Origin of the sequence: Flavobacterium sp. Root186 (assembly GCF_001428525.1) — a bacterium.
GTDB lineage: Bacteria > Bacteroidota > Bacteroidia > Flavobacteriales > Flavobacteriaceae > Flavobacterium.
The window spans coordinates 403,700-461,370 of record NZ_LMHW01000013.1 but is presented as its reverse complement, the minus strand read 5'-3'; the positions used below and the strand labels follow the sequence as shown (position 1 = coordinate 461,370).

Annotated in this window: 58 protein-coding genes (2 of these 58 running past the window's edge); 39 read left to right on the top strand and 19 right to left on the bottom strand. The window is 32.9% G+C overall.

What is annotated here, in order from left to right; genetic code table 11:
- From ASD98_RS15315 to ASD98_RS15300, 4 genes are all read left to right on the top strand, one after another.
- Positions 1-443, top strand: partial view of a type IX secretion system membrane protein PorP/SprF gene (locus ASD98_RS15315; protein ID WP_056205951.1) — the 3' portion only. 490 nt of this gene lie to the left of the window's left edge; only the last 443 of its 933 coding nucleotides appear in the window; its start codon lies off the left edge, out of view; its stop codon occupies positions 441-443.
- A gap of 11 nt (positions 444-454) precedes the next feature.
- A complete protein-coding gene (locus tag ASD98_RS15310; RefSeq protein WP_056205950.1) occupies positions 455-2,392 on the top strand; it encodes an OmpA family protein in 1,938 nt (645 codons plus the stop codon).
- Between the two features lie 248 nt (positions 2,393-2,640).
- Entirely contained in the window at positions 2,641-4,644 is a 2,004-nt protein-coding gene (gene ligA / locus ASD98_RS15305) for an NAD-dependent DNA ligase LigA (protein ID WP_056205949.1), read from the top strand.
- On the top strand, positions 4,634-5,329 hold the full coding sequence (locus tag ASD98_RS15300) for a hypothetical protein (protein WP_056205948.1): 696 nt from the start codon (positions 4,634-4,636) through the stop codon (positions 5,327-5,329). The genes ligA and ASD98_RS15300 overlap by 11 nt, the downstream gene beginning before the upstream one ends.
- Here ASD98_RS15300 and ASD98_RS15295 read toward each other — a convergent pair.
- Both ASD98_RS15295 and ASD98_RS15290 read right to left on the bottom strand, forming a co-directional pair.
- Entirely contained in the window at positions 5,315-6,226 is a 912-nt protein-coding gene (locus ASD98_RS15295; RefSeq protein WP_056205947.1) for a bifunctional UDP-sugar hydrolase/5'-nucleotidase, read from the bottom strand. The genes ASD98_RS15300 and ASD98_RS15295 overlap by 15 nt on opposite strands.
- Positions 6,227-6,356: 130 nt before the next feature.
- Complete coding sequence (locus ASD98_RS15290; RefSeq protein ID WP_056205946.1) at positions 6,357-7,136, bottom strand: 5'-nucleotidase C-terminal domain-containing protein; 780 nt, start codon at positions 7,134-7,136, stop codon at positions 6,357-6,359.
- 100 nt (positions 7,137-7,236) lie between these two features.
- Between ASD98_RS15290 and ASD98_RS15285 the strand changes: the two genes are divergently transcribed.
- From ASD98_RS15285 to ASD98_RS15205, 17 genes are all read left to right on the top strand, one after another.
- A complete protein-coding gene (locus tag ASD98_RS15285) occupies positions 7,237-7,695 on the top strand; it encodes a hypothetical protein (RefSeq protein ID WP_242412122.1) in 459 nt (152 codons plus the stop codon).
- Between the two features lie 16 nt (positions 7,696-7,711).
- On the top strand, positions 7,712-8,593 hold the full coding sequence (gene dapA, locus ASD98_RS15280; protein WP_056205944.1) for a 4-hydroxy-tetrahydrodipicolinate synthase: 882 nt from the start codon (positions 7,712-7,714) through the stop codon (positions 8,591-8,593).
- A 139-nt stretch (positions 8,594-8,732) separates the two neighbouring features.
- A complete protein-coding gene (locus tag ASD98_RS15275; RefSeq protein WP_056205943.1) occupies positions 8,733-9,527 on the top strand; it encodes an outer membrane protein assembly factor BamD in 795 nt (264 codons plus the stop codon).
- A 9-nt stretch (positions 9,528-9,536) separates the two neighbouring features.
- Entirely contained in the window at positions 9,537-9,854 is a 318-nt protein-coding gene (locus ASD98_RS15270; RefSeq protein ID WP_007807938.1) for a DNA-directed RNA polymerase subunit omega, read from the top strand.
- A gap of 9 nt (positions 9,855-9,863) precedes the next feature.
- Positions 9,864-11,078 (top strand): bifunctional phosphopantothenoylcysteine decarboxylase/phosphopantothenate--cysteine ligase CoaBC, encoded by a 1,215-nt coding sequence (gene coaBC / locus ASD98_RS15265; RefSeq protein ID WP_056205942.1) that lies wholly within the window; start codon positions 9,864-9,866, stop codon positions 11,076-11,078.
- A gap of 69 nt (positions 11,079-11,147) precedes the next feature.
- On the top strand, positions 11,148-12,038 hold the full coding sequence (locus ASD98_RS15260) for a DUF4835 family protein (RefSeq protein ID WP_056205941.1): 891 nt from the start codon (positions 11,148-11,150) through the stop codon (positions 12,036-12,038).
- Between the two features lie 54 nt (positions 12,039-12,092).
- Positions 12,093-13,745 (top strand): DNA repair protein RecN, encoded by a 1,653-nt coding sequence (gene recN, locus ASD98_RS15255; protein WP_056205940.1) that lies wholly within the window; start codon positions 12,093-12,095, stop codon positions 13,743-13,745.
- A 100-nt stretch (positions 13,746-13,845) separates the two neighbouring features.
- Entirely contained in the window at positions 13,846-15,036 is a 1,191-nt protein-coding gene (gene fabV, locus ASD98_RS15250; protein WP_056205939.1) for an enoyl-ACP reductase FabV, read from the top strand.
- A gap of 119 nt (positions 15,037-15,155) precedes the next feature.
- Positions 15,156-16,154 (top strand): glycosyltransferase family 2 protein, encoded by a 999-nt coding sequence (locus tag ASD98_RS15245; protein ID WP_056205938.1) that lies wholly within the window; start codon positions 15,156-15,158, stop codon positions 16,152-16,154.
- Position 16,155: 1 nt separating this feature from the next.
- A complete protein-coding gene (gene coaE / locus ASD98_RS15240) occupies positions 16,156-16,752 on the top strand; it encodes a dephospho-CoA kinase (protein ID WP_056205937.1) in 597 nt (198 codons plus the stop codon).
- Positions 16,753-16,811: 59 nt separating this feature from the next.
- On the top strand, positions 16,812-18,398 hold the full coding sequence (locus ASD98_RS15235; protein WP_056205936.1) for a sensor histidine kinase KdpD: 1,587 nt from the start codon (positions 16,812-16,814) through the stop codon (positions 18,396-18,398).
- Positions 18,399-18,401: 3 nt separating this feature from the next.
- On the top strand, positions 18,402-19,118 hold the full coding sequence (locus ASD98_RS15230) for a response regulator transcription factor (RefSeq protein WP_056205935.1): 717 nt from the start codon (positions 18,402-18,404) through the stop codon (positions 19,116-19,118).
- Positions 19,119-19,846: 728 nt separating this feature from the next.
- A complete protein-coding gene (locus ASD98_RS15225; protein ID WP_056205934.1) occupies positions 19,847-20,593 on the top strand; it encodes a hypothetical protein in 747 nt (248 codons plus the stop codon).
- Positions 20,594-20,596: 3 nt separating this feature from the next.
- Positions 20,597-21,988 (top strand): RtcB family protein, encoded by a 1,392-nt coding sequence (locus ASD98_RS15220; RefSeq protein ID WP_056205933.1) that lies wholly within the window; start codon positions 20,597-20,599, stop codon positions 21,986-21,988.
- A 12-nt stretch (positions 21,989-22,000) separates the two neighbouring features.
- Positions 22,001-22,606 (top strand): hypothetical protein, encoded by a 606-nt coding sequence (locus tag ASD98_RS15215; protein WP_056205932.1) that lies wholly within the window; start codon positions 22,001-22,003, stop codon positions 22,604-22,606.
- Entirely contained in the window at positions 22,594-23,283 is a 690-nt protein-coding gene (gene prfH, locus ASD98_RS15210; RefSeq protein WP_056205931.1) for a peptide chain release factor H, read from the top strand. Before ASD98_RS15215 ends, prfH begins: the two co-directional genes overlap by 13 nt.
- Positions 23,270-23,797, top strand: a complete 528-nt coding sequence (locus tag ASD98_RS15205) for a hypothetical protein (RefSeq protein WP_056205930.1) — start codon at positions 23,270-23,272, stop codon at positions 23,795-23,797. Before prfH ends, ASD98_RS15205 begins: the two co-directional genes overlap by 14 nt.
- 128 nt (positions 23,798-23,925) lie before the next feature.
- Here ASD98_RS15205 and ASD98_RS15200 read toward each other — a convergent pair whose 3' ends face one another.
- From ASD98_RS15200 to ASD98_RS15165, 8 genes are all read right to left on the bottom strand, one after another.
- Positions 23,926-24,672: an acyl-[acyl-carrier-protein] thioesterase gene (locus ASD98_RS15200; protein ID WP_056205929.1), complete on the bottom strand. Its 747-nt coding sequence runs from the start codon at positions 24,670-24,672 to the stop codon at positions 23,926-23,928.
- A gap of 62 nt (positions 24,673-24,734) precedes the next feature.
- On the bottom strand, positions 24,735-25,655 hold the full coding sequence (gene miaA / locus ASD98_RS15195) for a tRNA (adenosine(37)-N6)-dimethylallyltransferase MiaA (protein WP_056205928.1): 921 nt from the start codon (positions 25,653-25,655) through the stop codon (positions 24,735-24,737).
- Positions 25,656-25,809: 154 nt separating this feature from the next.
- The gene (locus ASD98_RS15190) at positions 25,810-26,649 is read right to left on the bottom strand and encodes an ion transporter (RefSeq protein WP_056205927.1); all 840 of its coding nucleotides are present in this window, start codon (positions 26,647-26,649) and stop codon (positions 25,810-25,812) included.
- Positions 26,650-26,679: 30 nt separating this feature from the next.
- The gene (locus ASD98_RS15185) at positions 26,680-28,041 is read right to left on the bottom strand and encodes an exonuclease domain-containing protein (RefSeq protein WP_056205926.1); all 1,362 of its coding nucleotides are present in this window, start codon (positions 28,039-28,041) and stop codon (positions 26,680-26,682) included.
- Between the two features lie 82 nt (positions 28,042-28,123).
- Entirely contained in the window at positions 28,124-28,798 is a 675-nt protein-coding gene (locus tag ASD98_RS15180) for a YggS family pyridoxal phosphate-dependent enzyme (protein WP_056205925.1), read from the bottom strand.
- Complete coding sequence (locus ASD98_RS15175) at positions 28,795-29,382, bottom strand: hypothetical protein (RefSeq protein WP_056205924.1); 588 nt, start codon at positions 29,380-29,382, stop codon at positions 28,795-28,797. Before ASD98_RS15175 ends, ASD98_RS15180 begins: the two co-directional genes overlap by 4 nt.
- A gap of 21 nt (positions 29,383-29,403) precedes the next feature.
- Positions 29,404-30,291, bottom strand: a complete 888-nt coding sequence (locus ASD98_RS15170) for a 3-hydroxyacyl-CoA dehydrogenase family protein (RefSeq protein ID WP_056205923.1) — start codon at positions 30,289-30,291, stop codon at positions 29,404-29,406.
- A 90-nt stretch (positions 30,292-30,381) separates the two neighbouring features.
- Complete coding sequence (locus ASD98_RS15165; protein WP_056205922.1) at positions 30,382-31,347, bottom strand: Gfo/Idh/MocA family protein; 966 nt, start codon at positions 31,345-31,347, stop codon at positions 30,382-30,384.
- Positions 31,348-31,491: 144 nt separating this feature from the next.
- Here ASD98_RS15165 and ASD98_RS15160 point away from each other — a divergent pair, with 144 nt between their 5' ends.
- Positions 31,492-32,133 (top strand): protein-L-isoaspartate(D-aspartate) O-methyltransferase, encoded by a 642-nt coding sequence (locus ASD98_RS15160; RefSeq protein ID WP_056205921.1) that lies wholly within the window; start codon positions 31,492-31,494, stop codon positions 32,131-32,133.
- Positions 32,134-32,169: 36 nt separating this feature from the next.
- On the opposite strand, the gene ASD98_RS15155 is transcribed toward ASD98_RS15160, so the two are convergent.
- The 3 genes from ASD98_RS15155 to smpB form a co-directional block, all read right to left on the bottom strand.
- On the bottom strand, positions 32,170-33,174 hold the full coding sequence (locus ASD98_RS15155; RefSeq protein WP_056205920.1) for a helix-turn-helix domain-containing protein: 1,005 nt from the start codon (positions 33,172-33,174) through the stop codon (positions 32,170-32,172).
- An 88-nt stretch (positions 33,175-33,262) separates the two neighbouring features.
- On the bottom strand, positions 33,263-33,904 hold the full coding sequence (locus tag ASD98_RS15150; RefSeq protein ID WP_056205919.1) for a hypothetical protein: 642 nt from the start codon (positions 33,902-33,904) through the stop codon (positions 33,263-33,265).
- Between the two features lie 78 nt (positions 33,905-33,982).
- Positions 33,983-34,438 carry an SsrA-binding protein SmpB gene (smpB, locus tag ASD98_RS15145; protein ID WP_056206540.1) on the bottom strand — a complete coding sequence of 152 codons (456 nt, stop codon included), beginning with the start codon at positions 34,436-34,438 and terminating at the stop codon, positions 33,983-33,985.
- A gap of 137 nt (positions 34,439-34,575) precedes the next feature.
- Between smpB and ASD98_RS15140 the strand changes: the two genes are divergently transcribed.
- Together ASD98_RS15140 and ASD98_RS15135 are read left to right on the top strand one after the other, a co-directional pair.
- The gene (locus ASD98_RS15140; RefSeq protein WP_056205918.1) at positions 34,576-35,214 is read left to right on the top strand and encodes an outer membrane beta-barrel protein; all 639 of its coding nucleotides are present in this window, start codon (positions 34,576-34,578) and stop codon (positions 35,212-35,214) included.
- Between the two features lie 94 nt (positions 35,215-35,308).
- Positions 35,309-35,533 carry a VF530 family DNA-binding protein gene (locus ASD98_RS15135; protein ID WP_056205917.1) on the top strand — a complete coding sequence of 75 codons (225 nt, stop codon included), beginning with the start codon at positions 35,309-35,311 and terminating at the stop codon, positions 35,531-35,533.
- 2 nt (positions 35,534-35,535) lie between these two features.
- On the opposite strand, the gene ASD98_RS15130 is transcribed toward ASD98_RS15135, so the two are convergent.
- The 3 genes from ASD98_RS15130 to ASD98_RS15120 all read right to left on the bottom strand — a co-directional run bounded on the left by ASD98_RS15130 (position 35,536) and on the right by ASD98_RS15120 (position 37,627).
- The gene (locus ASD98_RS15130) at positions 35,536-36,093 is read right to left on the bottom strand and encodes a DUF3575 domain-containing protein (RefSeq protein WP_056206538.1); all 558 of its coding nucleotides are present in this window, start codon (positions 36,091-36,093) and stop codon (positions 35,536-35,538) included.
- A gap of 127 nt (positions 36,094-36,220) precedes the next feature.
- Positions 36,221-36,769: a GNAT family N-acetyltransferase gene (locus ASD98_RS15125; RefSeq protein WP_056205916.1), complete on the bottom strand. Its 549-nt coding sequence runs from the start codon at positions 36,767-36,769 to the stop codon at positions 36,221-36,223.
- A 6-nt stretch (positions 36,770-36,775) separates the two neighbouring features.
- Entirely contained in the window at positions 36,776-37,627 is an 852-nt protein-coding gene (locus tag ASD98_RS15120; protein ID WP_056205915.1) for an aldose 1-epimerase family protein, read from the bottom strand.
- A gap of 187 nt (positions 37,628-37,814) precedes the next feature.
- On the opposite strand from ASD98_RS15120, the gene ASD98_RS15115 reads away from it, so the two are divergent.
- Positions 37,815-40,085: a M1 family metallopeptidase gene (locus tag ASD98_RS15115; RefSeq protein ID WP_056205914.1), complete on the top strand. Its 2,271-nt coding sequence runs from the start codon at positions 37,815-37,817 to the stop codon at positions 40,083-40,085.
- Positions 40,086-40,204: 119 nt separating this feature from the next.
- On the opposite strand, the gene ASD98_RS15110 is transcribed toward ASD98_RS15115, so the two are convergent.
- A complete protein-coding gene (locus ASD98_RS15110; protein ID WP_128414848.1) occupies positions 40,205-40,408 on the bottom strand; it encodes a hypothetical protein in 204 nt (67 codons plus the stop codon).
- Positions 40,409-40,609: 201 nt separating this feature from the next.
- On the opposite strand from ASD98_RS15110, the gene ASD98_RS15105 reads away from it, so the two are divergent.
- From ASD98_RS15105 to ASD98_RS15045, 13 genes are all read left to right on the top strand, one after another.
- On the top strand, positions 40,610-41,257 hold the full coding sequence (locus tag ASD98_RS15105) for a GNAT family N-acetyltransferase (RefSeq protein ID WP_056205912.1): 648 nt from the start codon (positions 40,610-40,612) through the stop codon (positions 41,255-41,257).
- Positions 41,258-41,313: 56 nt separating this feature from the next.
- The gene (locus tag ASD98_RS15100; RefSeq protein ID WP_056205911.1) at positions 41,314-42,507 is read left to right on the top strand and encodes an argininosuccinate synthase; all 1,194 of its coding nucleotides are present in this window, start codon (positions 41,314-41,316) and stop codon (positions 42,505-42,507) included.
- Positions 42,500-43,477 carry an N-acetyl-gamma-glutamyl-phosphate reductase gene (argC, locus tag ASD98_RS15095; RefSeq protein ID WP_056205910.1) on the top strand — a complete coding sequence of 326 codons (978 nt, stop codon included), beginning with the start codon at positions 42,500-42,502 and terminating at the stop codon, positions 43,475-43,477. Before ASD98_RS15100 ends, argC begins: the two co-directional genes overlap by 8 nt.
- A gap of 80 nt (positions 43,478-43,557) precedes the next feature.
- Complete coding sequence (locus ASD98_RS15090; protein WP_056205909.1) at positions 43,558-44,691, top strand: aspartate aminotransferase family protein; 1,134 nt, start codon at positions 43,558-43,560, stop codon at positions 44,689-44,691.
- Positions 44,692-44,804: 113 nt separating this feature from the next.
- On the top strand, positions 44,805-45,998 hold the full coding sequence (locus ASD98_RS15085) for a glutamate-5-semialdehyde dehydrogenase (protein WP_056205908.1): 1,194 nt from the start codon (positions 44,805-44,807) through the stop codon (positions 45,996-45,998).
- Positions 45,999-46,167: 169 nt separating this feature from the next.
- Positions 46,168-46,929 (top strand): glutamate 5-kinase, encoded by a 762-nt coding sequence (proB, locus tag ASD98_RS15080; RefSeq protein WP_056205907.1) that lies wholly within the window; start codon positions 46,168-46,170, stop codon positions 46,927-46,929.
- A 70-nt stretch (positions 46,930-46,999) separates the two neighbouring features.
- Entirely contained in the window at positions 47,000-47,401 is a 402-nt protein-coding gene (locus ASD98_RS15075; protein ID WP_056205906.1) for a GxxExxY protein, read from the top strand.
- 84 nt (positions 47,402-47,485) lie between these two features.
- Positions 47,486-48,433: an N-acetylornithine carbamoyltransferase gene (locus ASD98_RS15070; RefSeq protein WP_056205905.1), complete on the top strand. Its 948-nt coding sequence runs from the start codon at positions 47,486-47,488 to the stop codon at positions 48,431-48,433.
- A 94-nt stretch (positions 48,434-48,527) separates the two neighbouring features.
- The gene (gene argB, locus ASD98_RS15065) at positions 48,528-49,304 is read left to right on the top strand and encodes an acetylglutamate kinase (protein ID WP_056205904.1); all 777 of its coding nucleotides are present in this window, start codon (positions 48,528-48,530) and stop codon (positions 49,302-49,304) included.
- A 278-nt stretch (positions 49,305-49,582) separates the two neighbouring features.
- Positions 49,583-50,653, top strand: a complete 1,071-nt coding sequence (locus tag ASD98_RS15060) for a M20 family metallo-hydrolase (RefSeq protein ID WP_056205903.1) — start codon at positions 49,583-49,585, stop codon at positions 50,651-50,653.
- A gap of 189 nt (positions 50,654-50,842) precedes the next feature.
- A complete protein-coding gene (argH, locus tag ASD98_RS15055) occupies positions 50,843-52,123 on the top strand; it encodes an argininosuccinate lyase (protein WP_056205902.1) in 1,281 nt (426 codons plus the stop codon).
- 143 nt (positions 52,124-52,266) lie between these two features.
- A complete protein-coding gene (locus tag ASD98_RS15050; protein ID WP_056205901.1) occupies positions 52,267-53,265 on the top strand; it encodes a DUF2157 domain-containing protein in 999 nt (332 codons plus the stop codon).
- Positions 53,262-54,431 carry a hypothetical protein gene (locus ASD98_RS15045; protein ID WP_056205900.1) on the top strand — a complete coding sequence of 390 codons (1,170 nt, stop codon included), beginning with the start codon at positions 53,262-53,264 and terminating at the stop codon, positions 54,429-54,431. Before ASD98_RS15050 ends, ASD98_RS15045 begins: the two co-directional genes overlap by 4 nt.
- A 116-nt stretch (positions 54,432-54,547) precedes the next feature.
- On the opposite strand, the gene ASD98_RS15040 is transcribed toward ASD98_RS15045, so the two are convergent.
- Together ASD98_RS15040 and ytxJ are read right to left on the bottom strand one after the other, a co-directional pair.
- Positions 54,548-55,090, bottom strand: coding sequence for an HD domain-containing protein (locus tag ASD98_RS15040; protein ID WP_056205899.1), 543 nt, complete (start codon positions 55,088-55,090; stop codon positions 54,548-54,550).
- A gap of 19 nt (positions 55,091-55,109) precedes the next feature.
- On the bottom strand, positions 55,110-55,499 hold the full coding sequence (gene ytxJ, locus ASD98_RS15035; protein ID WP_056205898.1) for a bacillithiol system redox-active protein YtxJ: 390 nt from the start codon (positions 55,497-55,499) through the stop codon (positions 55,110-55,112).
- 205 nt (positions 55,500-55,704) lie between these two features.
- Here ytxJ and clpB point away from each other — a divergent pair, with 205 nt between their 5' ends.
- Positions 55,705-57,671, top strand: partial view of an ATP-dependent chaperone ClpB gene (gene clpB / locus ASD98_RS15030; RefSeq protein ID WP_056205897.1) — the 5' portion only. Its footprint extends 637 nt past the window's final position; only the first 1,967 of its 2,604 coding nucleotides appear in the window; its start codon is at positions 55,705-55,707; its stop codon lies off the right edge, out of view.

The following is a 57,671-nucleotide window of genomic DNA, read 5'->3' as shown; positions in this document are numbered from 1 at the left end:
TTTACTATTACACAGAAAAATGGTATTTAGGATTCTCTATTCCAAGTTTTATTGAAAACAATTATTATGATGATGTACAGGAATCAATAGATTACGATCGTTTGCATTATTATTTAATGGGAGGGTATGTTTTTGATTTGAACCCAAATTTAAAGTTCAAACCAGCATTTTTAGTAAAAGCAGTAAGCGGAGCACCAATTACTGCTGATATATCGGCGAATTTTATGATTGCTGAGAAATTTGTTATTGGAGGATCATATCGAACAGATGATTCTGTAAGTATTCTGGCAGGTTTTCAAATATCTCCTAGTTTTTATCTAGGTTATGCTTTTGATTACACTACAAGTCAATTGAATAAATACAATGATGGAACACATGAATTCATCCTGCGTTATTCATTCAATAAAGGACAAAGCAAAATTAAATCTCCTCGATTCTTCTAAAAACAAAACATATGAAAAAATTATATATCCTAAGTTTAGTCTTGAGCATTACGTTTAGTTTTGCTCAAAAGACTAATTTAAAGAAAGCTGATGCTTTGTTTAAAAATTATTCATATACAGATGCATCAAAGGCTTACGAAGAAATTTTACAGAATATTAAAAGTCCGTCGACACAAACATTAAAAAATGCCGCAGACTCGTATTATTTTATTTCTGATGCACGAAATGCCCTTAAATGGTATAGAAAACTATACGAAGCGCAGGGCAATAACCTAACTGATATTTACTATCTAAGATACATTCAAACCATGAAAGCAGTCATGGATTATGATGAAGCAGATAGAGTAACCAAAGAATATCTGGATAAAAAAGGAGATCAAAAGGAAATAGACCGCTATGTTGCTCAGAAAAAGCAATTGGATAGTCTGGCGAAAGCAAAACCTCTGTATCAAATAAAAAATCTCGATATCAATACCAGTAAATCTGATTTTGGAACCACTTTTTTTCAGGAAAAAATTGTCTTTACTTCGGCAAGAGATACAACCAAGTTTAGCGAAAAACTATACACTTGGAACAATCAGCCATTCCTGAATTTATATGTTTCCGAAAGAAATCCAGCAGATGGAAGCCTTTTCAATGAAAGTTTGTTTATACCAAATGTAATGAGCAAATATCACGAAGCAACAGCCACATTTGATGCAGCAGGAAAAACAATTTATTATACGACTAACATTTTAAAGAAAAACAAATTAGTTGTTGATGGTGATAAAGTCAATAATTTTCAAATTGTTAAAGGTGATGTTGTAGATAATAAATTAGAAAATCCGCAAAACGTATTTTTTAGCAGCGATGATTATTCTGTTGGGCATCCTTCTTTAAGCGATGACGGAAAGTGGCTTTTCTTCGCATCAGATATGCCGGGCGGGTTTGGTGAAACCGATTTGTATGTGGTAAAAATTTCTGATGACGGAACAATGAGTACACCGCTCAATCTTGGTCCAAAAATCAATACAATTGGTAATGACCTTTTTCCTTATTACAGAAACGGTATGCTTTATTTTTCTTCAGATGGACATTATGGTTTAGGAGATTTAGATGTTTACGAAAGCAAATTTTTGTCAGACGGAACTTTTACAACACCCAGAAATCTTGGCGCTCCAATAAACAGTAACAAAGATGATTTTGCTTATATCGTTGATAAATCAGATAATTACGGTTACATTTCATCAAACAGAGCAGGAGGAAAAGGCGACGATGATATTTATTCTTTTGTAAAAGGAAAACCGGTCTGTAACCAAAGCATTTCAGGAATTGCTGTTGACAGAAAATCGAAACTTCCATTATCAGATGTTACCGTTATGGCTTACAATTCTTTTAAAGAAGTTTTAGGCGAAACAAAAACAAACTACGAAGGAAAATACGCCATTGTCGTTCCATGTAATAAAGTGGTTAATATGATTGCTGCCAAACCAAATTACAGCAGCGATGAAAAAACCGTAGAAACAACAAAGGAAAACGAAGCTGAAATTCCAAATATCAATTTTGAACTTAGCAATTATGACGATTTAGTTGTAAAAAAGAAAGGTGTTGAAAAAGTAGATGTTAAACCAATTTATTTTGACTATGACAAATACGACATTACACCTTTGGCAGTTGAAGAATTGACGAAAGTAGTTTTCATCATGCAAAAATTTCCAAACATCAGAATCAAAATTGAATCACATACAGATTCAAGAGGAAAAGATGCTTATAACTTAAAACTTTCAGATAATAGAGCAAAATCAACAAGAGATTATATCATCTCACAGGGAATTGATGCTTCAAGAATCGAAAGTGCCATTGGTTATGGTGAAAGCCGATTAATCAATAAATGCAAAAATGGAGTGAAATGTACTGAAGAAGAACATTTGTTAAACAGACGCTCCGATTTCATCATTATTCAAAAATAGTACTATATTTTAGATCTAATTTATTGATAATTAAATTTTAAAGTATAGACATAGAAACCATTTGGAAGTTGGTTTTTTAAAATTCTTTTTTAAGAATAATGGACAAGGAGAAAATCAGGCCGCAAGTTTTTGCTGCCTGATTTTTGATTTTATAAAACTTTTGTGTTTAATGTTATTTAAACAAAAATAATCCTAATTTTGATATTCATTTTATTTTTAAGTCAAAATCAGCATTATTTTACCAGTTTATGAGTATTCAGGAAACCATTCAAACATTAAGAGACGAACTTAATCAACACAATTACAACTATTATGTGTTGGATAACGCCACAATTTCTGATTACGATTTTGATATTAAACTAAAAGAACTTCAGGATTTAGAAAATAAACATCCTGAGTTTTTTGATGAAGATTCACCAACCCAAAGAGTAGGCGGAGCCGTAACAAAAAACTTCAAAACCATTGCGCACCAATACAGAATGTATTCTCTTGATAATTCGTATTCGAAAGAAGATTTAATTGATTGGGAAAACAGAATTCAGCGCGTTCTGGGAAATGTAAACCTGCAATATACCTGCGAATTAAAATACGACGGGGCTTCAATCAGTATCTCTTATGAAAACGGAAAATTGGTTCAGGCGTTAACGCGCGGTGATGGTTTTCAGGGAGATGAGGTGACCAATAACATTAAAACAATCAAATCAATTCCAATCAAATTAAAAGGAGATTATCCTGAAAAATTTGACATTCGAGGAGAAATTATTCTTCCGCATGCAGGATTCGAAAAAATGAATCAGGAATTGATCGAGATAGGAGAAACTCCTTATTCAAATCCAAGAAACACAGCTTCGGGAAGTTTAAAATTGCAAGACAGCGCAGAAGTTGCAAAACGTCCTCTGGAATGTTTATTGTATTTTGTAACAGGAAACAACCTTCCGTTTAAAACTCAATACGAAGGATTAGAATCGGCCAGAAAATGGGGATTCAAAGTGCCAAACGAAGCCAAGTTAGTCAATAACATGCAGGAAGTTTTTGATTTTATTGACTATTGGGACATACATCGTCATCAATTACCTTATGAAACAGATGGTGTTGTAATCAAAGTAAACAGCATACATTCTCAGGAAGAATTAGGATATACGGCAAAATCACCGCGCTGGGCAATCGCATACAAATTCAAATCAGAGCAGGTTTCAACCAAATTAAAATCAATATCTTATCAGGTTGGGCGAACAGGAGCCATTACTCCGGTAGCTAATCTGGAACCAGTTCAATTGGCAGGGACTATTGTAAAAAGGGCTTCTCTTCATAATGCAGACCAAATTGAAAAACTGGATATTAGAATAAATGATACCGTTTTTGTTGAAAAAGGAGGAGAAATTATCCCTAAAATTATTGCTGTAGATTTAGACAAACGTCCAGAAAATTCAGAAATAACACATTACATAACGCATTGTCCGGAATGTCAGACCGAACTGGTTCGAAATGCCGGAGAAGCAAATCATTACTGTCCGAATTTTTATGGTTGTCCTCCGCAGATAATCGGAAGAGTGCAGCATTACATTTCGAGAAAAGCAATGGATATCGAAGGACTTGGCGGAGAAACAGTGGCGCTGCTTTTTAAAAATAATTTAGTTCACAATTATGCCGATTTATACGAATTAAAAGTTGAAGATATTTTGCATCTGGAAAGAATGGCGCAAAAATCAGCTGAAAATTTGGTAAAAGGAGTAGAGAAATCAAAAGAAATTCCATTTGAAAGTGTTCTGTTTGCACTTGGAATTCGTTTTGTTGGAGAAACCGTAGCCAAAAAACTGGCGAAACATTATAAAAATATTGACGCTTTAAGCCAGGCTTCTTTAATGGATCTAATTCTGGTGGATGAAATCGGAGAAAGAATAGCCAAAAGCGTGATAGAGTTTTTTGAAAACGAAGAAAATAAAATCATAATTGAACGCCTTAAAAGTTATGGAGTTCAATTTGAAACCGTAGAAAGAATAAACCCAAATGCTACCGAGAAATTTATTGGAAAAACTTTTGTTGTTTCAGGAGTTTTCAGCCAATTTTCGAGAGACGATTTAAAAAAGACAATTGAAGATAACGGGGGAAAAGTAGGAAGTTCGATTTCTGCAAAAACCGACTTTGTCGTGGCGGGAGATAACATGGGACCGGCTAAATTAGAAAAAGCAAATAAATTGAATATCCCTATACTATCTGAAGATGATTTTATAACTAAACTAAATGAAGGCTAATAAACCATCGTTAATTTTATTCTTCCTGGCGTTACTGTTTACAATTATTTTTGATTGGACAGAACAAGATTTCCTTGCAATTTATGCTAAGGCAATAGTGCTGCCTGCCATTTTTATTTATTTTTTAATCAGTATTGAGTTCAAAATCAAGAAAACGGAAAGCTTTATTTTTCTATTTTGCTTTATAGGTCAGGTTTTTGACCTTATGGATGTTGAGGTTTCTGAAATTGGTGCCGTAATAAGTTTTCTGGCCGTGTACGCCTTAATCATGAAACTTTTTATAGTAGAACACGAAAAAATTAAACTACAGAAAAAGGATATTTTACCAATATCTCTAGTAATAATTTTTATTGTTTATTTGCTTATTTCAGTACTCAGCATGAAATTTGACAACACTAAAAGCTTTGATTACGTATATATTATCTACGGAATAATTCTCAGTTATATAAGCTATTTCTCTTTTGTAAGTTATATTACAAAAGGCACATTTATAACCCTTTTAATGTCATTAATGGCAGTAAGTTATATATTTTCAGATATATTCTACATCTTCAACGAATACTTTTCGCACTCCGTAGTTTTAGTTCTAATTCGTGATATTACACAAATTTTAGCCTACTACTTTATGGTCGAATATTTTCTCGAAAAAACAAAAATGCATAAAAGAGCCTTATACAATAATTGATCTCGCCTGATTGCTGTGTGCTTTATCTTTATCAAAATAAAAATCGATACGGCCTAAATTGATTCCGTAACAACCAACCTGATTAACCAATACTTCTTTTCCTGCTTTATTTTTTACAATAGTAGGTTTGTCAAGAAAAGTGTGCGTATGTCCGCCAATAATTAAATCGATATCCTGTGTAAGTTCCGCAAATTTTAAATCAGAAATTTTCGAAGGCTCGTCTTTATATTTATATCCAAGATGTGAAAGACAAATTACCAAATCGCATTTTTCTTCCTGTTTCAATAAACGTGTCATATCCTGAGCAATTTCAACCGGATTATTATAAACAGTTTCTTTATATAATTGCTTATCAACTAAACCCTGAAGCTCAATTCCTACACCAAAAACACCAACCTTGATTCCGTTTTTATTGAAGATTTTATAAGGTTTCACCAAACCGTTCATTATGGTATTTTTAAAGTCGTAATTAGAATTTATAAATTCAAAAGTCGCATGAGGCATTTGAGCATATAAACCATCAAGACCGTTGTCGAAATCATGATTACCAATAGTCGATGCATCATATTTCATCATACTCATCAGTTTGAATTCCAATTCACCGCCATAATAATTAAAATATGGAGTTCCCTGAAAAATATCACCCGCATCTAACAAAAGTACATTTGGATTTTCCCTGCGAATCGTTTCGATAAGTGCTGCACGACGAGACACGCCACCTTTATTTGGGTTACGCGGATCATCAGCCGGAAACGGATCTATATGACTGTGAACATCGTTTGTATGCAGAATAGTTAAGTGTTTTATATCGTCATTTCCAAAACTGCTCAAAGACAATCCTAAACTTAATAAGGCAGTGCTTGCAGCTGTTTTTTCGATAAATTCTCTTCTTTTCATTTTGTATATTTTTTGAGGGGAACTTTATATTTTGGTATTTTTTTTGCCACGAATTTCACGAATTTTCACAAATTTAAAATTGTCAAAAAAAATAATTCGTATTAATTTGTGAAATTCGTGGCGTATTTTTTTACTCTTCTGTAATACGAATATCTCTAGGAACCGGAATCGTATCAACTTCTTTAAAATAGTCAATTAAAACATTTCGAAGCTTATAATTCAAATCATATTTCTGAATATTTTTTGCGAAGAAACTCATATTATCACCACCATTTGCCAGATAATCATTTGTAGCAACATAATATGTTTTAGTAACATCTAAAGGTTTTCCCTGAATCATAATGTTTTTAGCGGTATTGTCTTTTGAAATCGTAAAAGTCATACCAGACAAAGGATGCGGTTTTTTCTCTCTTATAATATAAGATGTAATTTCTAAAATTTGTTCCCCTTTTAAAGCCAGAACAACCATATTATTTTCAAAAGGCATAATTTCAAAAGCAGATCTCGTTGTAACATTTCCTTTAGGTAAAATTGCCCTGATACCGCCATGATTTAAAAAGCAGATATCGATACTTTTATTTTCACGCATTTTAAAAACTTTATTACCTCTTTCTAAGCAGACATCGGCCAATAAATTTCCAATAGAAGTCTGCCATTTTCCTGTACTTTTATCTAGAGTTTCGGGACAATACGCCAAAACGCTGTCTAAATCCTTATTAATATGATCGCGATAAGGTTTAATAAAATTCTCAATTTCTGGAGTTTGTGCACTATTTTCTGCAATCGGAATCTGTTTTCCTTCTATCTTCGTTAAATTATAATTCTTAGGACTGCAAGAAAATATTGAAAATAGTGTTAAGAATATAACAAAAAGTTTTAAAAATCGGTTATACTTTTTTAGTTTTACCATTTTAAATGCGGCTTAAATAATTAATTTTGTAATTCGTAAAAGTACTATGTTTTTAGATTATATAAGAGAATTTTTTGTAAAAAAATCATTAAAAAATAACTTGAATACTATCAAAAACGAAGTTTTTACAAGCAATATACAAACCATTGGTTTGCTGGTTGATGAGAGTAAATTTCGCTATTCGAAAGAGTTAATAAAAGAACTTGAATCGAATGGAATTGCTCCCGAAAACATAAAAATTGCAGCGTACAGACATAAGTTCGACAAGAAAAAAGAGTACACAAGGCCTACTTTCGGTAAAAAACATATCGATTGGAGAGGGCAGGTTACAGAGGTTTTTTTAAATGAATTTATAGATACAGAATTTGATCTTTTGATTAGTTATTATGAAGAAGAAATCTCCATTTTAATGATGATCACAAGCAAGTCAAAAGCAAAATTTAAAGTAGGGTTTTCTTCAGTCGATGAAAAATTAAATCGATGGATGATTAACACTACAATGGCAGAGTATAAACTTTTCATTACAGAATTGTTTAAGTATTTAAAAAGTATAAAATAAAATTATAAATCAAAATATGCAATCATTAATAGGAACTGGTGTTGCGCTTGTAACCCCATTTAAAAAAGACTTTTCAGTAGATATCGAAGCGTTGCAGCGTGTCGTTAACTTTTCGATTGATGGAGGAGTTGAATATCTTGTCGTTATGGGAACAACAGCAGAAAATGCTACCTTGACACAAGAAGAGAAAGAGTTAGTTATCAACACCGTAATTGATGTTAATAAAGGAAGACTGCCATTAGTTCTTGGAGTTGGAGGAAATAACACCATGCAGATTGTTGAAGAATTAAAAACAAGAGATTTTTCTGCTTTTGAAGCCATACTTTCAGTTTCACCATATTATAATAAACCTACGCAGGAAGGAATTTACCAGCACTTTAAAGCAATTGCAGAGGCATCTCCAATTCCTGTAATATTATACAACGTTCCGGCAAGAACATCAAGCAATATGCTTCCGGCAACCGTGGTTCGTTTAGCAAATGATTTTAAAAATATCGTAGCTATAAAAGAAGCGGCAGGAGATATGGCTCAGGCATTAAAACTTATAAAAGATACACCAAAAGATTTTCTGGTAATTTCCGGAGATGATATGATTGCTTTACCTATCGTTTTAGCGGGCGGAGCAGGCGTAATTTCAGTAATGGGACAAGGTTTTCCAAAAGAATTTTCAGAAATGATTCGTTTAGGGCTCAATAAAAAAGCCGTTGAAGCGTTTAAAACACAATACTTTTTAGCAGATTGTATTGATATGATTTTCGAACAGGGAAATCCTGCAGGAATAAAACAAGTCTTTCAAGCCCTTGGTATTGCTGAGAATGTGGTGCGTTTACCACTGGTTTCTGTAGATGACGCTTTAGCAGCTAGATTAAATGAGTTTGTAAAAAATAGCATTAAATAATTGTTAAAGTGTTAGTATTATAAGATACTAAAAAATTATTTTGCAGTCGCTAAATTAATGACTAAATTTGCACCCGAAAGCTTCGGTGTGATTTTTACTTTGGCATAATGTCTAAGAAAATCATAATAAAAGTAAATAAATGAAAAAAATAGTATCTCTATTAATTGTTGTAGCCCTTTTTTGTTCTTGTAGTGATTACCAAAAGGCATTAAAAAATGAAGATGTTGCAGCAAAGTTCGAAGTGGCGACAAAAATGTACGAAGCGGGCAAGTATAATAAAGCCATTCGTCTTTTTGAACAATTAGCGCCAACATATAGAGGTAAACCTCAGGCTGAAAAACTTTTTTACATGTTTTCACAGTCTTATTACAAAACAAAACAATATTATCTGGCAGGATATCAGTTTGAAAGTTTTGTTTCTGGATATCCACGAAGTGAAAAAGTACAGGAAGCAGCCTTTTTAGGTGCTTACAGCTATTCAAAATTAGCTCCGGTTTACAGTTTGGACCAGACAGATACAGTAAAAGCCTTAGAAAAATTACAGGCATTTATTGATAACTATCCAAATTCAGAATATATCGCTCAGGCAAATGCAACAGTACAGGTTTTGAACGGGAAATTAGAGAAAAAAGCATACGAAAATGCTAAAGGTTATAATGAAATTTCAGATTACAAATCAGCTTTAGTTGCTTTTGATAATTTTATAGCTGATTTTCCTGGAACCCCTTTTAAAGAAGATGCTTTGTTCTACAAATATGATTCAGCATATAAGTTAGCAATAAACAGTGTTCCAGCAAAAATGGAAGAACGTTTAAATATTGCAAAAACAGCTTACGCAAACTTAATTAAGTTTAAAAGCGATACAAAATATAAAAAAGAGGCAGACGAAATGAATGCCAGAGTTGAAACGGATTTACAAAAATATACTAAATAAAAATAAGTCATGGATTTAAAAAAGACGAATGCTCCTGTTAACACAATAACTTACAATAAAACAGTTATTGAAGAGCCAACAGGAAATGTGTATGAAGCAATTACCATTATGGCTAAAAGAGCAAACCAAATTAATTCTGAAATCAAAAAAGAATTAACTGAGAAATTAGAAGAGTTTGCTACTTACAATGACAGTCTTGAAGAAGTTTTTGAAAATAAAGAACAAATCGAAGTTTCTAAATTTTACGAAAAATTACCAAAACCACACGCTTTAGCTGTTCAGGAATGGTTAGACGGAAAAACTTACCACAGAGGTTCAAACAAATAATATAGTATAATGTCAGTTTTAAACGGAAAAAAAATTTTACTGGGAGTTTCCGGTGGAATTGCAGCGTATAAAACAGCCTCATTAGTACGACTTTTTATAAAAGCAGGTGCACATGTCCAAGTGATAATGACACCTGCTTCTAAGGATTTTGTAACTCCGCTTACATTGTCTACGTTATCAAAAAATCCTGTACATTCCAGTTTCTTTAACGATGACAATGAAGATGCTGTATGGAATAATCACGTTGAATTAGGCCTTTGGGCAGATTTAATGCTGATAGCTCCTGCAACTGCAAATACATTGTCAAAAATGGCAACGGGAAATTGCGATAATCTTTTAATCGCTACATACTTATCGGCTAAATGTCCAGTTTATTTTGCTCCGGCAATGGACTTGGATATGTACAAACATCCCTCTACAATTTCTAGTTTTAATGCCTTAAAGCAATTCGGTAATATAATTATTCCCGCTGAAAAAGGAGAATTAGCAAGTGGTTTATCCGGAGAAGGCCGAATGGCTGAACCGGAAAACATTATTGCTTTCCTTGAAGCAGATTTAGAAAGCAAATTACCCCTTAAAGGAAAAAAAATACTAATAACTGCAGGCCCAACATACGAAGCAATAGATCCTGTACGTTTTATAGGAAATCATTCTTCTGGAAAAATGGGATTTGATATTGCAAATGCAGCCGCAAATCTTGGAGCACAGGTTGTTTTAGTTTCTGGGCCAACACATTATAAAGCTAAAAATCCTTCGATTGAAGTTATAAATATAATGTCGGCGCAGGAAATGTATGATGCCTGTCACAAACATTTTGATGATTCTGATGCAGCAATTGCAGCAGCAGCCGTAGCAGATTACAAACCAAAAGAGGTTGCGTTACAAAAGATTAAGAAAAATGCAAGTGAGTTTTCGATTGAATTAGAGAAAACAAAAGATATCTTATCTTCTTTAGGAGCTATTAAAAAGAATCAGTTTTTAATAGGCTTTGCCCTTGAAACAGAAAATGAAATTGAAAATGCTAAGCTTAAAATCCAGAAAAAAAACTTAGATTTGATAGTTCTAAATTCTTTGCAGGATGAAGGTGCCGGTTTTAAAAAAGAAACCAATAAAGTAACATTTATTGATAAAAACTTTAATATCGAGCCAATGGAATTAAAATCGAAAGAATTTGTAGCAGTCGATATTTTAAACAAAGTGATTTCACATTTTTCAAAATCATAAAGATTTAAAATATTTTATAAAAAGTAAGAATAGTTGTTCTATTTTTGCTGATAATAAAATTTTATTTGTATGAACAAAATAGTTACACTTTTCGTATTTTTTATTTTTGGCTTTACTCAGGCGCAGCAGCTAAATTGTACAGTAACTATCAATACTGAAAGGCTTCCTACGCCAAATCAGCAGGTTTTTAAAACGCTGCAGACTTCTTTATCTGAGTTTGTAAACAAAACAGACTGGACAGGAATTGGATCTGCTTTAAAACAGCATGAAAGAATTAATTGCTCAATGTATATTACATTGTCATCCTATAGTTCTGACCAGTTTACAGGAACTATTCAGGTACAGTCTTCAAGATTAATTTACAATTCGACTTATTCTTCGCCTGTTCTGAATTTTAACGACAAAGACTTTAATTTTAGATATACAGAGTACGAACCATTATTGTTTAATCCAACTGTTTTCGAATCAAATTTAGTATCTGTAGTATCTTTTTACAGTTACATAATTTTGGGTATGGATGCTGATACGTTTCAAAGCGGCGCCGGAAATCAATATTTTGAAACAGCTCAAAACATTGCAAGCGTTGCGCAGCAAGGCGGATTTAGAGGATGGAGCCAGACAGACGGGCTTCAAAACCGCTATTATTTAATAACAGATATGCTTTCTTCAATGTATACTGATTTACGTCAGACAACGTTTTTGTATCATACGGGTTTAGATGCCATGAGCAATGATTTAAAAGCAGCAAAAGAAAAAATAAAATCTTCTTTATTGCTTATAGGAAAAGTAAACTCAGTTAGGCCAAATGCATTTTTGACCCGCGTATTTTTTGATGCAAAATCAGATGAGATAGTTTCTATTTTTTCCGGAGGCCCAAGTATTCCGGTTACAGACTTAACAGATATTTTGAATAGGGTTTCGCCTTTAAATAATTCAAAATGGTCGCAAATTAAGTTTTAAAAACTTAATTTTTTTTCCTTTCTTCGTAGCACTTTATTTTTATAATTCCCCTTTATGATAACTTCACTGTCGATTAAAAATTATGCTCTGATTGAAAAGCTCTCTATTGATTTTTCAAAAGGTTTTTCTATAATTACTGGAGAAACAGGTGCAGGAAAATCGATTATTTTAGGAGCGATTGGACTTGTTTTAGGGAAAAGGGCAGATTTAACTTCATTAAAAAACAAAGAAGAAAAATGTGTTATTGAAGCACATTTTGAAATTTCTAAATACAACTTAAAAGATTTTTTTGCAGAAAATGATCTCGATTATGAAGATGAAACCATAATTAGACGTGAAATTTTACCTTCAGGAAAATCAAGAGCTTTTATAAACGACAGTCCGGTAAATCTTCAGGAATTGCAGGATTTGAGTCTTTTTTTAATAGATATACATTCGCAGCAGCAAACTCAGGAGTTGTCTGATGAAACGGTTCAATTCAAAATAATTGATGCTATTGCAAATAATTTTGATACAATTCTAACGTATCAAAATCTATTAAAAGTTTATAAATCAGAGAAATCAAAATTAAATGCTTTACTGAAAAAACAAAGCGATTCAGGAAAAGAGCAGGAGTACAATACTTTTTTATTGAATGAATTGGTTTCAGCTAAATTAAAATCTGGAGAGCAGGCAGAATTAGAAGCTGATTTTGAAAAACTGAATAACGTTGAAATTATAAAAGAATCAATAGATAAATCGCTTGTAATTGCAAACGAAGAACAATTTGGAGTATTTCATAATCTTAATGAAATTAAAAATGGACTGCAGAAGATCGCACCGTTTTCGACTGAATACCAAAACTTTTTTGAACGAATTACCAGTATTTCTATTGAATTTGATGATGTTTCAAAAGAATTGCAAAATGCTTCTGAAAAATTATTAAACGATCCCGAACAATTAGAATTAGTAAGTCAAAAACTGCAGTTGATTTTTACTCTGCAAAAGAAACACCATGTTAATTCTGTAGATGAATTGCTTCAAATTCAGGCAGATTTAGGGAATACACTTTTGGAATTAGATAATATTGAAGAAGAAATCGAAACTTTATCTAAATCAATAGAACAAAAAGCAAATGAATTAGATGCTTTTGCAGGAACAATTCATCAAAACAGAATAAATGCAATTCCGGTTTTATCAAATCAGTTAATATCGATTTTAGAAACATTAGGGATGCCAAATGTTCGTTTTAACATGGAACTTTTACCATCAGAAACCTATTTTCAGAACGGAAAAGACGAATTACAGTTTTTATTTTCAGCCAATAAAGGAACTGATTTCGGTTTATTGAAAAAAGTAGCTTCAGGTGGTGAAATGTCTAGAATTATGCTGGCTGTTAAAGCAATTTTAGCGCAATATTCAAAATTACCAACCTTAATTTTTGATGAAATAGATACTGGGGTTTCTGGAGAAATAGCCATTAGAATGGGAGAGATTATGAAAGAAATGAGTGCCAAAATGCAGATTTTTGCAATTACACATTTACCGCAGATTGCAGCAAAAGGTGATTCGCATTTCAAAGTTTCTAAAGCTACGGTAGGCGATCATACACAGTCAGAATTAAAGTTACTGTCTCAGGACGAAAGAGTTATAGAAATTGCTCAAATGTTATCAGGAGCAGTCGTTTCAGATTCGGCTTTAAATCACGCTAAAGCCTTGTTGAACTAAAGAAATACTTTATATTTGTCATCGAAAAATAATTAAACAAAACAGGCATAAGTTGTCATTTATCTTGATAATGATTAATTTATGAGTAAATAAAAAGAGTATGATTATAGAACCTAGAATGAGAGGATTTATTTGTTTGACTGCCCACCCAAAGGGAGCTGAGCAAAATGTTAAAAATCAAATTGAATATATCAAATCAAAAGGTGCAATTGCCGGAGCAAAAAAAGTATTAGTTATTGGTGCTTCAACAGGTTTCGGATTAGCTTCAAGAATCACAAGTGCTTTCGGATCTGATGCTGCTACAATTGGAGTATTTTTCGAAAAACCGCCAGTTGAAGGAAAAACAGCTTCGCCAGGGTGGTACAATTCTGCAGCTTTTGAATCAGAAGCTCATAAAGCAGGTTTATATGCAAAAAGTATCAACGGAGATGCTTTTTCAAATGAAATAAAAAGAGAAACTTTAGATTTAATAAAAGCTGATTTAGGACAAGTAGATCTTGTAATTTACAGTTTAGCTTCTCCAGTGCGTACAAACCCTAATACAGGAGTTTTGCACCGTTCAGTTTTAAAACCAATTGGGCAAACGTTTACAAATAAAACAGTTGATTTTCATACAGGAAATGTAACGGAGGTTTCAATCGCTCCGGCAAATGAGGAAGATATTGAAAACACAGTGGCCGTAATGGGAGGTGAAGACTGGGCAATGTGGATCGATGCTTTAAAAAATGAAAATTTATTGGCAGAAGGTGCTGCAACAGTAGCTTATTCTTATATTGGGCCTGCATTAACAGAAGCAGTTTACCGCAAAGGAACAATTGGTCGTGCAAAGGATCATTTAGAGGCTACTGCATTTACTATCACAGACAATTTAAAATCTATTGGAGGGAAAGCTTATGTTTCTGTAAATAAAGCATTAGTTACACAAGCAAGTTCTGCAATTCCGGTTATTCCGTTATATATTTCTCTTTTATATAAAATCATGAAAGAAGAAGGTATTCACGAAGGATGTATCGAGCAGATTCAGCGTTTATTCCAGGATAGATTATACAACGGTTCTGAAGTTCCTGTTGATGAAAAAGGAAGAATTAGAATTGATGACTGGGAAATGCGTGACGATGTTCAGGCAAAAGTGGCTGAACTTTGGAAAGAAGCTACAACTGAAACATTACCGGCTATTGGAGACTTAGCAGGTTACAGAAATGACTTCTTAAACTTATTTGGATTTGAATTTGCCGGAGTAGACTACAAAGCAGAAGCTAATGAAGTAGTTAATATTGACAGTATCAAATAAAAACATAAATCTTACAATAAAACCATCAACCAAAAGTTGGTGGTTTTTTTATGAATATAACCTATCTTTGCTCAAATTTTCAAAGTTTAAAATATTCCACTTAAAACCGCATTCCCGCTATGATTTTTTCTTTAATTATACCCGTGTATAATCGTCCAGATGAAGTTGATGAACTTTTAGAAAGTCTTACAAAATCTGATTACAATGAACCTTTTGAAATTGTTCTGGTTGAAGACGGATCATCGATTCCTTGTAAAGATGTTGTGATGAACTATCAGGGGAAATTGAATATCTCATATTATTTTAAACCAAATTCTGGTCCCGGCGATTCCAGAAATTTTGGAATGCAGAAGGCGAGAGGTGATTATTTTATCATTTTTGATTCAGATTGTATTATCCCTTCAAATTATTTAACTGAAGTTAGTAAGGCTTTAAATGAAAAATATGTCGATTGTTTTGGAGGTCCTGATAAAGCATTAAAAAGCTTTTCGAGCATTCAAAAAGCAATCAATTTTGCTATGACATCTTTCCTTACAACTGGTGGAATTCGTGGTGGTTCAGAAAAAATTAATAAATTCCAGCCAAGAAGTTTTAATATGGGAATTTCAAAGAAAGCATTTGAAGCTTCAAAAGGTTTTGGTAACATTCATCCTGGTGAAGATCCTGACTTATCCATCCGTTTATGGAACTTAGGATTTGAAACCAGATTGTTTTCTGAGGCTTTTGTGTATCACAAACGTAGAATCGACTGGGAAAAATTCTCTATTCAGGTAAAAAAATTCGGTATAGCAAGACCAATATTAAACAGTTGGTACCCAGAACATAATAAGCTTACTTTTTTCTTTCCAACCGCATTTATCATAGGTTTATTGATAGCTTTTTTACTATTAATTTTTAATATTGATATTTTATTACAATTATATTTTGTATATTTCGTTATTATTTTTCTTACAGCAAGTATCCAAAATAAAAGTATCAAAATTGGGTATTTATCGGTTATTGCTGTTTGGAAACAATTTTATGGTTATGGAACGGGATTTTTGGAATCTTTTGTAAAAGTTATTTTATTAAAGAAGAAACCGCAAGAAGCTTTTCCTCGTATGTTTTTTAAGATATAATATGACAAAAATTATCGGCTTGACCGGCGGAATAGGAAGCGGTAAAACAACAATTACTGCTTTTTTTAAGGAAATGGGAATTCCTGTTTACATCGCTGATGATGAAGCTAAAAAGATAATGCAGTCAGCAGAAATCATTGCTGAGATAAAAAATGCTTTTGGAGAATCGCTCTTTGAAAATAATGTTTTAAACCGGGCAAAATTAGCTGATATTGTTTTTAATGATGCGGATAAATTAGCAGTTTTAAATTCGATTGTACATCCTGCAGTAAAAAATGATTTTCAATCCTGGCTGTCGCAAAATAAAAATGAAGCATTTGTAGTTTACGAGGCTGCTATTTTATTTGAAAGCGGAAAGTATAAAGAATTGGATTATATAGTTACGGTTACTGCTCCTGAAGAACTAAGAATTGAAAGAGTGATGAAACGTGATAATACAACGCGCGAACATGTTCTAAGCAGAATGAAAATGCAGTGGGATGATAAAAAACGATTTTCTTTGAGCAATTTTGTTATTAATAACAGTAATCTTAAAATTGCTAAAGAAGAAGTAGTTGAAATTCTTAAAATTTTGAAAATAAAACAAAAACAGTCTTAAATGTTAATATTTGGTTAATGTATTATTTAGTATATTGTTAAAATATTAATTTTGTTTCGATGAATAAATTATTTTTTAGAATACTTGTTTTACTGATGAGTTTGTCCTTAATAGGGATAATTCTAGTGCAGGTATTTTGGTTTAACTCTTCATTTAAGAATAACGAAGAGCAGTTTAAATACCACGTTACCCAAGTTATCGGAAATGTTGCAGACAAGCTTGAACAGCAAGAAGAATACAGTTTTTACGATAAATACAACCGCATAAAAGACAGTACCGGTAAAATTCCTAAAAAAGAGGATTTACTACAAGTATTTTATGTGCAGAGAAATGCAAAAACAAATAAAACAATTGTTTATTCTAATACACTGACTTCTGAAGATTACGATATAAACGGATCATTTTTTAATAAAAAATTCAGCAGTGAGAGATTTAAGAATTTCAGCTCTAAAAGAGTAACCGAAGTTTATAATAACAATAACGGAATTGATAATAATAATTTAGGGCAAAGTATAATACCGGACCTTACAATTGAAAAATCAGGAAGTTTAGATATTTTAAATAAAGTTCAGCAGCAAATTCAGTATAAAGATATTGCGTCCTTAACTCCAATTGAAGGAAGAATTACTAAAGATAAACTTTCTAAGCTTTTAAAGAAAGAATTACAAGAGTACGGAGTTAAAACCAAATTTGAATTTGGAATTTATAGCAGCGGTGTTCCAACCAAAATTAAATCGGATGGATTTCACTACGATAAAGAAGCAACTTATAATATTCCTATATATACTGATAACGAAGGAAATAGTAGATATGAATTGTCCGTTACATTTCCTCATAAAAAGAAATTTTTATTATCAGAATTATTAAGTATTACTATTTTATCAATAGTTTTTACGCTAATTATAATAGTGGCATATACAAGTGCTTTAAATCAATTATTGCGTCAGAAACATATTTCTGAAATCAAAACAGATTTTATAAATAATATGACGCATGAGTTTAAAACTCCAATTGCAACAATAAATTTAGCACTTGATGCGATTAGAAACCCTAAAATTATTGAAGATAAAGACAAAGTTTTTAGGTATCTTCAAATGATAAGGGATGAAAATAAAAGAATGCATGCGCAGGTTGAGAATGTATTACGAATTTCAAAACTGGAAAAAAGGGAACTCGATATTACAAAAGAACCTACTGTTATACATGATATTATCGATGATGCAATTGAGCATGTTAATCTGATTTTAGAAGACAGAAAAGGAACAGTTGTAAAACATTATAATGCAGCCAGAACAACAAGTTTAATCAATGAAGTGCATTTTACAAATGTTCTTGTAAATATTTTAGAGAATGCTATAAAATATTCACCTGATGTACCTGAAATTGAAATTTTTACAGAGAATGTAAAAGACATGATTTTAATAAAAGTAAGAGATCATGGATTGGGAATGAGTAAGATAGCTCAAAAAAGGGTGTTCGAAAAGTTTTATAGAGAACACACGGGAGACCTTCATAATGTAAAAGGGCACGGTTTAGGTCTGGCGTACGTAAAAAGAATAGTAGAGGACCACAATGGTCAAGTATATGTTGAAAGCGAAAAAGGAAAAGGTAGCACCTTTATAATAAAAATACCATTAATAAATTAAAATATGGAAAATAATAACAAAAGAATACTTTTAGTAGAAGATGACCTAAATTTTGGGGCGGTTCTTAAAGATTATCTAATGTTAAATGACTTTGAAGTTACTTTAGCTAAAAACGGTATGGAAGGTTTCGAAAAATTCAAGAAAGATGTTTACGATTTATGTATTCTTGATGTAATGATGCCTTATAAAGATGGGTATACTTTAGCCAAAGAAATTAGAGAAAAGAACAGCGAAGTGCCAATTATTTTTTTAACAGCAAAATCTATGAAAGAGGATGTGTTAAAAGGATATAAAGCTGGTGCTGACGATTATTTAAATAAGCCTTTTGATTCAGAAGTATTATTGATGAAAATCAAAGCGATTATTCAAAGAAAATCAGCTGATACAAAAGCTGAGCAAGTACAATTTGAATTTAATATTGGTAAATTCCACTTAAACTCAAAACTTAGATTCTTGACTTTCCAGGATGAAGAGCCAATTAAATTATCTCCAAAAGAAAATGAATTGCTTAAAATGTTAATTCTTCATGAAAATGACTTAATGCCAAGAGAATTAGCTTTGACTAAAATCTGGAGAGATGATAACTACTTTACTTCAAGAAGTATGGACGTTTACATCGCTAAACTTAGAAAATACCTAAAATCTGATGAAGATGTTGAGATTCTTAACATTCACGGAGAAGGCTTCAGATTAGTTGTAAAAAGCAAAGTTTCTGAATAATGAATTCACCTAAAAACAATATAAAAGCCCTGAGAAATCAGGGCTTTTTTTTATGTTTAAAAAGAAATTTAGCACCTAATGTCTCCAATCTTTGGTTAGATGCACTGAAGTACATCTCTACATTAAAATTGTGATTGATTTATAGATAACGTAAATCGCAGAGACGCACTGCAGTGCGTCTAGGCAAAGAGAATCACCAATCTTTTTCGAATTACTATTGTGTGATTTCTTTCGTCTGTTTGCTATCGCTCTCCTTCGTCTAAATAATAAATATTACATAAAATATTAGAATTTTTAATTTCATTTCTATTGAGTCTATTGTTCTCATTTTTAAAACGATAACTTCTTATTTGTTGAAAAATTTTAAGTGAAAAATATTTTCACATGACTTTTCTGAAAAATAAATTTGGAAAATCAAAAAACAATTCTGAATATTTGCAGACGAAAAAAATAATAACCCTTTAAAAACGAAGAAAAATGTTTGTACTTACATTGACATCACAAAGCTTCACACCAAACGGATTTGGTGCAGCACTTCTTCGTGGCTTATTTCAATCTTAGAAATACATTTTTAGATATATAAAAAAGCCCGAAGACATTTAGTTTCGGGCTTTTTTTATTCTAGACACTTCAAAATTTTCCCGAAAAACCGATTTTATTTATTTGTCCGTCAAGGATAAAATGTTTAAGCCTATTAGGCTGTTAATTTAATACACTATAATTTTTTAATGGAAAATTATACGGTAGATGAGTATGCTTTGTGTACTCGTTTTAAAAGTAAAAGAAGGAAAAAAAGATTAGCAAAAGAAGATTTTGAAAAACATTTAATTCAGTTAAGAAAGCAACAAAAGGAGCTTTGGAAAAAACAAAATAATTTACCATTGGTTCCGCTTGAAAATCCTTATCAAAAGGGATGGCAGCGCAGTTTTGTACTGAGAGAAGATGTTGCAAGATCAAATGAATCTTCATTTTACAGATCACTATTGGAAAAAATAAATACATGGCAGTTTTCCTCTGAAAAATCTTTTAAAAGAAAGAAAAAGAGAAAAAGGAGAAATGTTTATCTTGAAAAGATCCAGACGGTAAAGGAATTTTCAGAATGGGAGTGGAGGAGCTCAAAATTAGAATTGACAGAAAAAGAAAAAGTACATTTTTATAAGCGAGAACGCTGGTGCAGCAATTTCAAGCGGCATAGAATTCATTATATGTTTAATGAGTCTTGGAGATATGTACTTCGTGTTAGCCCTTATATGATAACGCATACTATAATGGTCGATTCAGATTTAGAAAGTGAAATCCAGCTTCTTGATAATTATATTGTTAATCTTAATTTAAGAAATAAAATAAACAAGTTAGTAGATGGTTTTTCTCATCGTTGGAGTTATTATGAAACTGAAAACCCAAGAGAGTTAAACCCAATTAAAAATAAAAGTCGGCATTTATTGTATCAACAATATGTAGACGAAATGATATAAATCATGGGAAATAAATTAACTGGAAAAGACCTGATTAAATTGGGATTTCCAAAGAACAATTCAATAAATATTGCTTTAGGGCAAATAAACAGATATAGAAAAAGAGAAAAAAAGGAATCTATTCTAACAGAGGCAAAAGACGTTCTGCTGAATCCTGAAAAATTTGAAGGCCACGGAACCTGGGGAAAAGTTGCTGAAGGTTTGATTAAACCGGTTCAGGTAAGAATGCATCAGCTTAAAGCAACAAGAGCTCCTTTTACCATTTTTGGTGAAAATGAAATTGACCAACAGGCAAAATTTCAATTGTATGATTCGTTGAAACTGCCAATTTCAGTAGCCGGAGCTTTAATGCCGGATGCACATTCGGGATATGGATTGCCAATTGGAGGAGTTTTAGCAACAGATAATGCTGTGATTCCATACGGAGTTGGAGTTGACATTGGATGCCGAATGAGCCTTTCAATTTTTGATTTGCCAGCGTCGCATTTCAAGGGAAAAGAACATCAGTTAGAAGCAATTTTAAAAGACCATACAAAATTCGGAATGAATGAAACACACGCTTCAAGAGTAGATCATGAAGTTTTTCACAAAAGTGAATTTCAGGATATTCCGTTGTTAAAGAATCTTTTGCCAAAGGCCTATAAACAATTAGGAAGTTCAGGCGGAGGAAACCATTTTGTAGAATTTGGAATTGCTAAAATTGATAATCCGGAGAATGAATGGAAGCTTGAAAAAGGCGAATATTTCGCAGTTCTTTCACATAGTGGTTCACGTGGTTTAGGTGCAAATATTGCGAAGCATTATACCTACTTGGCAACAAAACAATGTCCGTTACCAAAAAATGTACAGCATTTAGCCTGGCTGGATTTGAATACACATGATGGTCAGGAATATTGGTTGGCAATGAATTTAGCCGGCGAATATGCAAAAGCCTGTCACGATGATATTCATAGACGAATTGCTAAAGCAATTGGAAAAAGAGTAATGGTTACAATTGAAAACCATCACAATTTTGCATGGAAAGAAATGGTAAATGGTCAGGAATGTATTGTGCACAGAAAAGGAGCAACTCCTGCTGGAGAAGGTCAATTGGGAATTATTCCCGGTTCAATGACTGCTCCAGGTTACATTGTGAAAGGGAAAGGAAATGCAGAGAGTTTAAATTCTGCTTCGCATGGCGCCGGACGTTTATTTTCGAGAGCAAAATGCAAAAGCACTTTTACGCAAAGTGAAATCAAAAAGGTATTGAAAGTCAATGATGTAACCTTGATTGGAGGAAATATTGATGAAGCACCAATGGCCTACAAAGACATTACGAAAGTGATGGCAAACCAAACCGATCTAGTCGAAGTTTTAGGAACTTTTACACCGAAGATTGTTAGAATGGATCGCTAAAAAAGTGAAATTATGGAAAGATTTCAAGATGAAAATAAATGGTTAGGTAGTTTTTATAACGAGATTATAGTTAAATGTCCAAAATGCGAATCTAAAGCTGCCTTGAAAGAAGTGGCTAGAGATTGTAAATGTGGAAATTGTACCACAATGACTTTTGAATGTAAAGTTTGTTTTTATAAGATTGATGAACCTGTTTATCAGTTCAGAGCATTTGGGAAACACTATTGTGGTTATTGTTTTGAAAAATTTGAATATGAATCTCAGATTTTTAAAGAAAGACCAGAAACGCATCAGGTTAAATGCCCGCATTGCAGTTTTCATGAAGAAATAAAGCCGACCGTTTATGAAGTTAGAGATGAACCTAAAAGTGATGGTTTAATTAGAGAGTGCTGGCATCATTTACCTCTTTGGTTTCAAAAGGAAATCAAAGGAAAGGTTTTTTGGGCTTATAATCAGGAACATATAGTGTATTTAGAAAGATACATTAAAGCTGGTTTAAGAGAAAGAAATAATAATGGAAGTGGTAATGGAACGATGATTTCAAGACTTCCAAAGTTTATAAAAGAGGCGAAAAATAGGGCAAAGCTTCTTAAAATATTAGAAAAATGGAAAGAATAATTCAAATAACAGCGGGGCGCGGACCTGCAGAATGCACTTGGGTTGTCGCCCAAGTGCTTAAAAAAGTTTTGGAAGAGGCTCAAGATCAAAATTTAGATGCTGTTTTACTGCAAAGAGAAGCGGGTCAGGAAAATGGAACGGTTGAAACAGCATCCATTTCTGTAAAAGGAAAAAATGCTGACCAATTTGTAAAATCCTGGATTGGAACTATTCAATGGATTGGTCAGAGTCAGTTTAGGAAAATGCACAAACGCAAAAATTGGTTTATTGGAATTTTTGAAATTGAACAGCAGAAAGATTCGTTAGTTTTAGAAAATGATATTCAATATCAGGCTATGAGAAGTTCTGGAGCGGGAGGTCAGCATGTAAACAAAGTGAGTTCTGCAATTCGGGCAACACATCTTCCAACAGGAATTGCAGTTGTTTCTATGGACAGCCGTTCGCAGCACCAAAACAAAAAACTGGCAACAGAGAGATTATTAAAAAAACTAGAAGACGAGAAACTGGTTCAGCTTAAAAATCATGTAGGCAAACAATGGGAAAATCAGCTCAATATTGAGCGTGGAAATCCTGTGAGGGTTTTTACCGGAAGTGATTTTAAAAAGAACAAAGTTGAGAAAAGCTATAAAGGAACTCGTCAAAAATTAAAAAACGATTTACGAAATGAAAACAATTGATAAATACCTTTTTCAGGCTTTGGATAACTATCCGTATTCGCTTGAAGAAACGATTGAATCTTTGGATTATGCGTTTTCTTATGACGCAAAAAATACAATGGTTTTGTGTTTATACGGAAGAATTCAGGCTGAACAATTAATGAATTATGAAGAGGCAAAACCCTATTTTCAGGAAGCTTTAGCGATTAATATTCATGCACTTGAAGTCTATCCGTATTATTTGCAGACTTTAATTTTAAATGAGGATTTTGAGGAAGCACAAAAATTAATTGATTTTGCTTTAACGATAAAAGGAATTAATAAATCTGATATTTACGTTAAAAAAGCGATTCTTTTTGAAGCACAGCATGAGTTTAAGAAAGCTTTAAAAGAGATTAAAAATGCAAAGCTTTATTCTTTACAATTCGCATACGAATGCAATATTAGCGATGTAGAGAAAAGAATTGAAGGTAAAATTGATTTGCTAAAGAAGAAAAAGAAATCTAAAAAAGATTCTAAAAAGAAATCAAAGTGATTTTGAGTGAAAGAAAAAACGATGCAATATTGCATCGTTTTTTTGTTTGTCCGAATTTCACGAATTTCCACAAATTTTATTTTATAATCTGTGACAATCAGTTTAATCTGTTAAATCTGTGGGCAATTTTATTTCCAATGCAGCTCCAATGCAAAGCAAGTTTTTTCTCCTTTTGTAATGCTAAATGTTGCTGTTGTATGATCATTATCTTCGCTTTCGTGAATTATAACATTATCTTTTAATGAAAGCTCTTTCATGAAATTCATTTCGAAGCTTTTCACTTCTTGTTTCAGGATTCTTTTTGCGTCAACGTGATCAAGGCACCATTCCAGATATTTTACATTATTTACGTGATTTACAATGTCTAAATCTGATAAATAAACTGTTTTTTCAAAAACTGCTTCTTTTTCGTGATTGATATTTATTTTAGAAAAGCCTTCTTCTGTTGCTCTTTTTTCAGGGAATAATTCAAAATGTTCGTATGGAAGTGCTAAAGCTTCGGGACGACGTGCTTGTGTATTGAAAACTGCCCAATACGTTTCACAGCCTACGATTTTTTTTCCGTTTACATACATTTCCAACGCACGAACTGAACGTGAATTCTCTAAACTGTTAATCCATGTTTTTACCGTAACAACATCTTGCCATTTTGGTAAGGCATGAACTTCAACGCGCATTCGGCTTAAAACCCAGGCTTGGTGAAATTCCTGCATATCATAAAAACTAATTCCTCCAATTTCTGAATGTGCAGCTGCGGTTAATTGTAAAATATTACACAAATCAGTATATTTTAAGAAACCTGCTGGCGTACATTGTGTGAAATTGATTTCCCAGTCTTTACTTAAAACTGATGTGAAATTTGGAGATATTGGCATTTTGTAATTTTAGATTTATTTTAGAAAATAGAATAAAGAGTAAAGAAAAATGACTTTTGATTTTACTTTATAAGATTTTCTATATAATTGATTATATTTTTTCTATCTGTCGCATAATCAAACCATTTTGTGTTTTCATTTCGTTTGAACCACGTTAATTGCCTTTTGGAGAATCTTCGGGTATTTTTCTTGATTTCTTCAATGGCAAATGACAAAGTGAATTCTTCATCAAAATAACTAAATAATTCTCTATAACCCACGGTTTGAAGTGCATTTAACGCTTTATTAGGATACAATGTTTTGGCTTCTTCCAGTAAACCTTCGTTCATCATAATGTCAACTCGCTGGTTGATTCGGCTGTAAATGATTTCTCTGTCAGCATCTAAACCTATTAAAATAGGAGTGAAGTGTCTGTTGTTTTTCTTTTGATTTAAAAAGGAAGAATAGGGTTTTTGAGAACCAATACAAACTTCTACAAAACGCATCATTCGTTGTGGATTTTGCAGTGTTTGTGGGTTTTCTAAAGTTATTTTTTGATAATATTCTGGATCTAATTTTTTTAATTGTTCCTGAAGATATTCTATTCCGAGTTTTTCATAATTTAAGTTTACTTGAGAACGGATTTCGGAATCAATTTCTGGAAATTCGTCGAAACCTTTTAAAATTGCATCAACATATAGACCAGATCCGCCAATAAGAATTACAAAATTATTAGTTTGAAATAGTTCTTCAATTTTGGCTAGAGCTTCTTTTTCGTAATCACCAACGGTGTAATTTTCGAAGATGGATTTATTTTGAATGAAATTGTGTTTGGCTGAATTTAGTTCGTCTTGATTCGGAACTGCGGTTCCAATGGTCATTTCTTTAAAAAACTGACGGCTGTCGCAAGAAACGATTTCGCATTTAAACTGTTGTGCCAAAGCGATACTCAAGGCTGTTTTGCCTATAGCTGTTGGTCCGACAATGGTGATTAGGTATTTCATATTTTTTAGCCCAGATGGAAATGGAAACCCCGGACTTATATTTGTTCGTTTTTTTTGGTGTAAAAGAGCGACCAGCGGAAGCTCCTTTTATGCCTTAAAAAAACAACAAAGATAAGGAGGAGTTGCAATGTACAGCTGGATTAGCTCCATAAAATTAATTAATTGGCAATTGGGTTCCGCATTCGTAGCAGTATTTGGCGTTGTCAAAATGTACTTGTGATTGACATTTTCTGCATGTTTTTTTACTATTTACGGTATTATTTCTTAAACTGCTTTTTGCAAATTCTGCCGTTACGATTCCGGTAGGAACGGCAATGATTCCGTAACCTAAAATCATTACTAATGCTGCGATAAACTGTCCTAAAGGTGATTGAGGTGAAATGTCACCGTAACCCACTGTTGTTAAGGTAACTATCGTCCAGTAAATTCCCATTGGAATACTGGTAAATCCTGATTCTTTCCCCTCAACTAAGTACATAATTGTACCAATGATTACGGTACTGATGAGTACAAAATAAATGAAAACCAGAATTTTCTCTTTACTGGCTTCAATTGCATCCCGAAGCTGTGCCGATTGATGAGAAATTTGCGGAATATGTAATATCTTGAATAATCTGAAAAAACGTAACGCTCTTACAACTGACAATACACTTGCACCTGGAAAGAATATTGATAAATACATGGGCAGTACTGCCAGTAAATCAATTATTCCATAAAAGCTGAAAATGTATTTAATTGGTTTTTGGATGGAAATGATTCTTAAGGCATATTCAATTGTGAAAAAGATAGTTATGATCCACTCACAAATAATAAGCTGCTGATGGTATTTTTGACTGATTCCTTCAACTGTATCCAGCATAATCAGAAGAACACTTAATAAAATCAAACCTAAAAGAACCAAATCAAACATTCGTCCTAAAATGGTGTTGGTACCATAAAGGATTATTTTAATCTTTTCTCGAAAGATTTCGTATTTTGATTTTTGTTTTTTCATATCTACGAAGATAATGAAAGTTTTGTTTTGTTAAAAATTAAGAATCTTAAGAGACTTGCTTTTACGGATATAGTTTTGAATAATGTTTTTTACATCGCGATTGTGCTGCATGGGAATCAGTATATTTTTTAGGATATCAATATTGTTAATCTGATAATTAAGATCATAATAAGCATACCCTTTATAAGTTCCGTTTTCGATTAAAACAGCGCTTCGTTCGTTTACATTTCGACCTCTGTCTATCAAAATCATACTTTTGTTTTCGAAGCTGTTTTCAGAAATGAACTGCTGAACTCTCAAATTATAAATTTCAGGAGTTATTTCGCCAATACAGGCACCGTCGCATTCTTTTATTTTATATTGAAAACACTCTTTTTTGGTTTGGTATAATCCGGTTAACTTTTGACACAAATGATATTTTGCAGCAAATTTAAAAAGTGCATTTTTACCTTCCTGTAAAGAAGCATAAGATGTAATTTCTTTTTTGCGCCCGTCAGCTTTTTCAAGTTTTAGATTCAAATAACCGTTAGCATCTTTTTCTGAATAAAGTGCAAACGGAAAAAAAGATTTTTTCTGGGAGCGGTTATATCTCGGACGGTTTATTTTTACTTCCTGGCTTTCTTTTAAAAGTGCAATTAATTCGCTTCCGGTTTCGTCGTATGTTATGGTAAAAACTTCAGTTTGAATTTTTTTACTTTTTGTTGTGATTCCGGTAAAATGCTGATTAATTCTTTTTTTGATATTTTGGCTTTTGCCAATATAAATTAAAGTACCACTTTCGTTATAAATATAATAAACGCCGGTTTTAGTTGGCATTTGACTTAAAAGGTCAAGGAATTTTGGTGCAATTCCTTTTTCGATTTCAAGTTTAATAAAATCTTTTACGATAGTTTTTTCAACGTCTTTTTCAAGAAGCATTTTGAAAAGCTTTGTGGTTGCCATGGCGTCTCCGCTGGCACGATGCCTGTCGGCCATTGGAATTCCGAGGGCACGCACTAATTTTCCTAAACTGTACGATGGTTGTTCTGGAATTAGTTTTTTTGCTAATTCTACTGTACAAAGTGTTCTGGCTTCAAAATCGTAGCCTAAACGTCTGAACTCAGTTCGTAAAATTCGATAATCAAAAGATGCATTGTGAGCAACAATAACGCAATCGGTAGTCATTTCAATAATGCGTTTGGCAACTTCATAAAACTTTGGAGCAGAGCGCAGCATAGCATTGTTTATTCCTGTCAGCTTTACAACGAAAGGCTGAATTGGAATTTCGGGATTAACAAGGCTTATGAACTGGTCAATTACTTCATGTCCATCAAATTTATAGATAGCAATTTCAGTAATCCCTTCTTCATTAAACTGTCCTCCAGTGGTTTCTATGTCAAGTATTGCGTACAAATTAAGTGTTCAGTCTCAGTTTTTAGTATTCAGTTTTCTGTAGAGGTGCCGCAGCACGTCTTATGATATGTGTTTTTGAAAATTAACGGCCTCCAAAAATGCTGCTCCCAATGCGAACCATTGTGCTGCCGCATTCTATTGCGAGTTGATAATCTCCGGACATTCCCATTGAAATTGTAGAGACAGACTGCAGTGCGTCTTTACCATATCCGTCAATATTTTTTAATGAATCAAAAATCGATTTTAAATGGGTAAATTCTTTTTTTATTTGATTTTGATCTTCTGTAAAGGTTGCCATTCCCATTAAACCTAAGATACGAATATTTTTTAACTCTTTAAACTCCACAGAAGTTAAAAGTTCATTTAGTTCGTTTTCGTCTAAACCAAATTTAGATTCTTCTTCGGCAATATAAATTTGAAGAAGACAATCTATTTTTCTGTTATTTTTTAAAGCTTGTTTATTGATTTCCTGCAATAATTTTAAGCTGTCAACACCGTGAATTAAGCTCACAAATGGTGCCATAAATTTAACTTTATTAGACTGAACATGACCAATCATATGCCATTGAATGTCTTTTGGCATTTGCTCCCATTTCTCAGTCATTTCCTGAATTTTGTTTTCTCCAAAAATACGCTGGCCGGCTTCGTAAGCCTGTTCTAAATCAGACACAGGTTTTGTCTTAGAAACGGCAACGAGAATTACATTTTCAGGTAAATTATCTTTAATTTGAAGCAGGTTTTGCTTTATTACATTCATTTTGGATTATAATACTTAATTATTTGCTCATTTTTTTTATTCACCCAACTTTTAAGTTCAAATGAAATAGTTTGTATTTCTTTGGAATTGTTTAATTCAGAAATACTATAGCTGTATGTTTCTAAAATATCTTTTTTATTATCTTCAGTTCGGATAATTTTAATTTTTACATAGAAAAGGGTTGTTTCAAAATAGTAAAATTCTCCTGTAACAACTTCTGAATAAGAATTTAGATAATGAATACTTTCACGATATTCCCCTTTTATTAAATTGGTGTATATATCAAAATCATATTTTCGTTTTTCAATATTTGAAAGTAAATTATAATTCTCTTCATTAAAATGGTTTAGATAAAAACTATATGAATATCCGCCGCTTCCGCTGAGAAATTTTGTTTTAATTTTATCGACTTCAGTTTCAGTTTCAAGTTTTATTACTCCATCTGAAATGAACCCATGCCCATTTTTTGCACAAATGCTGTCAATTTCATTAATGGTAAATTGTTTATTAGAATCTATTTTTATGTTTTGACAAATACAAATTGTTGTTACAAAATGGGCAAAAATTAGAAATAGATTTTTCATAGTTTACGGTATAATTATTTTCTAAATAAACTGTTTAGAAATTTTCTCCGCTTTTTTGCTTTCGCTGTAATCGTAAAAACCTTCACCGGATTTAACACCAAGTTTTCCGGCTCTTACCATATTTACTAATAATGGGCAAGGAGCGTATTTTGGATTTTTAAAGCCTTCATACATTACATTCAAAATAGCAAGACAAACATCAAGGCCAATAAAATCAGCCAATTGAAGCGGCCCCATTGGGTGTCCCATTCCTAATTTCATTACAGTATCAATTTCATAAACGCCGGCAACTTTATTGTATAACGTTTCGATTGCTTCGTTTAGCATTGGCATCAAGATTCTGTTGGCAACAAATCCCGGATAATCGTTTACTTCAACAGGAACTTTACCTAATTTCTCAGATAAATCCATGATAATTTTTGTGACTTCATCGCTGGTATTGTAACCACGAATGATTTCAACCAATTTCATAATTGGAACCGGATTCATAAAATGCATTCCGATAACACGCTCAGGATGTGCAACTACAGAACCAATTTGTGTGATTGAAATAGAAGATGTATTAGTTGCTAAAATTGTATTATGAGAGCAAGCTTCGTTTAACTGTTTGAAAATATTCAGTTTTAATTCTACATTTTCTGTTGCAGCTTCTACAACTAAATCAGCACCAACAACTCCATCTTTAATATCAGTATAGGTAATAATATTGGTGATTGTTTTAGCAACATCTTCTTGTGTAATTGTTCCTTTTGCAAGCATACGGTCTAAATTGGCCGCGATAGTTGCCATTCCTTTATCTAATGATTTTTCAGAGACATCGATTAGTTTTACAGTAAATCCGCTTTGTGCAAATGTATGGGCAATTCCGTTACCCATTGTTCCTGCACCAATTACAGCTATAGTTTTCATTTGAATTTGGTATTTAAATTTTAAAAGTTAAGGTTTAAAGCGACTTTTCTGCCAGCTTTAAACCTTAAAAATAATGAGTTATATTTTTTATTATTTATTGAAACAATCAATAATTTGATAAGCTACACGCAATGCATCAGTTGCCTGCTCAAGAGTTACTACCGGAGTTGTATCTGTATTGATTGCATTTGCAAAAGATTCTAATTCGTCCAGAATTGCGTTGTTTTGCTCAACATCTGGATTTGTAAAATAGATTTGTTTTTTTACACCTTCTGCATTTTGCAGGATCATATCAAAATCTCCCGGAACTTCCGGTGCATCTTTCATACGAACTACTTCGCATTTTTTCTCTAAAAAGTCAACTGAAATGTAAGCGTCTTTTTGAAAGAAACGTGATTTACGCATGTTTTTCAACGAAATTCTACTGGCAGTTAAATTAGCAACACAGCCATTTTCGAATTCGATTCGGGCATTGGCAATATCAGGAGTGTCGCTGATAACCGAAACGCCGCTTGCATTAATATTTTTTACTTTTGATTTTACAACACTTAAAATAGCATCAATGTCATGAATCATTAAATCCAGAACTACAGGAACGTCTGTACCACGCGGATTAAATTCGGCCAAACGATGCGTTTCTATAAACATCGGATTTTCGATCATGTTTTTTGTAGCGATAAAAGCGGGATTAAAACGCTCAACATGACCAACTTGCCCTTTTACATTGTGTTCTTTTGCTAAAGCGATAATTTCTTCAGCTTCTTCAACGGTATTGGAAATTGGTTTTTCAATAAAGATGTGTTTTCCTGATTTAATTGCCACTTTTGCACATTTATAGTGAGAAAGTGTTGGAGTTACAATGTCGATTACATCGACAGCGTGAATAAGTTTTGCAATTGTGCTGAAATTTTTATAGCCAAATTCTTTTGAGATTCTTTCGGCATTTTCTTGATTTTCGTCGTAAAATCCAACTAATTCGTATTTGTCAGATTGTTGTAATAAACGTAAATGTATTTTACCAAGATGACCAGCACCTAAAACTCCTACTTTTAACATGAGAATGTATTTTAAACAAAAATATAATTTATTTGTTGAATGTAAAAATGAATGCAATAAAGATTTAGCGATTTAATAATTAAAAATCAATATTTGATTTCCTTTTTAGATTCTTTACTTTTGCGAAAATAAAACCTACCAATTTTGAAAGACACTGCCAAACATCAAGGACTTCGTAATCAATTAGTAAGCGCTTTAGAACAAAAAGGGATTACTGACAGAGCAGTTCTGGATGCGATAAAAAAAATCCCAAGACATCTTTTTTTGAATTCAAGTTTTGAGGATTTCGCCTATCAGGACAAAGCATTTCCTATTGGTGCAGGGCAGACTATTTCGCAGCCATACACTGTGGCGTTTCAATCGCAGTTGTTAGAAGTAAAAAGAGATCACAAAATTTTGGAAATTGGAACCGGTTCAGGTTACCAAACAGCAGTTTTATTTGCTTTGGGCGCAAAAGTGTATACTATTGAAAGACAAAACGAGTTGTTTAAACAGACTTCAATTTTATTTCCCAAGCTAAACATTCGCCCTAAGCATGTTTCTTTTGGTGATGGTTATAAAGGGTTACCGCATTATGCTCCGTTTGACAGTATTATAGTCACGGCTGGTGCGCCATTTATTCCGCAGCCATTAATGGCACAATTAAAAATAGGAGGAAGGCTGGTTATTCCGCTTGGAGAAGACGTTCAGATTATGACCTTATTAATCAGAAAGAATGAAACTCAATTTGAAAAACACGAATTTGGAGAATTTAGATTTGTTCCTTTGTTAGAAGATAAAAATTAATAAAAAATAAAGCCCAGTTTTAGCTGGGCTTTATTATTAAGTAATTAATTGAATAGCTCGATTTAAATTTTTCTTTTCAATCTTCAAAATATAATTGATAAAAATCGATTTGTCATTTTTGATTTGGCTTTCTTCCAAAATAGATGAATATTCATTTTGATTATTTTCATTTTCTTCAATCGCAGCATACACGTAATTATGCTGAAGTAAAATCCAATTTAATAGCAAATTTGCCATTTGAAGATTTCCACTTGCAAAAGGATTGATTTCAAGTATTTTTAGATGAGCTTCAGATGCAAGAATTATGGGATGAAGATTGTTTTTTTGTGATTCATACCAATTAAAAAATAAATTCATTTCACGTAAAATCAAAGAATTATTTTTATACTTTCCTAAATTTTCAGATTCAATTCCTCTAAAGATTAAATTATGAATAGACAGAAAATCTTTTTCATTTAAAAATGTTTTCTTTTGACATAAATCTTTAATATATAATGCTGCTTCCTGAAAATTAATAGCTTCGAGATGATTTTGCACGCTTTTGTCTTGAATGGTCAACCCATCATTTATAATCGATTTAGTTTCTTCTAATGTTAAAAAATTTCCGTTTAAACGAATGCTTTTAAAGATAAATTCTAATTCTAAAGTTTTTGAAATTTGACGTAATTCAAAATGATTAAAGGATTGTATTTTGTTTTTTAATATTTCAATTTCATCTAAAATAGATTGAACAGATGATATTATTATGGAATTGATTTCTTTTTTATTGTTTTGAATTTCTTGTTCAGCCAAAAGAAGTGCTTTCAAAGCAAATTCTTCATCACCAATTTCATAAAGAATTTTTTCTTTAAGCCAGGCAATCATTAAAGTTTCATAATCAATTTCTAAAAGCTGCGCCAATTTTGAAATCTGATCTTTGGTTGGTTTTCTTGTTCCAGATTCGAATTTACTTATTAATGCCTGATCGATTCCTGAAAGTTGTGCGACTTCACGGGTTTTTAATCCCTTTTGTTCTCTGGCATTTTTTAAAAGTGATTTCATTATTGATGAAAATTAAAGTCTTGACAAATTTAGTCATTTTTTTAATTGTAAAAAAAGCAACATTTTAGGTATTGCTTTTTTTTTGAGTTTATTTTGGAGGTAAAGAACCGTCTTTTCTCATTTCTTTAACCACAGCCTGCATAATAGCATCTACAGTTTGGCCTAAGTCTGTAACATAATCTGATTTTGTTGTTCCGGTCCAGATTAATTTATTTTCTTTTAATGAAAAAATATTAGTCTCGACCATATAATATGTTGTTTCCTGATAATATCCAGGATCATAGTAAGCAGGAGAATACATTCCGTACCAATTTCCGAAACCATAACCGTAAACTCCAGAATATAAACCGTCAAAACCGCCATAATACATTCCGGTATAAGTTCCGGGCACGTAAGTAGTTTCTTTTTCGGTACTTACTAAGCGCATTGTTACAACACCGTCAAAATTTTCGTCCTGAAGAATTTTTAGTTTTTGTTCCTTTGTAAGCTCTTTGGTGGTTTCGTTTAAGTATTGATAAGAAGTTTTAAAAATCGGGTTACTTGCTGCAATTCGATTTTCTGCAACTCTCCTTGAAGCTTCATCTTTAACTAAAGCGACAACCAAGACTTTTTTAAAGTGTTCCTGAGCAACCGTTATTTTTGGATCTCTCCAGCTATTTACAATAGTTGTATTACTGCCACAACCTGAAAGTGACAGAATTACAATGAGTAGAATTAAGTACTTTTTCATATTTTACAGTTATATTGTTTGTAGTAAAAATAACTATAAAATTTTGATAAACACAGGTTTAGCTAAATAAATTAGGCTTTAGTTATACGCTTTTTTAATTCTGTCTAAGTCGCGTTTTGTATCTTGTTCTTTTAGAGATTCACGTTTGTCGTAGTTTTTCTTTCCTTTACAAAGACCAATCTGCAGTTTAGCAAGACCTTTTTCATTTGTAAATAATTTAAGCGGAACTATAGTAAGACCTTTTGCCTGAACGTTTTTATGAAGCGTTTTTAATTCCTTTTTATTCAAAAGTAATTTTCTCTCACTACGTGATTTATGATTGAATTGATTTCCAAAAGAATATTCTTCTATATAAGTATTGATAGCAAAAAGCTCCAAACCGCTAAATTCGCAAAAGCTTTCTGTAATATTAGCTTTTCCTAATCGTATTGATTTGATTTCTGTTCCCGCCAAAACAATTCCGGCAGTATAAGTGTCGATTATCTCGTAATCAAAGCGAGCTCTCTTATTAAGTATATTGACTGATTTTAACATGGTGGCAAAAGTAAGAAAATTGAAAGACATTCATACTGTCAAATATAATTAAAGATTTCTTTTAATCTATGATTTTAATCAGCTTCGACGTAAAAGCTTACTCATAAGTTTGTTCTGTAATTTAAAATAAACTTAAAATGAAAAAGATTTTTACATTAGTTGGTATTGCATTAATTGGCTTATCTGTAAAAGCTCAGGATTCGGCTCAAGGATTAAAAGGAGCATGGTTTGCAACTTCGCAATTTGGTTATCAGCAGACAAAAACGGCAGATTTGAAAAATACGAGTTTATCCGTACTTCCAGTCGTTGGTACATTTGTTACTCCTTCTGTTGCCGTTGGAGCAGGAATTGGATTTATTAATATAAAAGCAGATTCTAATGCTGGAACAGCTGCAAAAACAGATTTATTTGTAATTCAACCTTTAGCAAGAAAATATTGGAATGTAGCGGGCTCTTTATACTTCTTCGGACAAGCAGCTCTGCCAGTTATTACCGGAAAAGAAAAAGAAAGTGAGTTGAAAGTTAATCAGGTAGGAGTATCAGTATCAGGAGGTTTTGATTATTTTGTAACGAAAAACTTCTCTGTTGAGTTCTCTTACGATTTGGCTAATTTTACTTCTACGACTATTGAGCCTAAAAATGGAGAAAAAACGACGGTTACAAATTTTGGATTGGCACATGTTGCAAATGTAGATCCATTTTATAACACGGCTTTGGCAGGAAGTAATCCAAATTTAACTTCACCGCTTTCTTTTGGATTTAAATTCATATTCTAAATTTTAGCGAATTGTATTAGGTGAATTCGTTAATTTTGCAAAAAAGACCGTTCTTTTTGAGAACGGTCTTTTGTATTATTTTAAATTATATAAAATGGAAAGTAAATCTAAAGATCCGCTGCACGGAATCACACTTCAAAAAATTGTAGAAACCTTAGTTGACCATTATGGTTTTGACACTTTAGGAGAATTAATTCCTATAAAATGTTTTACGTCAAACCCGAGTGTGAAATCAAGTCTTTCTTTTTTAAGAAAAACCGATTGGGCGCGGAAAAAAGTGGAAGATTTATATGTAAAATCGCTTTCTAAATTCAGCTGATTTTAGTTCAGTTTATACGAAAGCATTATACCACCACGATACGGAAGCCATTCGCCGCTTTTATTCCAGTGTTGGGCTTTTTCATATCTTCCTGGCGTTCCGTCATTATAATATCCGTGGTAAAAACCCTGATGCCATCCGCCTCCTGCAAAAATATCCAGTAAAAATTTATCGTTTAATTTAATATTATAACCTACTGTAACTCCTAAACGGTAGCCAAAACCGTGTTCGTATTTATTAGTGTCCCAATAATTCCATTTTTGTAATTGATAAAAATCTGGACCAGCATGAGCACCAACATAAAATCCGTTATATTTTTCTTTAAAATGGTAACGAACTTCTGGAGTAAAAGTGTAAAATTCCATTGGATTATGCCCATTAAACGATTTCCAGAAAGAAGCCATTACATCAAAACTAAAAGTGGTTTTTTCTCCAATACTTGTCTCGATACCAACATTTGGAATCCCCACTAAAGCTGTAGCTCCGTTAAATTTTATAAAGGTTTGACTTTGTAATTGTATAGATAAAAAAAGAACAATAATGGCGAATAATTTTTTCATGGTATTTTTTTGTGATCGCGGACGTAATTTGTTTTCGGCCACAAATATAACGCAATATGATATTTACTATTGCAGGAATAACTGTTTTTAACAAGAATTGTTTTTTGTCAGAAACGACTAAAAACCTTTAATTGTTTAGCAAAGAATAAATTACTTTATCAAGAAATTTGCCTTCATAAAGTTCAGCTTCTTTTAAATGTGCCTCCTTAACAAATCCGCATTTTTGTAATACCTTTTCAGATGCATAGTTTTCCGGATCAATTACCGCTTCGATCGAATGTAGTTTTAAATCTTCAAAACCATATTGTATTAATCGGTTTACAGCTTCAGGAATAATTCCTTTTCCGTGAAAATCAGGAGATAACATATAACCAATTTCTGCACGATGATTTTCAGGCTGCATTCTGTAATAACCAATAATTCCTAAAAGTTTAGAATTATCTTTTAGTGTTATTCCCCAATTAATTCCAACATTGGTTTCGATTTTTTCCTCAATCATAGCGATATGTTCCAAAGCATCTTCATTATTTTTAACTAATGGTCTCGGAATATATTTCATGGTTTCAGGATTCGAACGCAATTCAAAAATTTCATTTGCATCATCATTCGTAATTCTTCTTAAAAGTAAACGCTCCGTTTCAATTGTCGGAAATGGGTGAAAGTTGAATTCTAACATCTTAAATTATAAAATTTTAATACTAAATTTTGAATGAAATGACTGATCGGCTTCTAAAATCAAAACCCCTTCTTTTTTAAACAAATCGCCTGAATTATCCGCTGTATCTGAATATCCAAACCAAGGTTCAATACAAACAAAAGGAGCCTGATCTTTTGTCCAGATTCCTAAACTCGGGAAATCTTCAAATTCAACCTGTATATATGGCTTTGAATTTTCGAGAATGGTAAGTGAATTAGACTCTAATGTTTTAAAAACCAAAGCATCATTTTCGAAAAGTTTATAATTTAAAGGCACTACATTTTCGATAGTTTTTAAAGTTTCGGTTTTATTCGAAATCAAATCATTTTCAAGAAGATTATACTTCAAAGATTCCGTTTTTTCAAACTTAAAGGCATAATTTTCAAACTTTTCAGGAAGTGCAATTGCCGGATGTGCACCAATAGAAAAAGGCATTTTTGATTCACTTTTATTTATAACTACATATTCTATATTTAACGTAGTATTTTCTAACGTATAAATAAGCTGCAATTCAAATTCAAATGGATATTTTTTTAAAGTTTCGGCATTTGATTCTAACGAAAAAACAGCACTATTGCCCGTTTTTTCAATCAGTTGAAATTGCATATCTCTTGCAAAACCATGTCTTGACAATTGATATTCTTTTTTCTCAATGGTGTAAGTATTGTTTTTTAAGGTACCAACAATTGGAAAAAGGATAGGAGAGTGTTTACCCCAAAAATCGGGATTTCCTTCCCAGATATATTCTTTATTTTGATTGTCTTTTAAAGAGAACAATTCTGCCCCGGCATTTTTAATCGAAGCTTTAAGTGTTGAATTTGATATAGTTGTGCTCAAAATGTTATAATTGAAAAGAATTAGTCTTAAATCTTGATGTAAATATATTTTATAAATTTTATTTTTTTAGGAAAATGCTTAGATTTATTTTTTTAATAAAATTTTGCTAAAATTAAATTTATCCTTTTGCTTTTCTCTATAAATAGCTTTTTTTTTCATTAATTTGCTACATAAACAGCTAAAAAATATGAAAAAACAATCTTCAAAAGCCTTTTTAACCATGGCTTTATTTGTTGGGATTTCTTCAGTTTGGGCGCAGCAGACTCCGCCGGCGACGACAGCAAATCCAGTAAATAATTATAATTATCATGATGCATTTGCACCACATTTTTATACTAAAAACGGTACTTCTACACGTACAGCAAGCGGTCAGCCGGGCGTTGAATATTGGCAGAACAGAGCAGATTATCAAATAACGGCAAAGCTAAACGGAACTACAAATGAAATCGTAGGTACAGATGAAATTACATATACAAATAATAGTCCTGACAAACTTGGATTTCTTTGGTTGAATTTAGATCAAAATTTATTCAAAGAAGATTCCAGAGGAAATGCTGTTGTGCCTTTAACCGGAAGCCGTAACGGAGCTCAAGGCCAGGTTTTTGAAGGAGGAAATAAAATTAAATCAGTAAAAGTAATTTCGGTTGGGAAAGCCAAAACAGAAATTGAAGCAAAATATATCGTTACAGATACCAGAATGCAGATTTTTCTTCCACAGGAATTAGCAGCAAAAGGAGCTTCTGTAAAAATTAAAATCGAATTCTCATTCATTGCACCATTTGAAGGTTCAGACAGAATGGGAGTTTTAGAAACTAAAAACGGAAAAATATTTACAATCGCTCAATGGTACCCGCGTATGTGTGTTTACGATGACGTAAGAGGCTGGAATACGGCACCATATCTAGGAGCTTCTGAGTTTTATTTAGAATATGGAGATTTTGATGTAAAACTTACTGTTCCTGCAAACCACTACGTTGTAGGTTCTGGAGAATTAATAAACGGAGCAGAAGTTTTTTCTGCAGAACAATTGAAAAGATATAAAGAGGCTTCTCAAAGTGATAAAACCGTTATAATTCGCTCTGCAGATGAAGTTGCGGCAACAGCAAACAGCAATGCTTCGGCAGAAAAAACATGGCATTATAAAATTAAAAATGCACGTGATTTTTCTTGGGCATCATCTCCGGCCTTTATTTTAGATGGAGCAAAAATAAACTTACCAAGCGGGAAAAAATCTTTAGCATTATCAGCATATCCTGTAGAAAGTTCAGGAAATGATGCTTGGGGACGTTCTACGGAATATACTAAAGCATCTATCGAAAATTATTCTAAAAGATGGTTTGAATATCCTTATCCTGCGGCTACAAACGTAGCAGGAAATGAGGGTGGAATGGAATATCCTGGAATTGTTTTCTGTGGATGGAAATCTAAAGGAGATGATTTATGGGGAGTTACAGATCATGAATTCGGGCATATTTGGTTCCCAATGATCGTTGGTTCAAACGAGCGTTATTTTGCCTGGATGGATGAAGGTTTTAATACTTTTATTAATTCTGTAAGTTCTTATGATTTTAATAATGGCGAGTACAAACAGCCAGCATCTAATTTACATGAAGAAGCAGAATATTACACAGACCCAAAATTAGAAACCATTATGAGTTCTCCTGATAATATGAAGGAAGCTAATATTGGGGTTTTATGTTATTCAAAACCAAGTGCAGGATTAGTTATTTTAAGAGAGCAGGTTTTAGGCCAAGAGCGTTTTGATAAAGCGCTGCGAACTTATGTAGAGCGTTGGGCTTACAAACATCCAACTCCGGATGATTTCTTTAGAACAATAGAAAATGTTGCCGGTGAAGATTTAAGCTGGTTCTGGAGAAGTTGGTTTGTAAACAACTGGAGATTTGATCAGGGAATCAATTGGATTAAATATGTGAAAAATGATCCGGCAAAAGGTGTAATAATCAATGTTGAAAACTTCGATAAAATGCCAATGCCAATTGTTTTAGATGTAAAAACAAAAAGCGGAAAAGTAACAAGAGTTAAACTTCCTGTAGAAATTTGGCAGCGCAATAACGATTGGTCTTTCAAACACAATTCAACAGAAGAAATTGAAAGTATTACACTAGATCCAGATCACGCTTTTCCAGATTATAACGACAGTAATAACGTTTGGACAATGGGAAAGGGAAAAGTTGAAAAGGATATTATTTTAGATGGTTTTGTAGGGAATTATGTAACTACAAAGTCACCTTTAACAATTGAATTATCAGAGAAAAACAGCGTTTTAAATGCTGAACTTCCAAACTATCCAAAATTTACTTTAACTCCTGTAGCAAATGAAAAAGATACATTTGAATCAAAAAGAGCAGGATTAAAATTTAAATTTAACGAAGCTAAAACTGGTTTTGACATGATACTTACAGGAAATGGACAAGTAATTCCATTTACGAAAAAGTAATAATTCAAAAATAAAAATATTTAAAAACCCGATAGTTATATAACTATCGGGTTTTATTTTGGTTTCAAGTTTTAAATTAAAAAAACTTAGAGCCTCAGCACCTTAGAGTCTTAGTATCTTTAAAAATAACTTTTCATTAAAAAAATGTTAGAATTTTGATTTTTTGTTTTGTGAATAAAAAAATAATGTACTTTTGCACCGATGAATAAAATAAGTTTACATACAACTTCTTTGTCACGGACAAACTCACCTGGTACTTCTCCCGAAGTACGGATACTATCTCTATAGTATTCACTGAGTTTTATAGCCGTATATTTATTCATATCCATTTTTCATTTTGAAATCACATAATTTGTCCACTGGACAAACATATCCTAAAAGTATTTATTATTTTGTAAATTTTCTTGATCAACTTTTTGATTTTGAATATGTTACTTCTATTTTGCTTAATTTTATTGGATTCAATTCTGGATTTCAAACTAAACAATATGCTTTAATTTTTAACTCTAACTTCAATTATTGAAATGAAGATCTCTATTGTTGTTACCCAGGAAGAACACTTCAAATTCGCACAAGAAATCTGCGATACGATAGAATCATCTGCCTTGTTAAGAGGTACGGGGATTGCTAAAAGAACTCCTGAGTACATTCAGAAAAAAATGTCGAATGGTGATGCGATGATTGCTCTGGCAGACGGGAAATTTGCAGGTTTTTGTTACATCGAAAGCTGGCAGCACGGAAAATTCGTGGCACATTCCGGATTAATTGTGCATCCTGACTACAGAAGTTTAGGTTTGGCAAAAAAGATAAAATCTAAAGTTTTTGATTACTCTTTGAAAAGGTATCCAGACGCGAAAATATTCGGAATTACAACTGGTTTGGCGGTTATGAAAATCAACTCTGAATTAGGCTATAAACCAGTTCCGTTCTCAGAACTTACAACTGATCCTAGTTTTTGGTCAGGCTGTAAAACTTGTACCAATTATGAGATTCTGCAAAGCAAAGAAAACAAAATGTGTCTTTGCACCGGAATGTTATATGACCCAAAAGAAAAACAAAAAACACCACCAAGACATCCTTTTAACGAGGCTGTTTTAAGCAGACTTAAAAAAATTAAACAGGCTTTATTCTTGAATAAATTATTGTCATTTATTTTTTTATTTAAAATTTAATCAAAAAAGAAATCTCAAACTGCTAAATACGAAAGTATTGGCCAAAATTATAAAAAATGAAAAAAGTAGTATTAGCTTATAGCGGAGGATTAGATACCTCGTATTGTTTGAAATATTTAAAAAATGAAAAAGGATACGAAGTTCACACTGTATTGGTAGATACAGGAGGATTTGACGCAGAAGAATTATCAGCCATTGAAAAAAGAGCTTACGAATTAGGAAGTGCACAACACGCAAATCTTACAATCGTAGACAAATATTATGATAAAGCTATAAAATATTTGATTTTCGGAAATGTATTAAAAAACAATACTTATCCATTATCAGTAAGTGCAGAACGTGTTTTTCAGGCAATTGAAGCTATAAAATATGCTAAAAAAGTAGGAGCAAGCGCCATCGCACACGGAAGTACAGGTGCAGGAAACGACCAAATACGTTTTGACTTGATTTTCCAAACGATTGCTCCGGAAATTGAAATTATTACACCAATTAGAGATTTAAAACTTTCAAGACAAGAAGAAGTAGATTATTTGGCTCAAAACGGAGTTCATTATTCTTGGGAAAAAGCACAATATTCGATCAATAAAGGACTTTGGGGAACCAGTGTTGGAGGAAAAGAAACCTTGACTTCAGGCCAGCCATTGCCAAGTGAAGCTTATCCTTCTCAATTGAAAAAAGAAGGTGAAGAAAAAGTAACGCTTCATTTTGAGCAAGGGGAATTAGTTGGAATAAACGGTAAAACAGATAAACCATCAAACAACATCGTTGCTCTTGAAAAATTGGCAAATGCTTACGCAATTGGTAGAGATATTCACGTTGGGGATACCATTATCGGAATTAAAGGTAGAGTTGGTTTTGAAGCTGCTGCGCCATTAATCATTATCAAAGCGCACCATTTATTAGAGAAACATACGCTTGGAAAATGGCAGCAATACTGGAAAGAGCAGTTAGGAAACTGGTACGGAATGTTATTCCACGAAGGTCAGTTCTTAGATCCGGTTATGAGAAACATTGAAACTTTCTTACAAGACACTCAAAAAACAGTAAACGGAACCGTAACGGTTTCATTAAAACCATACCATTTCTCACTTGACGGAATCGAATCTAAAAATGATTTGATGAACACAGGGTTTGGTCAGTACGGAGAAATGAACAATGCTTGGACATCTGATGATGCAAAAGGATTTATCAAAATTCTTGGAAATGCACAAAACATATTTTCATCTGTAAATCAATTAGATCATGATTAATGTCGGAATAATTGGTGGTTCAGGCTACACGGCTGGAGAACTCATCAGAATTTTAATGTATCACCCCAAAGTAAACATCGATTTTGTTTACAGCACTACAAATGCAGGAAAACCACTTTCTGTGGCACACCACGATTTGATGGGCGACATTGAAATGAATTTTACGGATATAATAAATCCTGACGTAAATGTGGTTTTTTTATGTTTAGGTCACGGAAAATCAATTTCGTTTTTGCAGGAAAATGCATTTGCAAGCCATACTAAAATCATTGATTTAGGAAATGATTTCAGGTTGAATAAAGATGCTCATTTCCAAGGCAAAGATTTTGTTTACGGATTGCCTGAATTGAACAAAGCAGAAATTAAAAAAGCAAATTATATTGCAAATCCAGGTTGTTTTGCAACGGCTATACAATTGGCTTTATTGCCTTTAGCAGAATATAATATGCTAAATAATGATGTTCATATTAATGCTACAACCGGAAGCACAGGGGCAGGAGTTGGACTTTCAGAAACTTCTCATTTTAGTTGGAGAAACAACAATATGTCGCATTATAAAGCTTTTGAGCATCAGCATTTAGGTGAAATTTCAGAAAGTTTGGTGCAGCTGCAAGATGATTTCGAAAGTGAATTGCTTTTTATTCCGAATAGAGGAGATTTTCCAAGAGGAATTTTTGCAACTTTATATACATTATGTGATGATAGTTTGGAACAATTAGTAGAGAAATATGAAGATTTCTATAAAAACGAACCTTTTGTAACCGTTACCACAACAAATATTAACCTGAAACAAGTGGTGCAAACGAATAAATGTATCATTAGTTTATTGAAAAAAGGAAACCGGGTGCTCATAACATCAATTATAGATAACTTAACCAAAGGTGCTTCAGGACAAGCAATTCAAAACATGAATTTAATGTTCGGTTTAGAAGAAACCACAGGTTTAAATTTGAGACCAAGCGGATTTTAGGAAAAATTTGTTTCAGGTTTCAAGTTTCAAGTTCTATGCGTAACTTGAAACTTGAAACTTGAAACGTTAAACAAAAAAACATGAATTTATTTAACGTTTACCCATTATATGACATAACTCCGGTAAAAGCAGTAGATTGTACAATTTACGACGACAAAGGAGTAGAATACTTAGATTTATACAGCGGACATGGTGTGATTTCTATTGGACACACACAACCAGATTACGTAGAAAAATTAAAAAATCAATTAGACCATTTAGGATTTTATTCGAATGCGATTCAGAATCCTTTGCAGGTAGAATTGGCGCAGAAATTAGGAAAACTTTCCGGTTTAGAAAATTACGAATTATTTTTATGCAGTTCTGGAGCTGAAGCCAATGAAAATGCTTTAAAACTAGCTTCTTTCCACAACGGAAAATCTAGAGTTGTAGCTTTTGATAATTCTTTTCACGGAAGAACTTCTGCAGCCGTTGCCGTTACTGATAACAAAAAGATCGTTGCGCCAATTAACGCACAGCAAGTAGTTACCTTTTTACCGTTAAATCAAATCGAATTAGTAGAAGCTGAATTGGCTAAAGGAGATGTAACAGCAGTAATTATTGAAGGAATTCAGGGAGTTGGAGGTTTAGATCAGGGAACAACAGAATTTTTTCAGGCTTTAGAAAAAGCATGTAAAAAACATGATGTTGTTTTGATTTTAGATGAAGTACAATCAGGATACGGAAGAAGCGGGAAATTCTTCGCTTTCCAACACCACGGAATCAACGCTGATATTATTTCAGTTGCAAAAGGAATGGGGAATGGTTTTCCGGTTGGAGCCATTTTGATTTCACCAAAATTTGAAGCAAGTTTCGGATTGTTAGGAACTACTTTCGGCGGAAGCCACTTATCTTGTGCGGCAGGAATTGCGGTTTTGGATGTAATTGAAAAACTTGATTTACAAAAAAATGTAAACGAAGTTTACGAATATTTCTTAGAAAAAATCAAAGAAGTGGAAGGCATCAAACAAGTAAAAGGAAAAGGTTTAATGCTAGGAGTTGAGTTTGATTTTGATGTTGCAGCTTTGAGAAAAAAGCTAATTATCGAAAAACACATTTTTACAGGAAGCGCTAACAATAAAAATCTATTGAGAATTTTACCGCCGCTTACAGTGAAAAAAGCTGATATTGATACGTTTGTAAAAGCTTTAAAAGAAAGTTTAGAAGAGCTATAATGTTTATTTGTTTAATCGTTTAATCGATTATACGAATTAACGATTACACGATTAAACGAATTAACGATTACACGATTAAACGATTACACGAATTGACCAATTAAACCAAAAAAATGAACCCATTATCAATTGAAAAACGCAATCTCGTTTTGCATTCTATGGCAAAGCTGGTCGAGCAGGAGCGGAGTCAGATTATTCTAACGAATCAGGAAGATTTATTGGCTTATGACGGCTCAGATTTAGCGATGGAAGAACGCTTGAAAGTAGATGATAAAAAAGTCGATGAGATGATTTTATCATTGAACCAATTAGCTTCTCAGGAAGATCCTGTTGGCGTTGAGCGTTTTCATTTTACACATGATAATGGAATAAAAGTGGTGAATAAAACAGCCGCTTTTGGTACAATTTTAATTATTTACGAATCTCGTCCCGATGTTACGATTGAAGCGGGCGGAATTGCTTTTAAATCTGGAAATAAGATTTTATTAAAAGGAGGAAAAGAATCTCTACAATCAAATTTGAAAATCGTAAGTCTTTGGCATAAAGCTTTAGAAGAAAACGGAATTTCAAAAGATTGGGTGGAATATCTGAATTACAACAGAACGGAAACTCAGGCATTCTTAGAAAAACCAACTCAAAAAGTCGATTTAATTGTTCCAAGAGGCGGAGAAAAACTAATTGAGTTTGTAAAAGCACACGCAACCTGCCCAGTAATTGTAAGCGGCCGCGGAAACAATTTTGTTTACGTTCATGAAAATGCAGATACTGATTTGGCTTTAAAAGTAATTTTGAATGCCAAAACCTCTAAAATCTCGGCTTGTAATGCTTTGGATAAAGTTTTGATAGATTCAAGATTGCCTAATTTTGAAGGTTTTACGGCTATGTTAATTGAAGTTTTAACCGAATCAAAAGTGGAAATTATCGTTGATAAATCATTAGAAAATTTCGAAAATACGGAAACGCTTCAAAACGAAGATATCTGGTACGAAGAGTTTTTAGACTATAAAATCGTCATCGGAACCATTGATTCTGAAGAGCATGCTATCGAAAAAATCAACAAATATTGTGGAGGGCATTCGGCGGCCATTATTACAAAAGAGGAAAAAGCAGCCAAAAAATTCATGGAAGCTGTTGATGCTGCCGCAGTTTATCACAATGCCTCAACCCGTTTTACAGACGGCGGACAATTTGGTTTAGGCGGAGAATTAGCGATAAGCACAGATAAATTGCATCAAAGAGGACCAATTGGTTTACAGCATTTGGTTACCAATAAGTGGTACGTATACGGAGAAGGGCAAATTAGATAATTAGACTTCTTAGAATTTTAGACTTATTGGAATTTGGAATTTTATACCGAGGCTTCTGGATTGGAATTTAATTATAGATAAAGCTTTGCGAACTTATCGTTTGCAAGCACAAACAATATAAGAACCTTGCGCACTTTGCGGTTAAAAAAATCGCAGCAAAACAACAACAATGGGTAAAAAAAGGATTTTATTAAAAATAGGAAGTAATACTTTAACCAAAGAAACCAATCATATTTCGCGGGGAAAGATTGAAGACCTTGGAATACAAATCGCTGCTCTAAACGATGAATATGAATTTATCATAGTCAGCTCCGGAGCAATTGCAGCAGCAAAGCAATTTGTAAAGCTGGACAATCAAGATAAAGATGTTTTTGTAAAACAAGCTTTAGCTTCTATCGGACAGCCTCATTTAATGCGGATTTACAATGAAAATTTTAAGGATTTAGGATTAAATACTTCGCAGTGTTTGCTTTCTTATTCTGATTTCGAAAAAGAACAGACCAAAAAGAACATTGTAAACACCATTAATGTATTGGTTAAAAACAATTACATTCCGATTATCAATGAAAATGATACCGTTGCCACAGATGAGATTCGGTTTGGAGATAATGATAAATTAGCGGCTTTAACGGCAGTACTGCTAAATGTTGATATTCTGATAATTGCCACTAATACGAACGGCATTTATACGAAAGATTCCATTCACGATGAAAATCCGGAAACGATTAAATTGGTAAACGATCTAAAAGTATTAGAAAAAGAAATCGGAGAATCAAAATCATCACACGGAACTGGTGGAATGCAGTCCAAAATCGAAGCAGCCGGAATCGCAAAAGCAGCCAACATTGAAACCTGGATTGTAAACGGATTAAATGATAATTTTATATTGAAAGCACTAAAGGAAGAAATTTCTTTCACAAAAATTGTGTAGATTTATACGCGGATGACACGGATTCACTTCGTGAAAACGCGGATTTTTACGGATTTTTAAATGTTGAAATATGAATTTATTGCATGAAGAACTAACTGATGTAATTATTAAAACTTTTTATGAAGTTTATAATGAATTAGGACATGGCTTTTTGGAAAGGGTTTATCAAAATTCTATGTATTTAGAATTAAAGAATAAAGGTCTTAAAGTTGAAGCGCAAAAGAAAATTGAAGTTTTTTATAAGGGAATAACGGTAGGGCAGTATTATGCAGATTTGATTGTAGAGGATTTGATCATACTAGAATTAAAAGCTGCAGATTGTATTGTTGAGGCCTTTGAAAATCAAATTTTAAATTATCTAAAAGGAACAAATTGTGAAGTAGGTTTACTTTTAAATTTTGGAACTATACCAGAATTTAGAAGAAAAATATTTGACAATAGCAAAAAAAATAGAATTGAAAAATCTGTGTAAATCCGCGTTTTCACGAAGTGAATCCGTGTCATCCGCGGATAAATTTATTCAGCATAAAAAAATAAAAAAAAACAAGGAAAACAAATGAACTACATCTCAATAAAAGACATCAACTCATTATCAAAATGGGTAAAACAAGCGATAAAAATCAAAAAGAACCCGCTTAAAAATCAAAGTTTAGGAAAGAATAAAACTCTTGGAATGTTATTCTTCAACCCAAGTTTAAGAACACGTTTGAGTACTCAAAAAGCGGCACTAAACTTAGGAATGAATGTAATGGTAATGAATTTTACCAACGAAGGCTGGACACTAGAGTTCGAAGACGGAGCTGTTATGAATTCAGGAGCTTCTGAGCATATTAAAGAAGCGGCAGAAGTAGTTTCACAATATTGTGATATTATCGCAATTCGTGCTTTTGCTGGTTTGGTTGATAAAGAAAAAGATTATCAGGAAACTGTGATTTCAGGATTCCTGAAACATGCAACAGTGCCAATCGTAAATATGGAAAGCGCAGTACGTCACCCAATGCAGTCTTTGGCAGATGCCATTACAATGGAAGAACACAAAACGAAACATAAACCAAAAGTTGTTCTTTCGTGGGCGCCACATCCAAAAGCTTTGCCTCAGGCAGTTGCGAATTCATTTGTAGAAATGATGCAAATGCAAAAAGATATGGATTTTGTTATCACACATCCCGAAGGTTATGAATTAAGCCCTGAAATTACAAAAGACTGCAAAATCGAATACGATCAAAACAAAGCTTTCGAAAACGCCGATTTCGTTTACGTAAAGAACTGGAGTAACTTCAACGATTACGGAAAAGTTACCAACATCGATCCAAGCTGGACCGTTACTGCCGATAAAATGGCATTAACCAACAACGGAAAATTCATGCACTGTCTTCCAGTTCGTCGAAATGTAATTGTAAGCGATGAAGTTTTAGACAGCGAGAATTCAATTGTAATTGAGCAAGCGAATAACAGAACGTATTCAGCACAATTGGTTTTACAGAAGATTCTTAAAAAATTGTAATTTTTTGAGGTGCTAAGGTTCTAAGTTTCTAAGATGCTAAGAAACTTTAGAACAAAAACCTTAGTCCCTCAGTACCTTAGTCCCTTAGAACCTCATGAAGAAAGTTAAAGTAATAAAAATTGGTGGAAACATCATCGATAATCCAGCAGAATTAGAACAATTCTTAACCGATTTTTCTAAAATTGAAGGATATAAAGTTTTGGTTCACGGCGGTGGAAAATCGGCTACAAAGATGGCACAGAGTATTGGTTTGGTTCCTCAAATGATTGACGGACGCCGCATTACAGATGCTCCAATGCTTGATGTTGTAGTGATGATTTATGCAGGAGAAATCAATAAAAATGTTGTGGCACAATTGCAGTCAAAAAATAATAATGCAATGGGATTTTCCGGAGCTGATGGCAATTTAATTCAGTCAGTAAAAAGAAATCACCCCACAATCGATTACGGCTTTGTAGGCGATGTAAAGCAAGTCAATACCAAATTACTGGCTACTTTATTAGAAGCTGGAATCGTTCCCGTTTTCTGCGCGATTACACACGATAAAAACGGACAATTACTAAACACCAATGCGGATACGATTGCAAGCGAATTATCAATTGCACTATCTGAAGTTTTTGATGTTACGCTGACATATTGTTTTGAAAAACAAGGTGTTTTACAAGATTCAGAAGACGATTCATCTGTAATAACAGAAATCAACGAAGCATTATACAATAAGCTAAAAGAAGAAAAAGTAATCCATTCCGGAATGATTCCAAAACTGGATAACTGTTTCAATAGTTTATCAAGAGGTGTACAGAAAATCAAAATCGGGCATCACAAAATGCTTCAAAATCCAGATGTTCTGCATACAACTATTACATTATAAAAAATGTTGCCATGAATTGACGCTAATTTTCTCTGTTAAAAGAGAAAATAATTTTAGACATACATTAAAAAGTTTATTTTGATTTTAAATCTGAGATAAAAAAATAATTTATGAAAATACGTGTAATCAGTGGCAAAAAAACGGAACTGCGCAGTGCTTTTAAATATTAATTTAAGAAATTTGCGCAAATTAAAAATGTCGCATATTATTTAGTTAAGAAAGTAAAAGCTTAAAAAAAACTTAGCGACTTAGCGCCTTTGTGGCAAGAGCACAACAAAATGAAAAATATAGATACGCTTACCCAGGAAGCAATTAGTTTATTAAAAAGCTTAATCGAAACCCCTTCATTTTCAAGTGAAGAAGATCAAACGGCTCTGTTAATCGAAAATTGGTTCAATCAAAACGAGATTCCTTTTCAAAGAGAAAACAATAATGTGTGGGCTTTCAATAAATATTTCGACGAAAACAAACCAACACTTTTACTAAACTCACATCACGATACCGTAAAACCAAATCAAGCTTACACCAACGATCCTTTTAAAGCGATTGAAAAAGACGGCAAATTATTCGGATTAGGAAGTAATGACGCTGGAGGATGTTTGGTTTCATTATTAGCAACCTTTGTTCATTTTTACGAAAATCAAAATCTTTCGCACAATATTGTAATTGTGGCTTCCGCCGAAGAAGAAAGCAGCGGAAAAAACGGTTTAAACAGCGTTTTAAAACATTTACCAGAGTTAGATTGTGCAATTGTTGGCGAACCAACTTTGATGCAATTGGCTGTGGCTGAAAAAGGTTTGTTAGTTCTAGACGTAAAAGTAAAAGGAACCGCAAGCCACGCCGCACATCAAAACGATGATAATTCATTATACAAATCAATTCCCGTAATGGAATGGTTTAAAAATTATAAATTCGACAAAATCTCTGATGTTTTAGGTCCAGTAAAAATGACCGTAACGCAGATCAGCGCTGGAAAACAACATAATGTTGTTCCTTCAGAATGTGATTTGGTAGTTGATATCCGTGTAACAGATCGTTATACCAATACTGAAATTTTAGAGGTTGTTAAAGCCAACGTAAACGCCGAAGTAACGCCAAGATCAATGCATTTAAACGCATCGTCTATTCCGGTTGCACACGGTTTAGTTCAGGCTGGAATTGCTTTAGGAAGAACAACTTATGGATCTCCGACGCTTTCAGACCAATCTGTTTTAAGCTGTCAGTCTTTAAAATTAGGACCAGGAGAAACATTGCGTTCACATTCAGCAGATGAATTTATTTTTATAAATGAAATAGAAGAAGGAGTCGATTTGTATATCAAGATACTAACCGATTTCTTTAAATTATAATATTTTTTAGAAGCTATTTCCCGCTATCCGTTCCAATCTTTTATTTTTTTAAAGGAAAAAAATAAAAGGATTTCCACTACTATCGGGGCTAGTACATTCAGGAAATAAAGAAACATAGTAATAAAATAGAACTTTGTGAATCTCTGAGTTTCTTAGTGAAGCTCTGTGAAACAAAAAAACATACATCTTATGAAACTTTGGGAAAAAGGAATACCAACAGACAAACAAATTGAACAATTCACCGTTGGAAACGATCGTGAATTAGATTTAGTTTTAGCAAAATACGATGCTTTGGGTTCAATTGCTCATGCCAAAATGCTTGGGCAAATTGGTTTATTAACCGCTGAAGAAACCACTTCTTTAGTTGATGCATTAAACGAAATCATTGCCGATATTGTAGTTGGAAATTTCGAAATCGAAGACAGTTTCGAAGACGTACATTCTAAAATCGAATATCTGCTAACCGCAAAACTAGGTGATGCAGGAAAGAAAATCCATACCGCCCGTTCTCGTAACGATCAGGTTTTGGTAGATGTTCATTTGTATTTAAAAGACGAATTAAAAGCCATAAAAGAACAGGTAAAAACATTGTTTGATTTGTTAATGGAATCGGCAGAAAAGCATCAAAATGTTTTATTGCCAGGTTATACGCATTTACAAATCGCAATGCCATCGTCATTCGGAATGTGGTTTTCTGCTTACGCTGAAAGTTTAATTGATGATGTTACGATGTTGAACGCAGCTTCAAAAATTGTAGATCAGAATCCGTTAGGATCTGCAGCGGGTTATGGAAGTTCATTCCCAATCAACAGAACATTTACAACTAAGGAATTAGGTTTCGAAACTTTAAAATACAACGCAGTTGCTGCACAAATGAGTCGAGGAAAAGCAGAGAAAACGGTTGCTTTTGCCATGACAAGCGTTGCAGGAACGTTGTCAAAATTTGCCATGGACGTTTGTTTGTATATGAGCCAGAACTTTGATTTTATTGGTCTTCCGGCGCATCTTACAACAGGTTCAAGTATTATGCCTCACAAGAAAAACCCTGATGTTTTCGAATTAATAAGAGGAAAATGCAATAAGATTCAGGCATTACCATACGAAATCACTTTAATCACAAATAATTTACCGAGCGGTTATCACAGAGATTTACAGCTTTTAAAAGAAGGTCTGTTTCCGGCAATTCAAAACCTTAAAGCTTGTTTGGATATTGCCATATTTTCTATTAAAGATATTACGGTTAAAGATCATATTTTAGAAGATAAAAAATACGATTACTTATTTACTGTGGATACTTTAAATGAAATGGTTGTTGAAGGAATGCCGTTTAGAGATGCTTATAAAGCCGTTGCAGAACAATTGGAAGCAGGAACATACAAATCTCCAAAACAAACAAAACACACGCATGAAGGAAGTATTAACAACTTATGTCTTGATTCGATTAAAGACAAAATGAAAGCTGCTTTCTAAAAGCTTATTTCCTAAATAATATGAAACCGATTTGTAGATAATACAAATCGGTTTTTTTTATTTCTTTAAATATATTTTTGAAACATAAGAAACTTCGACCTAATTATCTAAATTTGAGAATCTATTATTTTTAAATCAAAAATATGACGCAATTTGACGAACAGGCATCTCAAGGTCTTTTTGAGAAAAATCTAATTACCGAAAATCAGTTCCAGGAAATAAAAGAATATCGAAGTCTCAATATTTTTTCACTCAATGTAGAATTAAAACTGTTGCTCTCCATTTCAGTTTTAATGTTTACGTCAGGAATAGGAATTCTTATCTATGACAATATTGATAGTGTTGGACACATTGCACTTCTGGCTATTTTGTTTGTTCTTATTTGTGGCTGCTTTTATTATTGTTTTAAAAATTCTAAAGGTTTCCAAAAAACAGAAACCACAACAGAAAGTCATTTTTTGGAATATGTGGTTTTAACAGCCAATGTTCTCACCTGCATTTTTATAGGATATCTTCAGGTTCAATATGAGTTATTTGGAACACATTATGGTTTGGCGACTTTAGTCCCAACAATTGTCAGTTTCTTTTGTGCCTATTATTTTGATAACAAAAGCGTTTTAACCATTGCTGTTACAGGTTTGGCAGCGTACGTTGGACTTTCGGTAACACCACAGGATATTTTTAATGGCAATAATAATTTTTATGCCAGTCAAAGTTTAAGTTATTCAGCTATTATGCTTGGTCTTTTACTTATTCTATGGACAGTTTATAGTTTCAGAATTAATTTAAAAACACATTTTGCGCTTATCTATCTCACATTTGCTTTGCATATTATAAGTATTGCCTCAATAAGCAATATGGTTAGTGAAGAAATTATCTGGCTTCTTTTCTCTTTAATTTTAGCAGGCTCATCTGTTTACTTTTATAAAATAAGTCATCAGCTCAAAGCAATTTCATTGTACGTTTTCATGATTGTTTACGCCTATATTGGCATTAATATTTTCATATTTAGAATTTTCGAAAACATTGATTTTGGTGATATATGGGTATTATTTATCATGATATTGCCAGCTTATTTCATTGGTTCAATAGTATTGTTTATAAAACTGATTAAAAACTTCAATAAAGAAATAGCCGAATGATAGTACACGATAAAAATTTACTAAATAATTTATTTTTAACTGAAGAAGCAGATTCTCTTGAAAAAGGAGGGTTTATCAGCAAAGAACAAAAGAAAATAATTAGAAATAAATTATCATCTTTCAAAATTCAAAATAACATTCTAGTGCGTTTAGGATTTTTTCTGCTGGGATCATTTCTATATTCCTCTATTTGCAGCTTTATTTCTTTAATTGCATTATCAGGCGCAGAATCTTTTTTTAAAATTTGCTGTTTTCTTTTTGCAGGTGTTGGTATTGCAGGTGCTGAATTTTTATCGACTAATAAATATTACAGACACGGCTTAGATGATGCTTTTATTTTAGGAATACTTTTAAATGTTGGCGGTGCTGTTGTCATACTTACAGAAGATTTTGAAACAGGATTAACTCCCGCTATTTTTGTTGCCATTGCTTCTTTTTTAACTTATAAAAGATACTTACATCTGCTTTCTATGCTTGTTTTTTGTTTGGCAAGTTCAGCAGTTTTATTTTTCGGAATGTTTGAAATTGGAGATATTGGTAAAACAATTTTACCTTTTGTGGCAATGTTAGTTTCGGCAGGGTTTTATTTTTTTACGAAACAAAGAATCAAGAATTTAAAAGAAGTTTACTATTACAACGGATTATTGTTAGCCAATAGTTTCTGTTTGATTCTATTTTATCTTTCCTGCAACTATTTAGTAGTAAGAGAACTTTCTGCAGAACTTTTAGGAATTGAAGTTCAGCCGGGACAGGATATTCCGTTTGCTTATTTCTTTTACGTATTTACGTTTGTAGTTCCCGTTGTGTATTTGGTTCAGGCTTTAAAAACCAAAGACAGAATCATGCTTTGGATTAGTTTTGGAGCAATAGCTTTTACTGTTTTTACCATCCGATTTTATTATTCGGTTTTACCAATTGAAGCCGCATTAACTATTGGAGGATTAGTGATGTTTGCCATTGCATTTGTCTCTATCCAAAAATTAAAAAATAAAGAATCCGGATTAACTTTTAAACCGGACAGGATCAATCATTCAACTGCAATTTTAAATGCTCAGACTTTAATCGTAGCTTCAACTTTTGGTATGAAACCGGAAGTTAAAACAGAGTCGCCAATGGATTTTGGAGGAGGAGGATTTAGCGGCGGCGGATCTGGAGAAAGTTTTTAATTAATTGTAAATTGTGAATGGTTAATTATTACAGTGAAAATTTAAAAAGTGAAAACTTATAAAACAAAAAACGCTGAATTTTATTCAGCGTTTTTTGTTTGTTTTAATAAAGAATCTTAATCAAGATATTGTTCGTATTCTTCTATTTTAGAGCGTAAACGATTTTCTAAATACGGATTACCGCCTTTTAATTTTTCCAAAATAATCTCCGCTTCATTCTTATAATTTCTTCTTTTAAGATTGTCCCAGCTTTTTGGTGGTTTTTGCAAATTGGTAATTCTATCAGCCAATTTTACTGCCCAGATTTCTTTTCTAAGTTTTGAAATTCTGTTTAAACTATCCAGCATCTTTTCTTCTTTAGGCAAATTGCTGTCCTTTGTAAGAGCAGAAACCCCTTTGGCAATTTCCAGTCCAAATTCAAGTTCCAATTCTTCAAATGTTGTATTTGTATCTTCTAGCGTATCATGTAATAAAGCAACTTGTGTTGCAAAATTTAGATCAAAATGGTCTGTATTATTTGATGCAATTAAAATTTCCATCGTAACATTGCTCAAATGAATAACATAGGGAAGATTAGAATCAGTAATAGTCTGATTATTTTCTAAATGCTTTATTGTTGCAAAAATTATCGTTTTTTGATAAGCTGTCTGTACATCCATTTAATCAACTTTAGAATTATTAAACTTTACTTTTTAGTGCTTCAGCATCAATATCGCTATGCGAAACATTATAAACAGCTTTTCCGTTTTTGATTAAAATTAACTGCGGGGATTCATGATAAACACCAAATTTGTCCGCAATTTCATTAGAAACATCCCTATGTGCAATTAGGTCAAGAAAATAGGCATCGACAACTTCTTCAAGATCAAACTCTCTTTCAAATTGTTTTAGCGCCATACGGCTGATGCTGCACCTTGTACTGTGTTTAAAAATTACAACAGGTTTTTCATTAGATATTGCTTCGATTTCCATTAATTGATGAATATCGGTCAATTCAGTCCAATTAACTTTACTTTTTGGAGAATCTGAGTTCTCTGAACTTCCGAAGATTGAATTAAAAAAACTCATATTTGGCTTGTTTTGTGACTTTTTGACATTTAAAACGGATTGAAATTATCGTTTTTGCGTCATTTTGTCTTTGTTTTTACTGTGGAATGTAATTTGAATATTCGAAAGCAAAGTTAAATCTTTTGAGCTAAAAAAATATCTCAATAAGTCTTAACTTTAATGTAATCGAATATTTTAAAACAAAAATCAATCAAATCTTAAAAATATGAACATAAATAAATTTACTATTAAATCGCAGGAAGCCATTCAGTTGTCGCAGCAATTAGCGCAGCGAAATGGTCAGCAGCAAATTGAAAATGAGCACATTTTCAAAGCAATTTTTGAAGTTGATGAAAACGTCGCGCCATTTATTTTAAAGAAATTAAATGTAAATGTACCCTTGTTTTTGCAAATTCTGGACAGTACAATTCAGAGTTTTCCAAAAGTTTCAGGAGGTGACATTCTGCTTTCAAGAGATGCAAATAAAGCTTTGAATGAAGCTGAAATCATTGCGCAGAAAATGAACGACGAATACGTTTCGATCGAGCATTTAATCTTGGCAATTTTCGATTCAAAAAGCAAAGTTTCTCAAATTTTAAAAGATCAGGGCGTTACAGGAAAAGGTCTTAAAGCCGCAATCGAGGAATTACGTAAAGGTGAAAGAGTGACTTCTGCTTCTGCCGAAGAAACCTATAATTCATTGAATAAGTACGCTAAAAATTTAAATGAATTAGCCCGTACCGGAAAATTAGATCCGGTTATTGGACGTGATGAAGAAATTCGTCGTGTATTGCAGATTTTGACCCGCAGAACAAAAAATAATCCAATGCTTATTGGTGAACCGGGAGTTGGTAAAACTGCAATTGCAGAGGGTTTAGCACATAGAATTGTTGATGGAGACGTTCCTGAAAATTTAAAAGATAAAATCGTTTTCTCATTAGATATGGGAGCTTTGATCGCAGGAGCGAAATTCAAAGGAGAATTTGAAGAGCGTTTAAAATCGGTTGTAAAAGAAGTTACCGCTGCCGAAGGAGACATCGTTTTGTTTATTGATGAAATTCATACACTTGTAGGCGCTGGTGGAGGTGAAGGCGCTATGGATGCGGCTAACATCTTAAAACCGGCTTTGGCTCGTGGTGAGTTAAGAGCAATTGGAGCGACAACTTTAGATGAATATCAAAAATATTTCGAAAAAGATAAAGCACTTGAAAGACGTTTTCAAAAAATTTTAATCGATGAACCGGATACAGAAAGTGCTATTTCAATTTTACGTGGAATTAAAGAAAAATACGAAACGCACCATAAAGTGCAGATTAAAGACGAGGCGATTATTGCTGCTGTTGAACTTTCGCAGCGTTATATTACAAACCGTTTTTTACCAGATAAAGCGATCGACTTAATGGATGAAGCGGCTTCGAAACTGCGTATGGAAATCAATTCAAAACCTGAGGAATTAGATGTTTTGGATCGTAAAATTATGCAGTTGGAAATTGAAATCGAAGCGATCAAACGTGAGAAAGAAGAAAGTAAGCTAAAAATCCTTCGTATGGATTTGGCAAACCTAAAAGAAGAACGCAATGAAATCTACGCCAGATGGAAATCTGAAAAAGATATTGTAGACGGAATTCAGGCTGTAAAATTAGAAATAGAAGATTTTAAATACGAAGCAGAACGTGCAGAACGTGATGGTGATTACGGAAAAGTAGCCGAAATTCGTTATGGAAAAATAAAAGAAGCACAAGAACGTCAGGAAGCACTGCAAAAACAATTATTAGAATTTCAATCGGGTAATTCTTTAATTAAAGAAGAAGTTACCAGAGAAGATATTGCAGAAGTTGTAGCAAAATGGACTGGAATTCCGGTTATGAAAATGCTTCAGACAGAAAGAGAAAAACTACTGCATCTTGAAGACGAATTGCACAAACGTGTAGTGGGTCAGGAAGAAGCAATTGAAGCCGTGAGTGATGCTGTTCGCAGAAGCCGTGCCGGTTTGCAGGATATGAAAAAACCTGTTGGAACATTCTTGTTTTTAGGAACGACCGGAGTTGGTAAAACGGAGCTTGCAAAAGCCTTGGCCGAATATCTTTTTGATGACGAAAATGCCATGACACGTATTGATATGAGTGAGTATCAGGAACGACACAGTGTGAGCCGTTTGGTTGGTGCGCCTCCGGGATATGTAGGTTATGATGA

Excerpts from the sequence above, each read along its gene's own strand:
- ASD98_RS15270 (WP_007807938.1), top strand. The coding sequence starts at position 9,537 with ATGGATTTAAAAAAGACGAATGCTCCTGTTAACACAATAACTTACAAT.
- recN (WP_056205940.1), top strand. The coding sequence starts at position 12,093 with ATGATAACTTCACTGTCGATTAAAAATTATGCTCTGATTGAAAAGCTC.
- smpB (WP_056206540.1), bottom strand. The coding sequence starts at position 34,438 with ATGTTAAAATCAGTCAATATACTTAATAAGAGAGCTCGCTTTGATTAC.
- argC (WP_056205910.1), top strand. The coding sequence starts at position 42,500 with ATGATTAATGTCGGAATAATTGGTGGTTCAGGCTACACGGCTGGAGAA.
- ASD98_RS15290 (WP_056205946.1), bottom strand. The coding sequence starts at position 7,136 with ATGGTAAAACTAAAAAAGTATAACCGATTTTTAAAACTTTTTGTTATA.
- ASD98_RS15075 (WP_056205906.1), top strand. The coding sequence starts at position 47,000 with ATGAATTTATTGCATGAAGAACTAACTGATGTAATTATTAAAACTTTT.
- ASD98_RS15190 (WP_056205927.1), bottom strand. The coding sequence starts at position 26,649 with ATGAAAAAACAAAAATCAAAATACGAAATCTTTCGAGAAAAGATTAAA.
- ASD98_RS15135 (WP_056205917.1), top strand. The coding sequence starts at position 35,309 with ATGGAAAGTAAATCTAAAGATCCGCTGCACGGAATCACACTTCAAAAA.
- ASD98_RS15235 (WP_056205936.1), top strand. The coding sequence starts at position 16,812 with ATGAATAAATTATTTTTTAGAATACTTGTTTTACTGATGAGTTTGTCC.
- fabV (WP_056205939.1), top strand. The coding sequence starts at position 13,846 with ATGATTATAGAACCTAGAATGAGAGGATTTATTTGTTTGACTGCCCAC.
- ASD98_RS15215 (WP_056205932.1), top strand. The coding sequence starts at position 22,001 with ATGGAAAGATTTCAAGATGAAAATAAATGGTTAGGTAGTTTTTATAAC.
- ASD98_RS15085 (WP_056205908.1), top strand. The coding sequence starts at position 44,805 with ATGAACCCATTATCAATTGAAAAACGCAATCTCGTTTTGCATTCTATG.
- prfH (WP_056205931.1), top strand. The coding sequence starts at position 22,594 with ATGGAAAGAATAATTCAAATAACAGCGGGGCGCGGACCTGCAGAATGC.
- ASD98_RS15300 (WP_056205948.1), top strand. The coding sequence starts at position 4,634 with ATGAAGGCTAATAAACCATCGTTAATTTTATTCTTCCTGGCGTTACTG.
- ASD98_RS15155 (WP_056205920.1), bottom strand. The coding sequence starts at position 33,174 with ATGAAATCACTTTTAAAAAATGCCAGAGAACAAAAGGGATTAAAAACC.
- ASD98_RS15100 (WP_056205911.1), top strand. The coding sequence starts at position 41,314 with ATGAAAAAAGTAGTATTAGCTTATAGCGGAGGATTAGATACCTCGTAT.
- ASD98_RS15070 (WP_056205905.1), top strand. The coding sequence starts at position 47,486 with ATGAACTACATCTCAATAAAAGACATCAACTCATTATCAAAATGGGTA.
- proB (WP_056205907.1), top strand. The coding sequence starts at position 46,168 with ATGGGTAAAAAAAGGATTTTATTAAAAATAGGAAGTAATACTTTAACC.
- ASD98_RS15150 (WP_056205919.1), bottom strand. The coding sequence starts at position 33,904 with ATGAAAAAGTACTTAATTCTACTCATTGTAATTCTGTCACTTTCAGGT.
- ASD98_RS15050 (WP_056205901.1), top strand. The coding sequence starts at position 52,267 with ATGACGCAATTTGACGAACAGGCATCTCAAGGTCTTTTTGAGAAAAAT.
- ASD98_RS15140 (WP_056205918.1), top strand. The coding sequence starts at position 34,576 with ATGAAAAAGATTTTTACATTAGTTGGTATTGCATTAATTGGCTTATCT.
- ASD98_RS15205 (WP_056205930.1), top strand. The coding sequence starts at position 23,270 with ATGAAAACAATTGATAAATACCTTTTTCAGGCTTTGGATAACTATCCG.
- ASD98_RS15180 (WP_056205925.1), bottom strand. The coding sequence starts at position 28,798 with ATGAATGTAATAAAGCAAAACCTGCTTCAAATTAAAGATAATTTACCT.
- ASD98_RS15115 (WP_056205914.1), top strand. The coding sequence starts at position 37,815 with ATGAAAAAACAATCTTCAAAAGCCTTTTTAACCATGGCTTTATTTGTT.
- coaE (WP_056205937.1), top strand. The coding sequence starts at position 16,156 with ATGACAAAAATTATCGGCTTGACCGGCGGAATAGGAAGCGGTAAAACA.
- ASD98_RS15295 (WP_056205947.1), bottom strand. The coding sequence starts at position 6,226 with ATGAAAAGAAGAGAATTTATCGAAAAAACAGCTGCAAGCACTGCCTTA.
- ASD98_RS15260 (WP_056205941.1), top strand. The coding sequence starts at position 11,148 with ATGAACAAAATAGTTACACTTTTCGTATTTTTTATTTTTGGCTTTACT.
- ASD98_RS15245 (WP_056205938.1), top strand. The coding sequence starts at position 15,156 with ATGATTTTTTCTTTAATTATACCCGTGTATAATCGTCCAGATGAAGTT.
- ASD98_RS15045 (WP_056205900.1), top strand. The coding sequence starts at position 53,262 with ATGATAGTACACGATAAAAATTTACTAAATAATTTATTTTTAACTGAA.
- argH (WP_056205902.1), top strand. The coding sequence starts at position 50,843 with ATGAAACTTTGGGAAAAAGGAATACCAACAGACAAACAAATTGAACAA.
- dapA (WP_056205944.1), top strand. The coding sequence starts at position 7,712 with ATGCAATCATTAATAGGAACTGGTGTTGCGCTTGTAACCCCATTTAAA.
- ASD98_RS15060 (WP_056205903.1), top strand. The coding sequence starts at position 49,583 with ATGAAAAATATAGATACGCTTACCCAGGAAGCAATTAGTTTATTAAAA.
- ASD98_RS15275 (WP_056205943.1), top strand. The coding sequence starts at position 8,733 with ATGAAAAAAATAGTATCTCTATTAATTGTTGTAGCCCTTTTTTGTTCT.
- ASD98_RS15130 (WP_056206538.1), bottom strand. The coding sequence starts at position 36,093 with ATGAAAAAATTATTCGCCATTATTGTTCTTTTTTTATCTATACAATTA.
- ASD98_RS15165 (WP_056205922.1), bottom strand. The coding sequence starts at position 31,347 with ATGTTAAAAGTAGGAGTTTTAGGTGCTGGTCATCTTGGTAAAATACAT.
- ASD98_RS15125 (WP_056205916.1), bottom strand. The coding sequence starts at position 36,769 with ATGTTAGAATTCAACTTTCACCCATTTCCGACAATTGAAACGGAGCGT.
- ASD98_RS15225 (WP_056205934.1), top strand. The coding sequence starts at position 19,847 with ATGGAAAATTATACGGTAGATGAGTATGCTTTGTGTACTCGTTTTAAA.
- ASD98_RS15090 (WP_056205909.1), top strand. The coding sequence starts at position 43,558 with ATGAATTTATTTAACGTTTACCCATTATATGACATAACTCCGGTAAAA.
- ASD98_RS15105 (WP_056205912.1), top strand. The coding sequence starts at position 40,610 with ATGAAGATCTCTATTGTTGTTACCCAGGAAGAACACTTCAAATTCGCA.
- ASD98_RS15220 (WP_056205933.1), top strand. The coding sequence starts at position 20,597 with ATGGGAAATAAATTAACTGGAAAAGACCTGATTAAATTGGGATTTCCA.
- ASD98_RS15110 (WP_128414848.1), bottom strand. The coding sequence starts at position 40,408 with ATGAATAAATATACGGCTATAAAACTCAGTGAATACTATAGAGATAGT.
- ytxJ (WP_056205898.1), bottom strand. The coding sequence starts at position 55,499 with ATGAGTTTTTTTAATTCAATCTTCGGAAGTTCAGAGAACTCAGATTCT.
- ASD98_RS15175 (WP_056205924.1), bottom strand. The coding sequence starts at position 29,382 with ATGAAAAATCTATTTCTAATTTTTGCCCATTTTGTAACAACAATTTGT.
- ligA (WP_056205949.1), top strand. The coding sequence starts at position 2,641 with ATGAGTATTCAGGAAACCATTCAAACATTAAGAGACGAACTTAATCAA.
- ASD98_RS15170 (WP_056205923.1), bottom strand. The coding sequence starts at position 30,291 with ATGAAAACTATAGCTGTAATTGGTGCAGGAACAATGGGTAACGGAATT.
- miaA (WP_056205928.1), bottom strand. The coding sequence starts at position 25,655 with ATGAAATACCTAATCACCATTGTCGGACCAACAGCTATAGGCAAAACA.
- ASD98_RS15310 (WP_056205950.1), top strand. The coding sequence starts at position 455 with ATGAAAAAATTATATATCCTAAGTTTAGTCTTGAGCATTACGTTTAGT.
- ASD98_RS15230 (WP_056205935.1), top strand. The coding sequence starts at position 18,402 with ATGGAAAATAATAACAAAAGAATACTTTTAGTAGAAGATGACCTAAAT.
- ASD98_RS15200 (WP_056205929.1), bottom strand. The coding sequence starts at position 24,672 with ATGCCAATATCTCCAAATTTCACATCAGTTTTAAGTAAAGACTGGGAA.
- argB (WP_056205904.1), top strand. The coding sequence starts at position 48,528 with ATGAAGAAAGTTAAAGTAATAAAAATTGGTGGAAACATCATCGATAAT.
- ASD98_RS15040 (WP_056205899.1), bottom strand. The coding sequence starts at position 55,090 with ATGGATGTACAGACAGCTTATCAAAAAACGATAATTTTTGCAACAATA.
- coaBC (WP_056205942.1), top strand. The coding sequence starts at position 9,864 with ATGTCAGTTTTAAACGGAAAAAAAATTTTACTGGGAGTTTCCGGTGGA.